35 protein-coding genes and 1 pseudogene are annotated in these 40,464 nt (G+C 69.5%); 2 read left to right on the top strand and 34 right to left on the bottom strand.

The annotated features are described in order from the left end of the window. The 9 genes and pseudogenes from VKA86_06520 to VKA86_06560 form a co-directional block, all read right to left on the bottom strand. Positions 1 to 1,624, bottom strand: a 1,624-nt coding sequence (locus VKA86_06520) for a M1 family aminopeptidase (GenBank protein ID HKK70852.1), incomplete at its 3' end; no start/stop codon positions are given. Next, the gene (locus VKA86_06525) at positions 1,621 to 2,595 is read right to left on the bottom strand and encodes a hypothetical protein (GenBank protein ID HKK70853.1); all 975 of its coding nucleotides are present in this window, start codon (positions 2,593 to 2,595) and stop codon (positions 1,621 to 1,623) included. The genes VKA86_06520 and VKA86_06525, both read right to left, overlap by 4 nt. A 61-nt stretch (positions 2,596 to 2,656) precedes the next feature. Beyond that, the gene (locus VKA86_06530; GenBank protein HKK70854.1) at positions 2,657 to 3,364 is read right to left on the bottom strand and encodes a hypothetical protein; all 708 of its coding nucleotides are present in this window, start codon (positions 3,362 to 3,364) and stop codon (positions 2,657 to 2,659) included. Positions 3,365 to 3,382: 18 nt separating this feature from the next. Next, positions 3,383 to 4,351, bottom strand: a complete 969-nt coding sequence (locus VKA86_06535) for a hypothetical protein (GenBank protein HKK70855.1) — start codon at positions 4,349 to 4,351, stop codon at positions 3,383 to 3,385. Further along, positions 4,348 to 5,100, bottom strand: coding sequence for a hypothetical protein (locus tag VKA86_06540; GenBank protein ID HKK70856.1), 753 nt, complete (start codon positions 5,098 to 5,100; stop codon positions 4,348 to 4,350). Before VKA86_06540 ends, VKA86_06535 begins: the two co-directional genes overlap by 4 nt. A gap of 99 nt (positions 5,101 to 5,199) precedes the next feature. After that, positions 5,200 to 6,006, bottom strand: coding sequence for an undecaprenyl-diphosphate phosphatase (locus VKA86_06545; GenBank protein ID HKK70857.1), 807 nt, complete (start codon positions 6,004 to 6,006; stop codon positions 5,200 to 5,202). Beyond that, positions 6,003 to 6,800 carry a tryptophan synthase subunit alpha gene (gene trpA, locus VKA86_06550; protein HKK70858.1) on the bottom strand — a complete coding sequence of 266 codons (798 nt, stop codon included), beginning with the start codon at positions 6,798 to 6,800 and terminating at the stop codon, positions 6,003 to 6,005. The genes VKA86_06545 and trpA overlap by 4 nt, the downstream gene beginning before the upstream one ends. Before the next feature lie 75 nt (positions 6,801 to 6,875). Then, positions 6,876 to 7,730 (bottom strand): tetratricopeptide repeat protein, encoded by an 855-nt coding sequence (locus tag VKA86_06555; protein ID HKK70859.1) that lies wholly within the window; start codon positions 7,728 to 7,730, stop codon positions 6,876 to 6,878. A gap of 1,212 nt (positions 7,731 to 8,942) precedes the next feature. After that, positions 8,943 to 9,503, bottom strand: a pseudogene (locus VKA86_06560) (ADP-ribosylation factor-like protein). Positions 9,504 to 9,859: 356 nt separating this feature from the next. On the opposite strand from VKA86_06560, the gene VKA86_06565 reads away from it, so the two are divergent. Then, a complete protein-coding gene (locus tag VKA86_06565; GenBank protein HKK70860.1) occupies positions 9,860 to 10,351 on the top strand; it encodes a hypothetical protein in 492 nt (163 codons plus the stop codon). Between the two features lie 15 nt (positions 10,352 to 10,366). Here the strand turns inward: VKA86_06565 and VKA86_06570 are convergent, their stop codons facing one another. The 6 genes from VKA86_06570 to VKA86_06595 form a co-directional block, all read right to left on the bottom strand. Further along, on the bottom strand, positions 10,367 to 11,209 hold the full coding sequence (locus tag VKA86_06570; protein ID HKK70861.1) for an ATP-binding protein: 843 nt from the start codon (positions 11,207 to 11,209) through the stop codon (positions 10,367 to 10,369). A gap of 28 nt (positions 11,210 to 11,237) precedes the next feature. Then, positions 11,238 to 11,924, bottom strand: coding sequence for a zinc-ribbon domain-containing protein (locus VKA86_06575; protein HKK70862.1), 687 nt, complete (start codon positions 11,922 to 11,924; stop codon positions 11,238 to 11,240). Between the two features lie 159 nt (positions 11,925 to 12,083). Further along, positions 12,084 to 12,980 (bottom strand): HDOD domain-containing protein, encoded by an 897-nt coding sequence (locus VKA86_06580; protein ID HKK70863.1) that lies wholly within the window; start codon positions 12,978 to 12,980, stop codon positions 12,084 to 12,086. Further along, the gene (locus VKA86_06585) at positions 12,973 to 13,308 is read right to left on the bottom strand and encodes a hypothetical protein (GenBank protein ID HKK70864.1); all 336 of its coding nucleotides are present in this window, start codon (positions 13,306 to 13,308) and stop codon (positions 12,973 to 12,975) included. The genes VKA86_06580 and VKA86_06585 overlap by 8 nt, the downstream gene beginning before the upstream one ends. Before the next feature lie 130 nt (positions 13,309 to 13,438). Then, the gene (recG, locus tag VKA86_06590) at positions 13,439 to 15,529 is read right to left on the bottom strand and encodes an ATP-dependent DNA helicase RecG (protein ID HKK70865.1); all 2,091 of its coding nucleotides are present in this window, start codon (positions 15,527 to 15,529) and stop codon (positions 13,439 to 13,441) included. A 23-nt stretch (positions 15,530 to 15,552) separates the two neighbouring features. After that, the gene (locus VKA86_06595) at positions 15,553 to 17,004 is read right to left on the bottom strand and encodes a tetratricopeptide repeat protein (protein ID HKK70866.1); all 1,452 of its coding nucleotides are present in this window, start codon (positions 17,002 to 17,004) and stop codon (positions 15,553 to 15,555) included. Between the two features lie 63 nt (positions 17,005 to 17,067). Between VKA86_06595 and VKA86_06600 the strand changes: the two genes are divergently transcribed. Continuing rightward, a complete protein-coding gene (locus VKA86_06600) occupies positions 17,068 to 17,463 on the top strand; it encodes a response regulator (GenBank protein ID HKK70867.1) in 396 nt (131 codons plus the stop codon). Between the two features lie 54 nt (positions 17,464 to 17,517). On the opposite strand, the gene VKA86_06605 is transcribed toward VKA86_06600, so the two are convergent. The 19 genes from VKA86_06605 to VKA86_06695 form a co-directional block, all read right to left on the bottom strand. After that, the gene (locus tag VKA86_06605; protein ID HKK70868.1) at positions 17,518 to 19,164 is read right to left on the bottom strand and encodes a tetratricopeptide repeat protein; all 1,647 of its coding nucleotides are present in this window, start codon (positions 19,162 to 19,164) and stop codon (positions 17,518 to 17,520) included. A 3-nt stretch (positions 19,165 to 19,167) separates the two neighbouring features. Continuing rightward, positions 19,168 to 20,628, bottom strand: coding sequence for a cell division protein FtsZ (gene ftsZ / locus VKA86_06610; protein HKK70869.1), 1,461 nt, complete (start codon positions 20,626 to 20,628; stop codon positions 19,168 to 19,170). 51 nt (positions 20,629 to 20,679) lie between these two features. Further along, on the bottom strand, positions 20,680 to 21,882 hold the full coding sequence (ftsA, locus tag VKA86_06615) for a cell division protein FtsA (protein ID HKK70870.1): 1,203 nt from the start codon (positions 21,880 to 21,882) through the stop codon (positions 20,680 to 20,682). A gap of 4 nt (positions 21,883 to 21,886) precedes the next feature. Then, on the bottom strand, positions 21,887 to 22,759 hold the full coding sequence (locus VKA86_06620) for an FtsQ-type POTRA domain-containing protein (protein HKK70871.1): 873 nt from the start codon (positions 22,757 to 22,759) through the stop codon (positions 21,887 to 21,889). Beyond that, positions 22,756 to 24,201, bottom strand: a complete 1,446-nt coding sequence (gene murC / locus VKA86_06625) for a UDP-N-acetylmuramate--L-alanine ligase (GenBank protein HKK70872.1) — start codon at positions 24,199 to 24,201, stop codon at positions 22,756 to 22,758. The genes VKA86_06620 and murC overlap by 4 nt, the downstream gene beginning before the upstream one ends. Continuing rightward, complete coding sequence (murG, locus tag VKA86_06630) at positions 24,198 to 25,334, bottom strand: undecaprenyldiphospho-muramoylpentapeptide beta-N-acetylglucosaminyltransferase (GenBank protein HKK70873.1); 1,137 nt, start codon at positions 25,332 to 25,334, stop codon at positions 24,198 to 24,200. Before murG ends, murC begins: the two co-directional genes overlap by 4 nt. Further along, positions 25,331 to 26,479 (bottom strand): FtsW/RodA/SpoVE family cell cycle protein, encoded by a 1,149-nt coding sequence (locus tag VKA86_06635; protein ID HKK70874.1) that lies wholly within the window; start codon positions 26,477 to 26,479, stop codon positions 25,331 to 25,333. The genes murG and VKA86_06635 overlap by 4 nt, the downstream gene beginning before the upstream one ends. Next, entirely contained in the window at positions 26,476 to 27,867 is a 1,392-nt protein-coding gene (murD, locus tag VKA86_06640) for a UDP-N-acetylmuramoyl-L-alanine--D-glutamate ligase (protein HKK70875.1), read from the bottom strand. The genes VKA86_06635 and murD overlap by 4 nt, the downstream gene beginning before the upstream one ends. 8 nt (positions 27,868 to 27,875) lie before the next feature. Then, a complete protein-coding gene (mraY, locus tag VKA86_06645; GenBank protein HKK70876.1) occupies positions 27,876 to 28,958 on the bottom strand; it encodes a phospho-N-acetylmuramoyl-pentapeptide-transferase in 1,083 nt (360 codons plus the stop codon). After that, on the bottom strand, positions 28,958 to 30,373 hold the full coding sequence (gene murF, locus VKA86_06650; GenBank protein HKK70877.1) for a UDP-N-acetylmuramoyl-tripeptide--D-alanyl-D-alanine ligase: 1,416 nt from the start codon (positions 30,371 to 30,373) through the stop codon (positions 28,958 to 28,960). Before murF ends, mraY begins: the two co-directional genes overlap by 1 nt. Further along, positions 30,370 to 31,863 carry a UDP-N-acetylmuramoyl-L-alanyl-D-glutamate--2,6-diaminopimelate ligase gene (locus VKA86_06655; GenBank protein ID HKK70878.1) on the bottom strand — a complete coding sequence of 498 codons (1,494 nt, stop codon included), beginning with the start codon at positions 31,861 to 31,863 and terminating at the stop codon, positions 30,370 to 30,372. The genes murF and VKA86_06655 overlap by 4 nt, the downstream gene beginning before the upstream one ends. Further along, on the bottom strand, positions 31,860 to 33,791 hold the full coding sequence (locus VKA86_06660; GenBank protein ID HKK70879.1) for a penicillin-binding transpeptidase domain-containing protein: 1,932 nt from the start codon (positions 33,789 to 33,791) through the stop codon (positions 31,860 to 31,862). Before VKA86_06660 ends, VKA86_06655 begins: the two co-directional genes overlap by 4 nt. After that, positions 33,788 to 34,210: a hypothetical protein gene (locus tag VKA86_06665; GenBank protein HKK70880.1), complete on the bottom strand. Its 423-nt coding sequence runs from the start codon at positions 34,208 to 34,210 to the stop codon at positions 33,788 to 33,790. Before VKA86_06665 ends, VKA86_06660 begins: the two co-directional genes overlap by 4 nt. Then, positions 34,207 to 35,130, bottom strand: coding sequence for a 16S rRNA (cytosine(1402)-N(4))-methyltransferase RsmH (gene rsmH, locus VKA86_06670; protein HKK70881.1), 924 nt, complete (start codon positions 35,128 to 35,130; stop codon positions 34,207 to 34,209). The genes VKA86_06665 and rsmH overlap by 4 nt, the downstream gene beginning before the upstream one ends. 2 nt (positions 35,131 to 35,132) lie before the next feature. Further along, the gene (locus VKA86_06675; protein HKK70882.1) at positions 35,133 to 35,627 is read right to left on the bottom strand and encodes a hypothetical protein; all 495 of its coding nucleotides are present in this window, start codon (positions 35,625 to 35,627) and stop codon (positions 35,133 to 35,135) included. Positions 35,628 to 35,858: 231 nt separating this feature from the next. Next, a complete protein-coding gene (locus VKA86_06680; GenBank protein HKK70883.1) occupies positions 35,859 to 36,356 on the bottom strand; it encodes a hypothetical protein in 498 nt (165 codons plus the stop codon). A 273-nt stretch (positions 36,357 to 36,629) separates the two neighbouring features. Then, positions 36,630 to 38,081 carry a hypothetical protein gene (locus tag VKA86_06685; GenBank protein ID HKK70884.1) on the bottom strand — a complete coding sequence of 484 codons (1,452 nt, stop codon included), beginning with the start codon at positions 38,079 to 38,081 and terminating at the stop codon, positions 36,630 to 36,632. Next, positions 38,078 to 39,028, bottom strand: coding sequence for a GNAT family N-acetyltransferase (locus VKA86_06690; protein HKK70885.1), 951 nt, complete (start codon positions 39,026 to 39,028; stop codon positions 38,078 to 38,080). The genes VKA86_06685 and VKA86_06690 overlap by 4 nt, the downstream gene beginning before the upstream one ends. Positions 39,029 to 39,033: 5 nt before the next feature. After that, positions 39,034 to 40,464, bottom strand: a 1,431-nt coding sequence (locus VKA86_06695) for a polysaccharide biosynthesis protein (GenBank protein HKK70886.1), incomplete at its 5' end; no start/stop codon positions are given.

Genomic DNA, 40,464 nt, shown 5'->3' on the forward strand with positions numbered 1-40,464 from the left:
CGCGGAACAGGTGCCAGTCGGGATCGACGGCGACCGCGGTGGCGTCGGCGGGCACCGCCAGCTCGTGGCGCCGCTCCGCGGTGGAGATCACGCGGTCGATCACACCTTCGGTCGTCTCGATCCGCACGGGGATCTCGAGCAGATAGGGATCACCCTCCTGCTCGATCGTCACCGTCCATCCCTCGTCGCGCGGTTCGGGCCGGCCGACGCGCAGCGAGGGTGCCCCCACGCGCCGCACCCACTGCTCGAACCACGCCGTCAGGTCGCGGCCGCTGATCTCCTCGAAGCTCTCCTCGAGATCGGTCCACGACGAGGGCTCGAAGGTGTGCGTGCGGTAGAAGCGCCGCAGACCCTCGCGGAAGTCCTCCGCCCCGAGCAGGCGCTTGGTCATGTGGAAGACCATCATGGCCTTGCCGTAGCCGATCGCCTGCGTTCCGAAGTCACTGCGCTCGCGGAACCCGCTCAGGGCGAAGTCGCGCCCGGGCTGGCTGGCGAAATCGAGGTATCCCACCAGCTGGTTGCGACGGTGGTCGCGCGCGGCGGCCTCGCTCTCCCAGGTCTTGTAGAGGTAGTCGGCGCCGTAGGCGGTCAGACCCTCGCACCAGTTGCCGGTCTCGTAGTCGACGTACACGCCGTTGCCCCACCAGCAGTGCAGGATCTCGTGTCCGTAGCTGGTGTCGACGATGAAGGGCAGACGGATCACGCGGTCGCCGAGCAGGGTGAACGACGGCATCCCGAAGCCGGTCTGCCACCAGTTCTCGACCATGGCCCACTTGCCGAAGGGATAGGGCCCGTACATCTCCTCGTACAGATCGAGGTACCGATCCGCGCCCTCGAGGTAGGTCCCCGCGAGTTCGTCGTCGGTGTCCGCGTAGGTGTAGGTGTACAGGTCGACGTCACCGTGCCGGCGTTCGCGGATCGTGTAGGGACCGGCGATCAGGTAGACCAGTTCCTGCGGATGGGTCTCCTCCCACACCGTCACGTTCGTGCCGTCGGCGCTGCGATGTTCGACGCGCGTGCCCTGGCTCATGGAGTGCCACCCGTCGTCGAGTTCGGTGCGCAGACGGAAGGTGAAGCGCTCGCCGCTCGTCCACGGGATCCAGAAGGTCTCGCCGGTGAGGAAGGCGCCGCGCGGATCGATCAGGCCGCGCGTCGTCTCGAAGCCGCGCGCGTAGGCCACCTCGGGGGGCTTCAGGCTGTCGTACACCGCCCCGGCGTACTCGATCTCGACGGTCACCGGATCGTCGGGCCAGCCGCCGTCGGGCGCGGCGATTTCGTGCTGGCGGACGATCGCGAAGCCACCGAGTTCGGAGTAGTCGGGCCGCCGGTAGAAGTCGCGCGGACGCCAGCGGTCGCGCGACTGCACGCTCACCGCGCGTCCGTCGACGCGCGCACCAGTGATCTCGAGATCGCGGTGCAGGACGAAGTGCAGCGGATGCTCGCGATCCTCGGCCGCGGCGAGTTCGAAGCGATCGCGGACCTCCAGACGCGCGCTGACCGGGTCGAGACGAACGTCGAGATCGTGGTGGCGGATCGGCCATCCGCGCGCGGTCGCGGCGTGACCGTCCGGCACGCAGGCCACGACGACCGACAAGAACACCAGGAACGAGGATGCCCGGATCACGAGTCCTCGCCCCCCTCCACGGGACGCCACCGGTTCCGGATCTCGGTCTCGATGCGGGCGTGATCGAGTTCGGGCTGCGCCACCGGTACCAGCGTGGTCTGTTCGACCGACTGGAACAGCAGCTGGCCCGTCGAGGGCTGCACCACGGTCACGATCTTGCCGCGCATGTCGAGCTGGTGGTTCCGCTCCTGGATGGGATCGTCGCCCCGGCGCGAGATGGTCCGCGTGATCTCGTCCTCGTGCGCGGCGAACACCTCTCCGAGGGCGTCGAACTCGTACGTCACCGTCACTCCCGGCTCACCGTCGAGTTCGGTCCATTCGCCGACCGTGAGGACACCCTCGGTCTTCAGTGGTTGCCCCTGCATGTCCGCCACGTCGAGCACACCGATCTTCTCGCCCACCGTCAGCTCGAGGCCACGCAGACCCTCGAGCGCGCCGTTCCACTTCTCGATCTCTCCTTCGGCCATGCTCCGGGCCGACATCTGTTCCCGTGCGCGCTGCAGGAGCTGAGGATCGAGTTCGCGCTCGTAGCGGCGCATGAGTTCCCGGAATCCCAGTGCATCGACCGCCTGTCCCCCGGAGTTCAGGACGATCTCGATCGGCTGCGTCTGCAGGATCGGCAACATGGGGTTGTTCATCGGCTCTTCGTTCATGCGCATCTCGACCGACTCGACGGTCTGGACGACGTGCCACGAGCCGTCGGGCTGCGATTCGTAGCGCTGCACGGCCTCGATCTCGGTGACCTGCTCGCTGATCGGAGCCATGGTGCCGTAGTCGCGCAGACGCCGATCGTAGGTCGACTTGTGCCACACCGCGCCGTCGGTGGGCGAGAAGTCGATCACGAAGGTCTGGTCCCCCGCCCGGGCGGGGGACGCGGCCGGGCCGGAGCCGATCACGAGCGTGACCGTGGTCAGCAGGAGCAGGACCGCCCACGCGGAACGCGGGCGCAGCAGCGGGTGTCGAGATCTCATGATCCGGTCCAGGGTCTGGGGTCGAGAAGGGCGAACGAACCTGCAGTATACAGCAGGGCTCCTACACGTCGCCCCCCGGGACGGTTCCCCCCGCCGGGCCGGCCGTACGGGTCGCCGGATCGTCGTCGACGCGCTCGAGTGCAGCCGACAGCACGGCGCGCCGGTCGCGGAGACCGACCGCTTCGACCAGCGAGCGGTGGATCGAGAGTCCACCGACCAGTTCGACGAGCTCACTCCCCCGCAGGGCGCAGGGCCAGTCGAGCAGCCCGGCGCTACCCAGAGGAACCTCCAGGTCGACCAGTCGTTCGTCCGACGGCCAGTGGTCGAGGTGCCGCAGGACCACCGTCTCGGCCATCACGAAGGCGTCCTCGGCGGCCACCTCGGCCGGTTCGACGGGGACACCGGCCACGCCGTCCCACTCCAGGGGTTCGAGCGGAGCACGAGTGAGGTTCCGTGCGAACTGCAGAAGGAGAGGCAGACGCGCCACCCCCACCGCCGGGACGAAGACACGACGAGGAAGGGCTTCCCCGACCCCTCCCAGGTCCTCGGTCTGCACGGTCACCGACCACACCGGCAGCAGGACCACCGGCTCGGTGATCGCTGGTCGCCGGGTGGGTCGGATCGTCCGACGGGGGACCACGGCCAGGCCGTCGGCGGACGGGGACACGGCGAGGGTGCGTCCACAACCCTCGCAGACGAACAGGCAGCGCTCGTCGGCGGCGCCGAGAGCAACGGCACAGGCGGGGCAGTTCAGGGCGATCAGCGTCATGATCCTCTCCCGTCGCGGTCACAGACCGCCGAGATCGACCCGGCGAAGACGCCGGTGCACGAGTTCGCGACTCAACCACGCGCTCGGGCTGCACGAGCCCGGAACCTCGCGGCGAAAACGATCCGCGGACCACGCCGCCAGCCCGAGGGCTCCCAGCGCCGGGTGCAGGCCGGCGACCCATCCGGCGGCAGCGGCGGTGGCGTGCCAGAGGAGCGGGCCGCGGGACACCCCCTCCACGATGGCGTCCCCCTGGATGACCCGGGCACGGACACCGTCGACATCCACCTCGCCCGGACGACCGGCCACCGTGAAGCGCAGCTTCCACACCGGGTAGTAGATCAGGCGCATGCGGACCCGGGCCAACGACAACCTCTGCCGCAGCCGAACGGCACCGCGTGGCACGACGCCCGTGCTTCGCAAGAGCTCGGCCTGCCGGCGCGCGGAGGCTCGAGGGACGATCACGCTGCACACCGTGGCACGCGCGGCCTCGCGATCCACGGCCAACGGGCGCAGGCGCAACGACGAGAGCCGATCGGCCACGCCCACCAGTCCCCATCGTCGTGCGTCGCACCCCGGCAACGTGACGTCGACGTCACGGGCCACCAGTTCTTCGAACCGTTCCTGGTGCCGGACCGCGGCGGTCGGAGCCGCCTCGCCGGGGACGGCCTCGATCGGTCGCCGGTACACCTGCCAACCCACGAGCTTGGCGCGGACGTGCCAGAAGGGGAGCCAGGCCATGCGCGCACCCTCGACGGCGAAGCCCTCGATCCCCCGCTCCCGCAGGGCGTCCGCCAGGACGCGTCGTGCACGTCGGCGCCCGATCCGGCCGGCGGGCGCGAAGGCCGCGACGTCGTCGCCCTGTCCGGCATGGAGGTGATGCGTGTCGCAGTACGAGCACTGCAGCCGTTCCGGATCCTCCGTCGCCCGCAACGTCCCCCCGCATCGCAGGCATGCGAGCCCACGAACGGTCGCCACCGCGCCGGTCATCGTGCCACCGTCCGATCGAGACCCCACGGCAGGGCGGTGGCCACGATCAGCAATCCACCGAGCACGAACGCACGCAGCCACGGGTCGTCGACGAGCGTCCCCGTGACCATCGCGATCATGGCGAAGCCGACCCAGCCGGCGACACGAGCGGGCTCGACCGGCGGCGACGCGGCCCCGGCGGGCAAGGGCGCGAGCGCGACGTCGTCGGCACCGCCCACGTACAGACCCTCGACATCACCGTCGCGGGTCCGGACGCGCAGATCGCAGACCTGAATCCAGACGAGCCGCACGGCGGAGAGTGATTGGTCGGAGTCGTCGAATCCCGCACGTGCCGACGCGAGGATCTCGTCGAGCTCCAGTTCGGGTCGATCGGGAACGTCATCGCCGTCGAGAACGGGTCGGAAGGCGGCTGTGGGAAGGCCCATGGCCATTTCCAGACGGGACGCATCGCGCCGGCCGCACTGCTCGACGCTCTCGCCGTCCTCCCCCACGACCTGCCAACAGGCCGTCCAGCGCGCCGGTGCCGCGGCCACCACCGCTCCTTCGACCCCGCGCCGTCGCAGCAGTTCCAACGCACGCTCGCGGGCCACCCGGGGCTCGCAGGGTCCGTCGATCACGAGGACCTCGGGGCCACGGTGTGTGGACGCGTGGACGTTCTCGCCGCCGCACCACTCACAGGTGTAGCGGGTCTGGCCCCGGACGGGTCGGTGGGGTGCTCCACAGTGATGACAGGCGACGATCCGGCTCACGGTCCGGCTCCCGAGGAGACGGGGTCGCGGGCCGCCCCGGGCGCGGCGCCGCGGTTCGCGACACCGGCCGGTCTGCAAGGCACATGCCTCGCCGGAGACTCAGGCCCCGCCGCGGACGAGCAGGAAGACCGCCCCGACGGTCACGACCGCGGCGAGGTACCACGCGAATCGATACAGCTCCATGCGCCGCACCAGCACCACGAGCCAACGCAGACTGAACAACCCGGTGATCGCGGCGACGACGAAGCCCAGGGCGAGGGACGAGGCAGGAGACGCCACGTTCTCGACGTCGGACAGTTGCAGGACCGTGGCACCGGCGATGGCCGGAATCGACAGCAGGAACGAGAACCGGGCCGCTGCCACCGGCGAGAGCCCCAGGGCGAGCGCCATCGCGATCGTCCAGCCACTGCGGCTCGCCCCGGGCAGGATCGCCAGGGCCTGCGCGCATCCGATCGCCACGGCCCTCCAGGCGTCGACCGGAGCGTTCCGACGCTGCAGACGCCGCGTGAACGCGAGCATGACCGCCGTGGCGCCCAGCGCGACCAGGACGGCCACGGGCGAGTCGAACAGCACCTCGATCCGGTCCTTCAGCGTCAGCCCGATCACACCCGCGGGCACGTTGCCCAACAGGAGCAGGGCGACGTATCGCCGCGAGCCGATCCCGTCGACCGCTCCCTGCCGCCACAATCCGAGGACCAGCTCCACCAGGTCGCGTCGGTAGAACACCAGGACGGCGACCAGGGTCCCTGCGTGCAGCACCACGTCCTCGACGAGACTCCCCTCGCCCACGCGCAGGATCATCTGTCCCAGAGCCAGATGTCCCGAACTGCTGACGGGCAGGAACTCCGTCACGCCCTGCACGACCGCGAGGACGAACATGGATAGATGGTTCTGCAGTTCGCTCACCGGTGTGCAGCCTCGAGCACGGGCTCCAGGAAGCGCCGCGCACGGTCGACGACCGCATCGGGCGTCGTCGCGTCGGCGATCGCGTTCATGAGTGCACTGCCGATGACCACGCCGTCGGAGAAGGCGCGAACGGCACGCACGTCCTCGGGACCACGAATTCCGAACCCGACGGCGACCGGCGCATCGGTGACGGCACGGACACGCCCCACCGTCTCGCGCGCCGCAGCGTCGAGCGCGGTGCGCACGCCGGTGACACCGAGCGTCGACACGGTGTAGACGAAGCCGGTGGTCGCCTCGGCGACGAGACGCAGCCGGGCCTCACTGCTCGTCGGCGCCACCAGGAAACAGGTCTCGATGCCTCCGTCGGCCGCACATCCGATCCACTCGCCCGCTTCCTCGGGTACGAGGTCGGTCACGAGCACCGCCCCCACCCCGGCGTCGGGCAGCGACTCCGTCAGTGGACCCAGTCCGTAGGCGAGCAATGGATTCAGGTAGCTGAACAACACACGCGCACAGTTCTCGTGCGATGACGTCGCCCGCAGCGCCTCCAGACATCGCCTCAGGTTCACACCCTGCGACAGGGCGTGGTCGGTGGTGCGCTGGATCGTGGGGCCGTCGGCCACGGGATCACTGAAGGGAACTCCGATCTCGATGGCATCGACACCGAGGTCCTGCATCGCCTCCACGAGGGCCACGCTCGAATCGAGATCCGGGTAACCCATGGTGAGATACGGAACGAGCGCGCAACGGCCCTCTTCGCGCGCTCGCAGCAGAGCACGTCGGACACCGGGCACGGACGGCGACCCGGCATCTCCGGCGCGGTGCGGGGACGGAGTCAAGGAGTGCTCTCGTTCACTGCGGGGACGGGGTCAGCTCGCACAGGTGCGCGCGCGACGGTAGCACTCGCGTGCGCGTGACTTGTCGGCCATCGCATCGTACGCGATTCCCAGTTGATAGTGGACCTTTCCTTCGTCGGGAAGGGCCTTTGCGGCGCGTTCGAGTTCGGCGATCGCATCGCGATGCCGACCGAGCGCGTTCAGCGCCATGCCGAGCGTGAACCGCGCCTGCACCAGATCGGGTTCGATGCGTAGTGCCTCGGTCAGTGCCTCGACGGCCGCGGCCTTGCGACCGAGTTTCTGACGACACCGCCCCAGGTAGAACAGCGCGAGCGGCGAATTGCGATCGTAGTGCACGGCGACCTCGAGCAGACGCTGGGCTTCCTGCAGCTCCCCCTGCCGAAGGCGCACGATGGCCAGGTTGAAGGCGGGATCGAAACCGGGATGCAGCTCGAGACACCGGACGAGCCAACGACCCGCGTCGTCGTAACGACCCATCTCCCCGTACAGTGCCCCGAGGTTGAGCAGGGCCACGGCATCGTCGGGCGCGAGCTGGAGTGCACGGCGGAACGAACGAACGGCCTCGTCGCTGCGACCGAGCTGGTCGAGCACCACGCCCAGGTTGGTGTGGAAGCGCGCGTCCTCCTGACGCGTGGCGATCGCCCTTCGCAGCAGGGTCTCGGCGTCGGCCAGCCGTTGCTGACGCACGCGGACGCAACCGAGCCGGTACAGGATCTCGGGCGACGCAGTCGGGGTCTCGATCCGGGGCTCGAGCAGGTCGGCGGCCTCGTCCAGGCGGCCGGCCTTCTCCAGGGATCGGGCGGACGCGGCGAGTTCGGCCTCGGAGGACATGTCTCCGTCGACCGCACGGCGCTCGGGTCGTGTCATCGGGAAGCGACCTCTCGGGACGCGCTCGCGGGGTGTGGGGCACCGGGCCGCAGGCTAGGAGTGCGCCGCCCCGCTGTCAACGACGCTCCGCGCCCCGACTCAGCGCCGGACCTGGACGTTCAACACGATTCGCAGGGGCGTGTCGTCGTCGAGCATGTCGGCGTCGATGGTCACGGGGATCTCCAGCACCCCGGACCGGCCCAATGTCGCCACCGAACCACTCACCGGTGCCGAGCCAGTGGTCGGCAGGCGCCTGGGATCGGTGATCAACTCGAGGTCGTCGTCGGACGCTTCCTCGGGTCCGTCCGCGTCCGCGTCGTCGGGCGTGGGAACGGTCTCGGGGTCGTCCTCCGCCACCGGCGCGACGGGACCTCCGGTCGTCGGCTCGAAGGCGCCGGACCCCTCGACGGTCTTGAGTTCGGCGAAGACGTCGACGTCGTGCTCGACCGCGAATCCCTCGCGGTCGGGCGACCCGGCCTCACGGTCCGGCGGGAGCTCCGCTGCCCCGGGCGACGACCCGTCGTCGGCCGCGGTCGCGCCTTCCTCGTCCGTGACGGGCGAAACCGCGCCCGAGGCCCCGATCCCCTCGAAGAATCGATCCAGGCGTTCGGCCAGTGGTCGCCGCTCCTCGGGCGACGGTTCGGGTACCGGCTCGGATGACGGTTCGGGCGACGGGTCGGGCACCGGCTCGGGCGCGCGGTCGGGGCCGTCGTCGGGCACCGGGTCGACGGATCGGCTCGACGCGGCGTCGATGGTCGCCAGGTCGTCCCGTTCGTCCAGAGAGCTGAGCACCTCGTCGACGAGTCCTCCGAGATTCTCCGAATCGAGGACGGAAGGGTCCACCGAACCCGAGGATTCCGGGTCGTTTCCGGGACCGCTCTCGTCGACCGTCCGCTGTGGCCCGGACGGTTCGGGGCGCGCGGGTTCGGGAGCGGATGCGTCTTCGTGCGCAGTGGCCGACGGCACGGGATCGCCCGGTGTCGCGGCCGAGGACGACGGGGCGCCGGAGCCGGGGTCCAGTCCGAGGATCGCGCCGAGCGGATCGGAGGGTGCCGCGCTCCGCATCGAACCGGCATCGGCACCGATGGCCACCGACTCCGGTTCGGGTTCGGGCTTGTCGACGTCCTGCAGGCACAGGGCGATCGAATCGCCGAAGAGCGAGACGTTCTCGTCCTCACCGGCGCCCGCCTGCGTCCCCGTGAGCTTCGTGTAGATCAACCGGGAACCCTTGTGCAGGGTCTCGTAGACGCCTTCGCCGGTCAGGGCACAGGCTTCGAAACTCGGCAGGCCCCGTGGGTTGAGCCGTGTCTCGAGGTCGGCCACCGACATGCAGTTCGGCAGGTCCCGTTTGTTCCACTGCATGACCAGCGGCAAGGAGTCGGGATTCATCCCCAACTCCTGCAGGTTGTCCCGCAGGTTCTGCAGGCTCTCGAGGTTGTCCTGCATGCGTCCCGGTTCGGAGTCGGCCACGAAGACCAGACCGTCCACACCCTTCAGCACCATCTTCCGTGTGGCGTTGTAGTGCACCTGTCCCGGAACGGTGTAGAGCATGAACCGCGTGCGGAATCCGTCGATCATCCCCAGGTCGAGAGGAAGGAAGTCGAAGAAGATCGTGCGGTCGGCCTGGGTGCGCAGCGACACCATCTTGCCGGAGTACTCCACGGGGATCTTCGAGTAGATCCACTCGAGGTTCGTGGTCTTCCCGCTGAGCGCGGGGCCGTAGTAGACGATCTTCGCGTTGATTTCCTTGCCGCTGTAATTGTAGACGACCATGTCGCTCGATCCGGATCGGAGGAATCGGAACGCCCTCGGGAACGCACGGGTAGCGCCGGAAGGACTGGCAAGCGTCGTGCCACGGGGCGTTGCCGAACCGCGCGCCCGCCGGGGCTCGGCGGACGAGTGGCGGGGAACCGCGCAGCCCGTGCGCGATGTGCCCCGGTCCGGGCCCCGTTCCGTGCGGACACCCTGGATCGACCGGCCCCGATCGGGCACCAGGCGCCCTTCTCCGCGCTTCCGCCCCCGCGCGTGTCGAGCGGCACCTCCCTTGCAGACCCGCCCGGTGTATCGGCCGCCCCGAGAGCCCGGATTCCCGACCGGGACGGGTCGAGCGCGCCGCCTGGGAGGAATGGATGACAACGACGACGAACACCGACCGGATCCTCACGGAGATGTTCAGCCGACTCCTGAACATCCGGGTCAGTCCGGCACAGGTGAAGCGGCTCACGCACGTGATCGACGGGGTGATCGACAAGGTCGAGGGGTCGATGGACCTGGAGACGTCCCAGGGTCGGAACACCTTCCGCGCCCTCGTCTGTTCGATGGTGGTCCACGGCTGGGGCCTGGGAATGCATCCCGACGGGAACCCGGCCCAGGACCTCGACGGCAAGGAGATCGAGGTCAAGGTCTGCAAGGACATCCTCGTCCCGATGGGATCCCTGCAGTCGCTGCGCTACGTGAAGAAGGACAAGTACGGGCGAGTGAAGAAGGCACTCTTCGAGCCCGATCAGAACGCCCGGATCCGCGGCCACATCGACAGCATCCTCGACGACATCGCCACCCGTCGGTGGCCCGACGAGAACGGCGATCCCGAGAACGACGGGGACCCGACGGATCCGAACTGACCGGCGCGCCGCGGGTCAGTCCACGCGGAGGGGCGCCGACGGCACCAGGTCCTTCTGCAGGACGATCGTCCGCCCACCGTCGTGGTACTGCACGGAATCCATGATCGACTCCATCAGGAACAGACCGCGGCCACCTTCACGGCTGCGGTTGTCCGCGTGCAGCGGATCACGCACGTCGGAACGATCGAAGCCTCGCCCTCGATCGCGAACCTCGAGTTCGATGGCCGTCGGCGTCAGGGCGGCGCGGAATTCGACGGCGGTCGAAGCGTCCCAACCGTTGCCGTGCTTCATCGCGTTGGTCAGTGCCTCGTCGACCACCAACGGAAGCTGCGACCGCACGAAGTCGTTGGGATGACCCATGGCGTCGGCGCGTTCGCAGACCGAACGCACCACGCCGGGGATCGCCGAGGTGGTCGCCGGGACCTCGAACTCGACCGTCTCGCGACGCAAGCCGCGGACCTCGCCGGGGAAGAGCGCGGCCAGGTGACAGCGGTCGTGGAACATGACCTCGAGGCGATGCGGGGCCAGTGGAAGACTCTCGACGCGTCCGATCCCCTGCTGCAGGAGTTCCCGGTGACGCTGCGGTTCGATCGCAGTGATCGCCAGGAACACGTCGATCCGGCGCGGGGAGAGCTGGAGCGCACGTAGACGTTGCACGTCGAGGACCGAGGCGTCGTGGGCCGCGACGGCCAACCGGAACGACTGGTCGCACTCGGTGCTCTCGACGAAGTCGACGAAGGCCTCGAGGGACTCCCACTCGCGCACGGTCCAGTCCACCGCACCCGGCAGGGCGAGAACGGCCGCCGCCGCCGTGCGGTCGAGGACCAGGAGGTCCAGGTGATGCGCAAGAGGAGTCACGGACATCGAACACAGCCGGGAGACAGGGTCAGAAGATCTTCTGGCCGTCGGCCAGGATCTCGTTCAGCGCTTCACGGAAGTCGTTGTTGCTGTTGGCGACCTCGGGCGTGACGCGCTCCTTGTAGAGTTCCCACGATTTCTTGATCTCGACGCCGAGCGCCGGGACCAGGTTTCCCTCGGCCAGCGCCTTGTCACGGACATCGCGATTGTAGACGAGGATGTCCGACACGAGAGCACGCGCCAGACGGCGGGCCTTCTTGCGCGCCGGATCCTCCTCGGCCGTGTTCTTCGCCGGAGACTCCGGCTCGGCCTTCGGAGCCTCGGGTGTCGTCTCGGCCCGCGGGGGCTCGGCCACGGCCACGCTCGCGTCCTCGGCCTCGGACTCGGGTCGCGGGCCCACCGGGGTCACCGCGGGAGACGGCCGCTCGATCTCGAGGTCCAGGGAATTCGGATCGGCGGACCCGGAAGCCCCCGACTCCATGGCCGGCTCGGCGACCGGCGCGGGCGCGGGTTCCGGTGACGGCTGCGGCTGCGGTGCCGGTGGCGGCGTCGCGGCGACGCTCGGTGCGACGTCGACGTCCGGCATCGGGGCGAGCGTGCCGTCGATGGGAAAGACGTACCGGCACTTCTGGCAACGGACACGGATCCGCGCGCGCGGCACGCGTTCGGGGTCGAGCTGATAGCGGGTGCTGCAATCCGGGCACTGAACGATCATGGCGCGCGCTGCCTCCAGGGATCTCGACGTCGATGGTTCCGCTCGAGCGAGGGACGATGGCCGTCCGGACTCCGGGCTGGTGACGCGACCGCACCCGGAGTTTCCGATTCCTCCCCGAGGGGTGCAAGCTTCACGCCACGAGCCCCGGATCGACCGGGTTCACACGTTGGCCAGATCGTCGGCGACCTCGTTCTTCTCGTCCTCGTCCCAAAAGCTGAGCATGACGAGGGCGTCCTTGTACTCGGCGTGGACCGCCGCCAGGGCGTCGGGCAGGTGGTGCGGCCCGATCCCCGTCATCTCGATCGCCTCGGGTCGGAGCGCGGGCACACAACCGTTCCCGCTGCTGCCGAGGTGCATTCCGTTCGCCACGGCGTCGGCGATGTGGACCGTCGCGGCGTAGCGGGGGTGCTTGTCGGCCAGGCGCGGATCGTGGTGCCACGCGATGGTCTCGACCAGGCGCTCCGGCAGTCCCCAGCGCTTGGCGAGCATGCGACCCGCCCGCGCGTGGGTGAAGTTCATGACCTTCTGCTCGGCCTCGAACATGGTGATCCGCTTCTCGTGGGCGAGCGACAGCACCTCGTACAGCTCCACGTGGAAGTGCTCCATCCACACGATCTTGCCGATGTCGTGGATCAGACCTGCCACGAAGTACTCCTCGGCCTCGTCCCCGTAGCCCAGGGTCTTCGCCAGGGCACTCGTGGTGACGGCGGTACCCAGACTGTGCCGCCAGAACTCGGCGGTGGTCCAGTTCTCGAGCTGGTGGTCGTGGAACAGGTCCATGACGGTGGTCGCGAGCACCAGGTCCTTCACGGCCTGCATGCCCACCAGACTCACGGCGCGGTTGATGGTCTCGACCTTCTCGGGGAAGCCGTAGTGCGCCGAGTTGACCAGACGCAGGAGCTTGGTGGTGATCACCTGATCCTCGCTCACGACCGCGGCGACGTCGGAGGCCGAGGTGTACGGATTGCGCAGCAGGTCGCTGACACGCTTGTAGACCAGCGGCAGGGTCGGGAGGTCGTGGATCCGCTTGACGATCTTGTCGACCTGATCACGCATCGGCCGCCCCCCCAGTCCGGCTCGACACGACCCAGCGGAAGACCTCTGACAGGATCGGGTCCTTGCGGGCCTCGCCGAACCACCGGCCCTCCTCGAGCACGATCCGCTTCAGCTCGTCGGGATCGAGCGTTCCCGGGGTCGGCGTCGTGGGCGGACCGTCCTCGTCCACCACGGTCACGAGCAGTACACCCCGCTGGCGCAGCATCTCGAGGTGCTGCTCGCCCAGTTCCGTGCCGGCGACCAGCAGCATTTGCCCCTCGCCGTGTACCACGGGTTCCGCGAGGACGTCGCCGACCCTGGCTCGGCCGGTGGGAATCTTCTTCGCCATGTCGAATCTCCTGCCGGGTCCGCGTACCGCTCATGGATTCCGGCGGCACGTGATCTCGTGCCGGGGCTTCGGCCTGCCGGAGCCTCCCCTTGAGGGAATTCCCCGCGCCGACACGGCACCACGGAACGGTTCAGCCGGCGGCGCTCCACACCGGGTTGCGATTGCCCATCTCCTGCAACCACGAGGCCAGATCGCGGTGTCGGGGCGCGGTGAGCTCGGGATCGTCGTCGAGAACGCGGTCGGCGAGTTCGCGCGCGCGCTCCACGAGCGCGGAGTCACGCAGGGGATTCAGGAGTCGGAAGAGCACGTCGCCGTGCTGCCGGATCCCGTGCAGATCGCCCATACCCCGCTCGCCCAGGTCGAGCTCGCTCACCTCGAAACCGTTGCGGCTGGCCGCGAGCCGCTCGAGACGCTGACTGCCCTGCGGACCGGCGTCGACACTGGGGACCAGCACGCACCGGCTCCGCGCCCGGCCCCGCCCTACCCGGCCACGTAGCTGGTGCAACTGGGCGAGCCCGAAGCGCTCGGCATGGTGGATCACCATCAGGCTGGCCTGCGGGACGTCGATCCCCACCTCGATCACCGTGGTCGCCACCAGGGCGTCGAGCTCGCGGCGTGCGAACAGATCGGCCACGTGCTCCTTCTCGTCGGGCTTCATGCGACCGTGCAGGATTCCGAGACGGACTCCCGCCAGAGGCCCTGCGGCGAGTTCCTCGAACGCCTGCTCGGCACTGGTCATGCCCAGCGCCTCGCTCTCCTCGACGAGCGGGAACACGAGGAAGCTCTGCTCCCCCCGCGCAGCGCGGTCCCTCACGTCGGCATAGACGCGGTCGAGCCCGCGGACGTCGACGACCTCCGACTCCACTGGAGTGCGGCCCGGCGGGATCTCGTCGATCACCGAGAGGTCGAGGTCTCCGTACACCGTGAGCGCGAGGCTGCGCGGGATCGGCGTGGCCGACATGACCAGCACGTGCGCCCCGGCCTGGGCCAGGGCCGCGCGCTGGAGGACTCCGAAGCGGTGCTGTTCGTCGACGATGGCCAAGCCCAGACGAGCGAAACCGACATCGTCCTGGATCAGCGCGTGCGTTCCGAAGACGCACTGGATGCTTCCGTCGGCGAGTCCCTGCTGGATCCGGCGCCGCTCGGATGCCGGCGTGCTGCCGGTCAACACCTCGGCGCGGACCCCGATCGCCTCGAGCAGCGGGATCTGACGCTTTCCGTGCTGCCGCGCGAGGACCTCGGTCGGTGCCATGAACGCGGCCTGCCCGCCGGCTTCGACGGCGAACAGCATCGCGACCACCGCGACCACCGTCTTGCCGCTCCCGACGTCGCCCTGCAGCAGGCGATGCATCGCGGTGTCCGAGCGCAGGTCACGCGCGATCGCGGCCAGGACACGGCGCTGGGCACCCGTCAGGTCGAAGCCCAGATCCTTCACGTAGCGAGTCGAGAGTCCGGTGTGCTCGTCGAGGACCACGGCCGCCCGCCGCCGCAGCAGCCGTCCACGGCGGATCCCCACGGCCAGTTGCAGGGCGAAGGCCTCGTCGAAGGCAAGGCGCAGACGGGCGGGCTCCACGTCGTCGATCGAGTCGGGCAGATGCAGCTGCGCCAGGGCACGGGCGCGTTCGAGCAGGCCGAGTTCGTCGCGCCACCCCGGTGGCAATGGGTCACGAACGTCGGGCAGCAGGCCTTCGAGGGCAGCCCGGACCAACTTGCGTACGGTACCCTGCCGGAGCCCCGCGGTCAGAGGATAGCGCGCCTGCGGCCTCGGGTCGGTCAGGTCGCCGTCGAGACGGTCCTCCTGCGGCGATTCGGTCTCGGGGTTGACCATCTGCAGGCGTCCGCCCCACGCCGTGATCTCGCCCGCCACCACCAGTTCGCGCCCGATGCGCAGCCGATCGGCCATGTAAGGGGCGTTGAACCAGGTCAGGCGCAGGCGAGCCGACCCGTCTCCCACGACGGCCACGACCATCGAACGCCCACGCCGCGTGCGGCGGTTCTGCACGTCGAGCAACCGCCCCCGGGTCACCACGCGTTCGTGCTCGCGAACCTCCGCCAGCGGCTTCTCGACACCGCGGTGGCGGTAGTCGCTCGGATAGTGGTGCACGAGATCGAGCGCGGTCTCGATCCCGAGACGCCGCAACAGACGTGCGCGGTTGGGGCCGACCCCCTTCAGGTACTGGACGTCGGTCTCGGCGGTCAGCGCCGGTGCGGGACGGTTCACGCCTGCCTCCTCCGGCCGGCAGACTACTCGACGCGCATGAAGACGTGGTAGCCCCGATCGGTGGCGATCGGCTCCGTGAACTCTCCGACCGACAGCTTCCGCACGGGCTCGCGGAAGGCCTCCTGGATCGACCCGACCTCGATGAAGCCGACGTCGACCCCTGCGGTCTCGGCGATCTCGGACTCCTGGTGCGCGAGAACGTAGAAGTCCTCGCCGCGACGCAGGCGGACGATCAGCTCGCGCGCGCGCTCCTCGGTGCCGACCATGAGTTGCAGGAGATGGACCTTACCGGCGGCACGAGCGGCCTCCGAACGTTCCGCGCGCGTGCGCAGGGACTCGATCACCTCGGCGATCCGCTGCTTCTCCTGGGGATCCCGGACCCGCGCGCGGTAGGCCGAGTAGTGCCGGATGGCATCCTCGAAGGCATAGCGCGCTCCCGCGATCCGCCCCAGGTGGAGATGCGGCGAGGCCTGGCGCCGATCGAGCTGGACGGCCAGACGAAGATGCTGCTCGGCCTCGGTCACGGCGAACCGGTTCAACAGCAGGACGGCCAGGTTGGTGTGCGCGAGCGCCGACTCGGGGTCGAGGTCGAGGGCCCTTCGGTAGGCCTCCTCGGCCTCTTCCAGCCGCTCGCTCTGCGCCAGGACGTTGCCCAGGTTGTAGTGCAGGTCGGGGTCGTCGGGGGCGAACTCGATCGCGCGGCGGAAGGCCTGGATCGATTTGGCGCGCTCGCCGCGGAGGGAATGGATCGTCGCCAACCCTCCCCAGGCATCGGCGTTGGCTTCCACGGCGTTCGATGCACGGAAGGCCTGCACCGCGTCGTCCTGCCGCCCGGCCCCCAGGTGGGCCTTTCCGATCAGTGCCTGGCACATCGAGGCGTCGGCCCCCCTCGACTCGGCATCCCGGAACGACCGCAGCGCCTCGTCGAACTGCCCGCGGCTCAGCAACACGCGGCCCACGTCGACCCGGTAGTCGGGCCGGTCGGGCTCGATGCGGATCAACTCGCGCAGCAGACCCACCGCCTCGGCCCAGCGACCCAGGTCGAGAGCCATGGTGGCCATGGTGCGGAGCACCTCGGCGTCCTCCGGCGAGCGCTCCAGGGATTCGCGCAAGCTCTCCATCGCACCGTCGGCATCCCCCAGCGCGGCGCGGATCTGGGCCCGCATGAAGAAGGGATCGAGCGCATCGTCGGCGAGTTCCACGGAGCGCTCCGACGCATCGAGCGCCGCGTCGGCATTGCCCGACTGCAACTCGACCCACGCGATCCTCAGCCACAGACCCCAGTCGTCACCGTGCTGGGCGGAGAGCTCGCGGTACGCTTCGCGCGCCGCCTCGATCCGCCCCTCACGCAGCAGCTGATCCGCCTCGCTCGCCCACGGACGGTCCCGATCGAGCACCATGTCCGGAGACTGGGCCACGCCGAGAGCCGGCAGCAGCAGGAGGACCAGGACCGTCGATCGTACGACGGTATGCATCTTGCGAAACTCGTTGAAGTTCGTCGTCATCGCACTCGCATTCGCGCGAACCGGGAGTCGCCCATGGACACCGTGCACGATCGTCCCCTCGTACTCGTCGTGGAGGACGACCCCGACCTCCGGCGTATCCTCTGCCTGCAGCTGGCCAAGATCGGCTACGCCACCGTCGAGGCCGAGAACGGACGCGTCGGCTTCGATCGAGCGAAGAACGCCGCTCCCGACCTGATCCTGCTCGACCTCATGATGCCCGAGCTCGACGGTTTCCAGGTCCTGAAACGCATCAAGAGCCTGGACTCACTGACCGAGATCCCCGTGCTGATCCTGACGGCCAGCCACGACGATCACCATCGGCGCAAGAGCGTCTCGCACATGGCCAACGGCTTCATGACCAAGCCGTACACGTTGGACCAGCTGCGCGAAGAGATCGGTCGTCTGCTCGCTCCGGCCGAGAAGGCCTGACCGAGCTCGATCGCCTGGATCCAACACCTGACGGCACCGGACGTTCCCGCCGGGCTACGCGTCGGCCGGTCCGTCCGCCCACGAGGGCCACACCGGAATCGGGCCCAGCCAGCGCCGGGGATCCTGCAACCTCCACTGCAGATGGAGCTCCGTCAACGGCGCCCAACGGTCCCAGAGTGCATCGGCGGCGGCGGAATCGCCGAGCTGGCGGTGGGAGAAGAGCAGCTCGAGAGCCGTCTCCGCGGTGGTTTCGGCCGTCGCTCCGGCCTCGAGTGCCTCCACGGCGGCGCGCGTGTCTCCCCGGCTCCGGAGCAGCCGACCGGTCAGTGCCGCCGACCCCGGCACGTGACTCCCCATGGCCTCGATGTTGGCCAGACGGCGTAGAGCGACCTCGTGGTCGCCCCGCTCGGCGTGTGCCCGTGCGAGCTCCCAGAGGACCCCGGGATGCCGCGGATGGTCCGCGGTCGCGGCTTCGAGCACGTCGACGGCACGGGCGGGATCGCCCTGCGTCCGGAGGAGCCGCGCCCTGGCCAGTGCCGGCCCCGGCGAGGAACCGCCGGACGGACAGGCCTCGAGGGCACGGCGGGCGAGGTCGGGGTGTCCCGACGCCAGGCCCCAGGCGGCGGCGTCGAGGAGCAGCGGCACGGCGTCCGTGATCGCGACCAGCTCGCCGTACTGGCGCGTGGCCGCGAGCCCGTCGCCGGTGAGCGCGGTGAGTGCGGCGCGGAGGAAGCTGGCCTCGACCCCGGGCCGCTCGGATTCCCACACCGTCTCGAGACGGCGCCGGGCCTCGACGAGCTCCCCCGCGCGGAGCTCGCAGAGCGCGGCTCCGTAGCGAGCGGGCGATGGCGCGTGTCCCAGGTCGTGGGCCCGGGAGAAGTGCTCGGCGGCGCGCCGCACCTGCGATCGACGCAGATCCACGATCCCGGCGAGCACCCTCGCGTCCGCGAAGTCCGGGTTGCGCTCCAGAGCGGCATCGAGGTGGGCACCGGCCCCGTCCGAGTCCCCCTGCGCCGCCATGCAGGCGGCCATGCGCAGCCGGAGGTCCGGGTAGTGCGGGGTCTGCTCCAGAAGGGGCTCCAGCAGTTCCTGCGCCTGGGCCCAGAGGCCCTCGTGGAGGAGCGACTCGGCCCGCTCGACCCGTTGGCGCCGCTCGACCTGGCGCGCCCGATGCGCGCGCAGACCTTCCAGGGCCGTATCGGGTTCGTCGAAGAGACCGGTCAGGGGACTTCCCTGCTGGCTGGCCCGCTCCCGCCAGTCGCTGGCCAGCTCGCGAGCCATGGCCGCCTGCCCTCGACGCCCGAGTGCGATGACCCGCACGAGCGCCGCGTCGACCAGGCCGTCGTTGATCTCCAACGCACGCCGGGCGGCTTCCGCGGCCGCTACGTCGTCCTCGAGTTCGAGCAACGCCACGCTGCGCTGCAGGTGGAGGTCGGGATACGCGGGATGGTCGCGCAGGGCGGCGTCGACGTGCTCGAGCGCGCGGCCCGGTTTGCCTTCCTCCAGGCACGTCCGTCCGAGGCGCGCGTGCGCCTCACCGCGGTAGAAGCGCGCGAGCGTGACGTCGGGATCGGCGTCGTCTCCGCCGACGACGGCCTCGTCGAAGCAACGGATGGCCTCCACCAGTCGCCCGGCATTGAAGTGATCGATGCCCACTCCGTACCGATCCCGCGCCCGGCTGCCGAAGAGCCGCCGAAGCATGGATCAGTCACGCAGACGGCGGAGGAAAGTCGGCAGATCGAGATCGTCGCGGTTCGGCAGTCGCCCGCCCTGACCCTCGCTCTCGCCCTCTCCGTTCGATCCGCCTTCGGTGCTCCGGCGGGACTGTCCCCGATCGCCGAAGGCGCGTGGTGCCGGGGTCTCGGAGGGATCCAGCAGGCGGCGGATACCCTCCTCGCGACGAGCCCTCTCGGCATCGGCGGCGTCTCGGCGGGTCTCCCCCTTCGGTTCCGGGGTATCTCCGTCGGCGGCTTCCATGGCCCGCAACGGTGTACGATCGGGTTCGGAGCGCGGTGCGTCGACGGGTGTCGGCTCGGGCGATTCGGCGAAGGTCTCTTCCCGCGGGGCTGGCCGCGGGGCCGGCCGAGGCTCCCGACGGGGGCTCGCACCGAAGGACGCCGCGGCCGCTCGGGGTTCGGAGTCTTCCCGTCGCGCGGTGGCGCCGCGGGTCGAACGCTCGGCGGTGATGCCGCGCGGCTGCTCGGCCATGTTGCCGAAACCGGTGGCGATGACGGTGACGCGCAGGTCGTCCTCGGCGTCGCCGTCGATCACCGCACCAAAGATCATGTTCGCGTCGGCACCGACGGCCTCCTGCACGATGTTCGTGACCTCACTCACCTCGTGCAGGCTCATGTCGTGCCCGCCGGTGATGTTCACCAGCACGCCCTGCGCTCCGCGGACGTCGACGTCCTCGAGCAGAGGACTGCTGATGGCCGCACTCGCGGCCTCCACCGCTCTGCTCTCGCCCCGCGCGTGGCCACTGCCCATGATCGCGTCGCCCATGCCCGCCATGATGCTGCGGACGTCGGCGAAGTCGAGGTTCACCAGCCCCGGCACTGTGATCAGGTCACTGATGCCCTTCGTGGCCTGATACAGGACGTTGTCGGCGACACGGAAGGCTTCGAGCAGGGGTGTTCCCGCCGGGACCACCTTCAGCAGGCGGTCGTTGGGGATCACGATGATCGTGTCGACCTCTTCGCGCAGTTCCTCGAGCCCGTCCGTCGCCTGCCCCCCGCGCTTGCGGCCCTCGAAGGTGAAGGGCAGGGTGACGATGCCCACCACCAGCGCGCCCAGCTCACGAGCCACGCGCGCGACCGACGGAGCGGCACCGGTTCCGGTGCCTCCGCCCATGCCGGCCGTGACGAAGACCATGTCCGAGCCGTTGAGGGCCTCGGCGACCTGCGAGGAGTCCTCCTCCATGGCCCGCGAGCCCACGCGGGGGTCGCCACCACTCCCGAGGCCACGCGTGACCTGCGTCCCGATCTGGATGCGCGTGGTCGCCGCGCTCTCCTGAAGGGCCTGGGCATCGGTGTTGACCGCGATGAACTCGACCCCGGTCAGTCCCGAGTCGACCATGCCGTTCACGGCGTTGCCACCCGCGCCGCCGACGCCGGCGACCCGGATCCGGGCCTGCCCGGAGAATTCCTCTTCGAACTGCAGCTTCATGTGAGCTCCTTCGTCCTCGGGCGATGACGCGTCCGGATGCGTGGGGATGCTTCAGACGAGATGACTGATCCACCCCTGGACGGCGCCCCAGAAGCCGCCGGATCCGGACGTCTCGACCGTCTCACGCCGGGGGCCTCCCGCCGCCACGAATCGGGCGGCGCCGAAGGCCTGGGCCCAGCTGTCGGGCTCGACATCGGTGTCGTCGGGCGTGGACCGGCGGCACTCGGTGCGCGTGCCGAACACCTGTTCGGCCAGGGCGTCGGAGCCACGGAGTCGGGAGCCGCCCCCCGTGAGGACGATCCCGGATGCCAACGCCGGTCTCGTTATACCCCACTGGAGTCCCTGTGCAACAAGTTCCATGAGCTCCTGCTGGCGGGCCTCGCAGATCGCCGCGAGCCGCGCCACGACCTCGTCGGGCGGATTCGTACCGTCGTCCGCGGTCGAGCCGACCCCGACCGTACGCAGAGCCGTCCCCCAGCGCCGCTTGAGACGCTCCGCCATGCGCTCGTCGACCTCGAGACCCCACGCCACGTCGCGCGTCACGTGGTTGCCACCCACCGGCACCGCACCGCTCCGCCGCAGGCGGCCTCGGCAGTAGAGCGCGAAGTGGGTGGTCTCGGCCCCGATGTCGATGGCGAGACACCCTCCGTTCCGTTCGTCCTCACTGACGAGGTAATCGCCGCTGGCGCAAGCCGCGAAGACGTGACCCGCGATGTCGGCGTCCGCGCGTTCCACGGCCTGCTGCACGGATCCGAGACGTGATTGTTCCGCCGTGATCACGTGTGCCTCCAACGCGACCCGCGTGCCCACCATGCCCACCGGGTTCTCGATGCCGGTCCGATCGTCGACGGCGTAACCCACCGGCAGGCAGTGCAGGATCATGCGGTCGAAGGGGACGTCCATCGAACGTACCTGCTCGAGCAGCGAATGGAGATGCTGGGAACGGACCTTCGCGCCCGTCGACCCCAGGGCCACCGATCCCCGGCTGTCGAGACTGTGCACGTGCTCCCCGCCCACGGTCAGGTGCACGGGCTGGGGATCCACGTCGGCGCGCGTCCACACCTCGTGCAACAACTCGCGCACGGCGGTCGCCGTGGCGGGCAGGTCGACGACCTCTCCACGGCGCGTGCCCATCGCGGGACGGGACGCCCACCCCATCGGCGTGACCTCGCCGGAGACGTCGGCGACCACGGCACGGAAGCGCGAGGCTCCGAGGTCGAGCGTCGTGACGGTGTCGGGGTCGGATTCGTACATGCGCTCAACCTCCGGCGGGAGGGTCGTCCCGGCTTCGATCGGCCGCGGGGCGGTCCGCGGCGCGGGTGAGAACGGCCTGGCGCTCGAAGCGCAGGTCCAGACGATCGCCGGGCGAGGGGTCGAGATGGTCCCAGGCAACGGCGGCCACGCGCAGTTGCTCGGCCGTACCCTGCGGGCCCAACCAGACCTCGATGGCGTCGTTCGTGCGCAGTGCGATGCCGTCCCGCGGCCCCAGGGCGATGCTCGCGAGTCCGGCGTCGAAGGGCCAGCCGCCCTCGCGCACGGCGGACAGGAGACGACCGAGGCGCTGACGCGCGGCGTCGCGCACGACACCGTTCGCGCCGACCAATCCCTCGACCCGCGGCATTCCGTGAACGATCACCGACGAAGGGAGTGGCGCCACCCGGCCTTCGGCATCCACACCCCATCGCGCCCCGTCGACATCGGTCCAGGCCACGGGCGAGGACTCCTCGACGCGCAGCGTGATGCCGGCCGGCAGACGGCGCACGACGTCGACCACGCGGACCCAGGCCAGGGCTTCCGCGTCGGCTCGCACGTCCTCGGCACCCGGATCGATCCATCGGCGGCCCTCGAGCTCGGCGGCGACGGCTTCGACGGCGTCCCGGTCCGCGATGGCCACACCAGTCACGTCGACCTCGAGCACCCGCTGATTCCACAGACCCAGGCCGAAGACGACGATCGACGTCACGAGGGCCAGACGTGCGAGCCGCACCGTCCACCCGTCACGACGTCGGTGCTCGCGGCGCGCGCGCAACGGCGCACCATCGGTGCCGACGAGCTTCGTGCGCGGCTTCGCCCGCGCGTTGCGAAGACGATTGCGGTGCATCAGTCGATCCACGCGGTGAACACGGGTCATGCGTCCGTTCCTTCCGCTCGGTCCCGGCGCAGTCGCTGCAGGAGCGGGTCGGCGAGGCGTGCAATGTCCCCGGCTCCCTGCGTGAGCCACAGATCCCCGGGGCGCGCTTCCTCGCACGCCCAGTCACATGCGTCGTCCACGCCGACCAGGGAGCGTGTGCGCACGCCGTGATCGTCGCGCAGGCGCGAGGTGATGAGGTCGCTGTCCACACCGACGATCGGTGTTTCGCTCGCAGGGTAGATCGGCAGCAGTCCCACGACGTCGGCCTGGGCGAGCACGTCGGCGAACTCGGCGTGGTGATCACGCGTGCGCGTGAAGCGATGCGGTTGGAACACCACGACGAGACGCCGGTCGGGGAAGTTGGAACGCAGGGCGCGAAGGGTGACCGAGAGTTCGGTGGGATGGTGCCCGTAGTCGTCGACGACCAGGACGTCGTCGACCTCGCCCTTCATCTCGAGCCGACGTCCCACGCCGCGGAATCCTTCGAGGGCTCCGGCGATGCGATCGAAGTCCAGGCCCAGCTCCAGGCCGCAGGCCACGGCGCCCGCGGCGTTGAGTGCATTGTGCGCACCGAAGAGAGGTAACCGGCAGCTACCCATCTCCACTTCCTGGTGCCACAGGCGGATGGTCGTGCCCAGCGCGTCGGTGCCGGCCACCTGGACACGGACGTCGACGCCCTCGGCCGTCCCGTAGGTGATCGCCGGCCAACGGACCCGCGGCAAGAGGCGTGCGAGCTCGGGGTCGTCGGCACACGCGATGACCTTGCCGTAGAAGGGCACGCGATCCATGAAATCCACGAAGGCCTGACGGATCGCGTCCATGTCCTTGTAGTGGTCGAGGTGTTCGCGATCGACGTTGGTCACCACGGCGATCGTGGGTGACAGGCGCAGGAAGGTGCCGTCGCTCTCGTCGGCCTCGGCGACCAGGTAGTCTCCCTTGCCCAACGTGGCCGTACTCGCCAGCGCGAGCAGTCGGCCACCCACGATGACCGTGGGGTCGAGTCCGCCGCCGTGCAGCACCGTGGCCACCAGACTCGAAGTGGTGGTCTTGCCGTGCGAGCCGGCCACGGCCACCCCGTGCTTCAAACGCATGAGTTCGGCCAGCATCTCGGCGCGACGGATCACGGGAATGCCGCGCTCACGTGCGGCGACGAGTTCCGGGTTGTTGCGAGGCACGGCCGAGCTGAAGACGACGACCTCGGCATCGCCCAGGTTCGCGGCGTCGTGACCCAGGTGCACCTCGGCCCCGAGGGTCTGCAATCGTTCCACGTTCGCCGATCGTGTGATGTCACTGCCCGACACGGAGAAGCCGAGTTGCAACAGGACCTCGGCGATCCCACTCATCCCCACGCCGCCGATCGCCACGAAATGGATCCGCTCGACCAGGCGAAAGGGTCCGACCGCCGTCGTGTCGTCCTGTTGTCCACGTGCCTCCCAGTTCATCGACCCCTCTTCCCTTCGATCCGCGTGAGTGCGTCGCGCGCAATGGTCTCGGCTCCGTCGGTCTCGCCACCCCAATGACGGGCCGCGGCGGCCATCGTGGCCAACGTGTCGGCATCCTCGCCGAGAGCGACGACTTCGTCGACCAGTCGTTCTCCGTCGAACTCCGCATCGTCCACCCAACGCGCCGCACCCGCCTCGGCCAGCACCTCGGCGTTGCGTCGCTGGTGGTCGTCGGTCGCGTGGGGAAAGGGAACGAGAAGCGACGGACGACCGACGGCGGCCAGCTCGGCCAGCGTGAGTGCCCCCGCCCGGCACACCACCAGATCGGCGATCCGGTACGCCGCCGCCATGTCGTCGATGTACGAGAGCACCCGCGCCCGTAGGGCGTCGTCCTGAGCGCGGTTGACGACAGCGCGGGTGCTCTCGAGATCCTGCTCACCCGTCTGGAGCAGGACCTGCCATGCGGTTTCGTCGCGCAGACGCGGCCATCCCTCGGCCACGGCGCGGTTCAGCGTGGCCGCTCCCCGACTGCCGCCGAAGACGAGCAGCGTGGGGCGGTCCGGGCGTAGATCGAAGCGGGCGTAGTCGGACTCGCTCGGGGCGACACCATGGCTCTCGCGCACAGAGGCCCGCACGGGATTCGGGGCGTCGGAGATCTCCCGCGCCGCACTCAGTGGGGCGCGCGCCGGGGCGAAGGCGACATAGGCGCGCTCGGCGAAACGGGCCAGGATCCGGTTGGTGGAACCCGGAGCCGAGTTCTGTTCCTGCAGCCAGAGCGGCACGCCGAGCAACGCGGCCACGACGGCCGGCGCGGCGCTCGCGTAGCCGCCGGTGGCGATCACCAGATCGGGACGCCACCGCATCACCAGGGCCAACGAGAGCGCCGACGCCACGCCGAAGGCCACCGCGAATCGCAGGGCTCCGGCCAGGCCCAGGCCACGCAGCCCTGCCGCGGGATATCGGTGCAGGCGGAAACCGTGTTCGGGGACCAACCGCCCCTCGATCCCCCGACGACCACCGACGAAACGGATCGAGGTCCGGGGTGCGAGCCGTTGCAGGGCCTCCGCGATCGCGACCGCGGGGTACACGTGCCCGCCGGTGCCACCCCCCACCATGAGAACACGTACACTCATGCGCGCGCCCCCTGCCACCGGGCGTCCACGCGGCGGGGACGCCGCACCGAACGAGCAACGTTCAGCAGTACGCCCACGCCGATCATGTTCGTGAGCAACGCCGTTCCGCCCCAGCTGACGAAGGGAAGCGGTAGACCCATGACCGGCACGAGACTGCTGACCATCGCAAGGTTCAGGAACGCGTAGACACCGATCATCGTCGACACGGCAACGGCCGTGAGATAGGCGTGTCCGTCCCGCGCGGCATGCGCGACCTTCAGCCCGCGCGCGACCAGGAATCCGAACGCGAGGACCACCAGCACCACGCCCACGAACCCGAACTGCTCGCCCGCAATGGCGAACACGAAGTCCGTGTCGGACTCGGGCACGAAGGCGAAACGCGTGATGCCCTCACCGGCGCGCACGCCGAACAGTCCACCGTTGCCCATACCCATGACCGCGTGGAAGGACTGGAAGTCGGCGTCGAGCGCGGTCTGTTCGCGCAGGAAGACGTTCCGCCACGCCTCGGCGCGGGTGATCAGCTTCGGGTAGTGCGTGAACGCGAGCCACGCCGCCCCCACGATCGCCGTTGCGCCCGCCGTCACCCAGCGCAGTGGCATTCCGCCGACCCAGAGGATCGTGGCGACGATCAGACACAGGGCCAGCGCGCTGCCGAAGTTCGGTTGGGCGGCGATGAGTCCTCCGACCACCAACGGCATCGCCACGATCGGCGCCCACGAACGCAGGGGGCCCCGCAGACGACCCGGATCGCGATCGATCCAGGACGGAAGGGCCAGCACCAGGAAGATCTTGGCGAACTCGGCGGGCTGGAAGGGCACACCGGCTATGTCGAGCCAGCGATCGATGCCGGCGTTGCCGAAGGCGAAGGCCCCGAACTCGACCATCAGGAGGGCGGCGACCGAGAGGACGACCCCCACCTCGGCGTACCGCGCCACCAGCCGGTAGTCGATCTGCGACACGAACAGGCAGGCGACCAGCGCCACACCGATGCGCACCAGATGCGCGGGCAGAGCACCCACGGATCCCGGATCGGCGGTCCCGGGATCGTACGCACTCGCGCCGTGGACGAGCACCGCGCCGAGCACCAGCAGCGACGCCACCAACACGACGATCCGACGGTCGAACTCGGCCAGCCACGAACTCACGACGCACCTCCCACGTGCGTGCGGACCCACTCCTGGAAGACCTCACCGCGCTCGGCGAAGCTGCCGAATTCGTCGAAGCTCGCGCAGGCCGGACTCAGGAGAACCGTGTCGCCGACCTCGGCCAGTTGGCAGGCCCGGGAGAGGGCGGTCCGCATGTCCGCACACGTGATGCACCGAACCCGGTCACCGATCGCCTCGGCCACCACCTGACCTTCCTCGCCGAAGCACACCGCGACCCGGAGTCGATCGGAATGATCGGCCAGGGGTGTGTAGTCCTCGCCCTTGCCGCGTCCGCCGAAGAGCGCGACCACTCGACCGCTCAGCCCGCGCAGAGTGGCGGTCGCCGCGTGCACGTTCGTGGCCTTGCTGTCGTCGATCCAGGTGCGTCCGTCATCGGTGTCCACGGTCACCGCACGGTGGGGAAGACCCCGGAAACCTGCGACCGCCTCGGCGATCCCGCCGGGATCGAGATCGAGATCGTGGACCATCGCGACCGCCGCGAGGACGTTCATCTGGTTGTGGCCTCCGACCAGCGGGATGGTGTCGAGCGCGAGCACGCGCTCGGGCCCTGCTTCCGAGCGACGCACGATCCAGCCGTCTTCGATCCATGTCACCGTGTTCTCGGCGCGATCCCGGGCGAATCCGGCGCGCCGGGCCGGCGTGTCCTCGGCCCACTGGTTCATGGGCGCCTGGTCCACCGGATACACGTAGGCAGTGGAGGGCGTGGACGCACGGAGGATGTTGCGCTTGGCCTCACCGTAGGCCTCGAAGGACGGGTAGCGATCGAGATGATCGGGAGCCAGGTTCAGCACCGCGGCCACGGCCGGCGCGAAGTGTTCCACCCGCTCGAGTTGGAAGCTACTGCACTCGATCACGAGCAGGCCGTTCTCGTCGACCTCTTCCACGTGATCGCTCACGGCGGTGCCGATGTTGCCCACGAGGACCGCATCGTGTCCGGCCTGCCGAAGGATCGCGTGGACGAGACTCACGGTGGTGCTCTTGCCGTTGGTGCCGGTCACGGCCAGGATCCGGCCGCGGGCACGGCGCGAGGCGAGTTCGAGTTCTCCGATCACCGAGGTGCCGCGCTGCTCGGCGGCGCGCACCAGCGGATGCTCGGACGGCACGCCGGGACTGACGACGAGCGCGTCGAGGACGGAGACCGTGCCGCGCACGTCGTCGCGCGCGGCACGGAACTCCACCCCCCACTCGGCCAGTTCGGCCACCACGTCACCGGGGAGATCCGCGGGCGAACGGTCGTCGAAGGCGATCGCCTGCGCACCGTGGCGCTCGAGCAGCGCCACCGCGCCGCGTCCGGAGCGTCCCAGACCGAGCACACCGACCACGGTGTCCGTCCAGGCTTCGTGCGCGGGCAGGACCTTCGACGTCACCGTCGCTCCTAGCGGATCTTGAGGGTGCTGATCGTCAACAGCGCCAACATGGCGCCGACGATCCAGAATCGGATGACGACCTTGGTCTCGCTCCACCCCAGCAGCTCGAAGTGGTGATGGAGCGGAGCCATCTTGAACACGCGCTTGCCACGCATCTTGTAGCTGACGACCTGGATGAAGGTGCTCGCAGCCTCGGCCACGAAGACACCGCCGACGATCACCAGCAGCAGTTCGTGCTTGGTCAACAGTGCCAGCGAGGCCAGAGCGCCACCGAGTGCCATCGATCCCGTGTCGCCCATGAAGACCTGGGCCGGATGACTGTTGTACCAGAGGAAGCCGAGGCAGGCGCCGACCGTGGCCGTTGCGAACACGGCCAGTTCGCCGACCCCGGGGATGAACGGAATCCGCAGGTAGTCCGCGAAGACGGCGTTGCCGGTCACGTAACCCAGGCCGGCGTAGGCGATGAAGCAGAACAGACACAAACCCACCGCCAGACCGTCGAGGCCGTCGGCCAGGTTCACCGCATTCGTCGTTCCCGAGAACACGAGCACCGCCAGAGGCAGGTACAGCCATCCCCAGTCCAGCGTGATCTCGGCCAGGAAGGGCACGGTGGTCTTCGTGGCCATCGGACCGAACTCGGGCTGGCGCATGATCCAGTAGCCCACGACCAGACCGAAGAGTGCCTGGAAGAGCAACTTCCAGCGCCCACTCAACCCCGACTTGTGCCGGCGCAGCTTGAAGTAGTCGTCGAGGAAGCCGAGCAGGCCCATGTACAGGGTCGCGGCCAGCGCCATGATCACCGGCTGACTCCGCAGATCACCCCACAACAGCACGGGGATCACGATCGCGGCCACGATGAGCAGACCGCCCATGGTGGGCGTGCCCGCCTTCGACCGGTGATGCTCGGGGCCCTCTTCGCGGATGCTCTCGCCGATCTGCTTCTCGCGCAGCATCCGAATGGTCCAGTTGCCGAAGAAGAAGCAGATGAGCAGGGCCGTGAGCGTGGCGTAGGCGCTGCGGAACGTGATGTACCGGAACACATTGAAGGGACTCCACAGGTCCACGAGCTGCTCGACGAACACGTGGAACATCAGTCGTCCCCCTTCGTGGGACCGGCGACGCGTTCGACGAATGCGTCGAGGATCCGCTCGAGTGCTCCACTGCGACTACCCTTGAACAGAACGGCATCGCCTTCATCGGTCGCTGCGTCCAACCAGGCGGCGATCTCCGCGGGCTCCTGACGATCGAAGCGGACGATGCGCGCGTCCTCCGCGCCAACGGCGGCGGCGGCGTAGGAGTCCCCGATCACCACGACTCGGTCGAGCCCCGACTCCAGAGCGACGCCCAGGACCTCGCGGTGCATGGGCACCGCGTCGGGACCGAGTTCGGCCATCTCGCCCAGTACGACGACACGCCGCACGGCCCGGGTGGCGGCGAGGCTTCCCAGGGCCTCGCGCACGCTGGCGGGATTCGCGTTGTAGCTGTCGTCGATCAGGGTCCTCCCGGCCGCCTGGAGTCGGCGGCTCCGATGCGGCGACAGCGATGCTGCGGCAAGACGCTCGAGTGCGTCCTCACGACGAACACCGAGGGCCTCGGCCATGGCCATGGCTGCTGCTGCGTTGTCGGCGTTCACCGTCCCGAACACCGGCAGCACTCCCTCGACCCCTCCGATGCGTACGGCGATGCCGTCGTCGACACTCTCGGCCCGCTCCACGCGGAGGTCCGCCGTCGGATCCGCCCCGAAGGAGATCACGTTCTGGGCGCCACTACGGGCGCGCAACGATTCGAAACGCGGATCGTCGCGGTTCAACACCGCGACTCCGTTCGAGGGCAGCGCCTCGATCAGCTGACCCTTGGTCCGTGCGACCTCGTCGACACTACCGAAGAATTCCAGGTGCGCCGGCGCGACGTTCGTGATGCACCCCATCCACGGCGATGCGATCTGCGCCAGACGACCGATCTCATCGGGACCCGACGCCCCCATCTCGAGCACGAGCACGTCCTCGTCGCCCGAGAAACCCAGGATCGCCGCGGGCATGCCCCAGCGACTGTTGAGATTGCCGGGGCTGGCGGCGGCAACTCGATCACCCGCGAGCGCAGCTGCGAGGAAGTCCTTGGTCGTGGTCTTGCCGTTGCTCCCGGTGATGCCCACGACCACGGGGTCGTGCGCGCGCAACCACTGCGTCGCCGCGGTGGCCAGGGCGATCCTGGCGTCGGGCACCTCGACCACCACGCCGTTCACCTCGTCGTGGAACGGTGCCCGGCCTTCGACCAACGCCACCGGCACGCCGGCCACGAAGGCGTCGCGGAGGAAGCGGACGCCGTGCGTCGACTCGCCCTGCACCGCGCAGAACATGGTGTCGGTGTCGCAGAGGCGGTGGTCGTAGGCGGCGCGCGCGAGGACGCGCGCGGGCGGTTCGATACGGGCTCCGGCCGCATCGCGCACGACGACGTCGATCCCGGCGTCGCGCCACCAGGCGACCAGCTCGCGCAGGTCGAAACTCATCGCGCGTCTCCGATCTCGCGCCACACGTCCCGGAGGACCACGCGATCGTCCCAGGGGATCTTCTCGGTGCCGACGATCTGGTAGGTCTCGTGCCCCTTGCCGCAGATCAGGACGGTGTCCGCCGGCCCGGCTTCGCGCAGCACCTCGGCGACGGCGTCGGCGCGGTCGTCGATGCGCCGCGCCCGCTCCGGCGCCGCGGCGAACCCCGGCTCGGCGTCGGCGAAGATCCGCGCGGGATCCTCGGTCCGCGGGTTGTCCAGCGTGAGGACGACCCGGTCGGCGCGCTCGACCGCGATCGACGCCATGGCCGGGCGTTTGGCGCGGTCGCGGTCACCACCGCACCCGAAGACCACGAACAGCCTCCCGTCGACGATCGAGCGCACCGTGTCCAGTGCGCTCCGCATGCCCTCCGGCGTGTGGGCGTAGTCGATCAGCACCTGGGGACCGCCCTCGAGCTCCACGGGCTCCAACCGCCCGGGCACGGGGCGGAGCGCGGGGAAGGACGCGGCCAGATCGGCGGGTGCGATCCCGAGCGCGGTCCCGATCCCGGCCACGACCAGCAGGTTCGCCGCGTTGTAATCACCGAGCAGAACGCTGCTCAGACGATGTTCGACACCATCGAGTTCCACGTCGAGGGTGATTCCCTCGGCGTCGCAGCGGATCGAGCGTGCACGGACTCGGCAATCGTTGCCGGTCCCGACACGGATGGCGTCGGAGGGCCATTCGCGAACACCCAGGAACGGATCATCGGCGTACACGACCGCATGCCCGGCCGGCTTCTCGCGCCCGGGCTGATCGAGATGGGCGAGCAGGCGACGCTTCGCCGCGAAGTAGGACTCGAGGTCGCCGTGGTAGTCGAGGTGTTCGTGCGAGAGGTTCGTGAACGCCGCCACGTCGACCTCGATTCCCGCCAGACGGCGCTGGTCGAGGGCATGGCTGCTGGCCTCCATCGACACCGCTTGGCCACCGTGGTCGCGGATGGTCGCGAGCAACGGCAGCAGTTCCTCGGGCGCGGGTGTGGTCAGGGGCGCGGCGTACTCGCGGTCGAGTACGTCGTAGCGGATCGTCCCGATCAGGCCACAGCGACGCCCCGTTTGATCGAGGAGATCCCTCACGAGATGACTGACCGTGGTCTTCCCGTTCGTCCCGGTGACCGCGACCACGGTCAACGCGCGGTCCGGATGACCGGAGCGACGACGGACCATGTGACCGAGTGCGGCACGGGAGTCCTCGACGACCACCCGGGTCACTTCTTCGCCGAGTTCGAGTCCGATCGCACCGGCCGTGTCGACCACGACCGCGCTCGCGCCCGCCTCGACGGCGCCGGAGAGGAAGGCGTGGCCGTCGACCTGCGATCCTCGTACGGCCACGAAGGCACTTCCCGGCCCGACGCGACGGCTGTCGGACGTGACGTCGTGGATCGCCACGTCGGGATCGCCGATGATCCGGTGATCGAATCCCTCGATCAGATCGCGCAGACGATCGGTCATCGTCCCTCCCGACCGAAGGCGACCTGGATCCGCGCGCCCGGACGCATGGGCGTGCCCGGGGGTGGAATCTGCGCCACGACCGATCCCTGTTCGGGAAGACTCCCCAGGGACTCTCCCCAGGAGGCACGCACGGCCAGTTCGCGGATCTCGGCCACACTGCGACCGACGAGGTGCGGTGCCTGGATCATGGCAGCGGGAGTCACGGTCTCGCGAACGCCCTCGTCGAGCAGCCTCGTGCTCGCCGCGACCTCGCGCACGATCGACGCGAAGACCGGCGCCGCCACACCACCCCCGGTCGCCGTCCGACCGGGCGCGCGATGGAACACCACGACCATCACCAGTCGCGGATCGCGCGCGGGAGCGAGGCCGATGAAGGTCGGATTGTAGATCCCGTCGATGTAGCCGCCGCCCCGTTCGGCGACCTGCGCGGTCCCCGTCTTGCCCCCGACCTCGAGGCCGGCAACTCGTGCCCGGCTGCCGGTTCCGTAGTCGGTGGCCACGACGTCGGTCGTCATGGCGCGGAGACGTGAGGTGACCTCGGCACCCACGACGCCCCGCCGGCGCACGACGGGCGGGAGGGACTCGACCGTCCCGTCGGTGCGTTCGATCGTGCTCACGAAGCGCGGCCGTCTCAGGTTCCCGTCACCCAGAACGGCAGCGGCTCCGGCCCCGAGCTGGAGCAGGCTGACCGCGACCTCCTGGCCGATCGCCAGCGTACTCTTCGTACGCTTCGACCAGCGCGGGTCGTCGGGGCTGCGCAGGATTCCGGCGGTCTCGCCGGGGAAGCCCACGCCGGGATATTCGCCGAAGCCGAAGGCCCGGAAGTCGTCGTGGATCTCGGTCCGCTCGAGGAGCTCGAGCGCGGCGGTGGCGAAGACGATGTTGCTGCTGCGCGCGAAGGCATGACGGAGGGACACGCGTCCCACCGGGTGCACGTCGCGGATCGTGTAGCCGCCGGGGAACTCCTTCTTGCTGCGATACTGGTCCGGATGCTCGCGCATGCCGTCGAAGACCGTCGACGTGTCGCAGACACCGCGCCGCAGCAACGACGCGGCCGTGAAGAGCTTGAACACGCTTCCGGGCTCGAAGACGTCGGTGGCCGGCATCACGCGCCAGCGACTCATCTCCGGATCGTCCGGAAGGGGTTCGGGATCCGCGGGCGTCTGCGCCAGGGCGATCACGTCCCCCGTCGAGGGATCGAGTACCATGGCCTGCGCCCGGTGCGCTCCGGCCTCGAGCCGCGCGCTCTCCAGTTCACGCTCCACGATCGCCTGCACGTGCAGGTCGACCGTGAGACGCAGATCGGCACCGTCGACGGGCGGCTCCAGGACACGACGGTCCCGCACGATGCGTGCGGCGTCGCGGCGCTCGAGCACCCTTCCCGGCTCACCCGACAGAACGTCGTCGAACACGGCCTCGAGTCCCGTGACACCGTCGCCGCTCTCGCGCACCAGACCGAGGAGCGAAACGGCCACGTCCCCGTGCGGGTACACCCGCCGTGCTCGACGTTCGAAGGAGACCGGCGCGACCTCGAGCAGTTCCTTGCGTGTGGCAGCGTCGATGCGGAATTCACCGAGCACGACATGGCGCACGTCGCGCCGCAAGCGGCGATCGATCTCTTCCACCGTGCATCCGAGCAGTGCCGCCAGTCGTGCGACGTCTCCCTCGCGACGCCAGCGGGTGGGTCGGGACACGCCCACCACCGTCCACTCCTCGGTCGCGGCCAGCACCCGCCCCGACCGGTCGAGCAGGCGCCCACGGCGTGCCGGCTCGTCGACGACATCGGTCGAGCGCACCTGCGCCCGCGCACGCCAGTGATCGGAACGGACGACCTGGATCCATGCGAAGCGCCCGAGCAACGCGACGAAGGCGAGCGCGAACACGGTCGCGACGACGGCGAAGCGCCCGGTCGAGTAGCGTCGACTCATCGCTCACGCTCCGCGGCCAGCGAGGCCCGCACGCGTCCGAAGCGGTCCATGGTGTCGGCCAGACGCTCGACGAACCCCGAACCGGCCTCCTCCACGGGGGCGGGCAGTGCGACGAAGGAGCGCCGCGCGGGATCCGAGTCCACCAGTCCCAGTTCGCGACGCGCGCGCTCGGCGACCACCTCGTACGACCGGGCGTGCAACGCTCGCGTCTCGGCCGCGTCGCGCAGGACACGTTCGCGCTCCACGTGTTGCTCGAGTTCGACCGCCTGCTGCCGCAGACCGACCAGGCGCTGGGTCTGCAGGGTGGACCAGACGAGGACGACCAGCACGACGAGCAGCGTGATCGAGGTGAACGAGCCCAGGAAGCTCCGGGCACGACGTGCGAAACGGCCCCGTGTTCCCGACGTGATCGATTTCATCGCCGCTCCCCCGCCCGCAGGCGCGCCGAACGCGCGCGCGGATTGCGGCGCAACTCCTCGTCGCCCGGCAACACGGGCTTGCGCGTGAGTTCCACCATGGTCGGTTCCTCGGTCTGCGGCTCGGGCAGATGCCGGCTCCCCCGCGGCACACGACCGCTGGTCCGACGCAGCATCTGCTTCACACGACGGTCCTCGAGACTGTGATAGCTGATCGCGACGAAACGACCGGCAGGCCTCAAGCGCTCGGGGACGCAGGCCAGCACCGTCTCGAGTTGGGTCAGCTCGTCGTTCACGGCGATCCGCAGGGCCTGGAAGACGCGCGCCAGTTCGGGCTCGGGCCGGCGACCCCGCGGCAGCGTCGAGCGCACCAGGTCGGCCAGTTGCGTCGTCGTCCGCAGCTCACCGGCCCGGGCACGATCGACCATCCGCCGGGCGAGGCGGCGCGCCCCGCGGACCTCGCCGTACTCGCGCAACCACCTCTCCACCGTATCGGCATCGGCCGCCTCGACGCGTTGCCAGGCCGGGTCGCCGCCCTCGGGACCGAAGCGCAGGTCCAGAGGGCCTTCGAGGCGGAAGGCGAATCCCCGCTGCGGATCGTCGAGCTGGTCGCTGGAGAGTCCGAGATCCATCAACACACCGTCCACACGGTCGTGTCCGAGTTCGTCGAGAGTACGGGCGAACGAGCCGAAATCACGTGGCACGGCCACGTAGCGGTCGCCGTGGGCCTCGTCGAGCCCACGGGTGCGTTCGATGGCGACGGGGTCACGGTCGAATCCGATCACGGTGGCTCCGGCCTCCAGCAGGGCGCGGGCGTGCCCCGCTCCGCCCAGTGTGAGATCGGCAACCACGCGGCCGCGAGCCGGAGAGAGGAACTCGAGGACCTCCTCGAGCATCACCGGCACGTGCCGCGTCGGACCCACGATCAGTGCACGAGGTCGCTGTGCGCTTCGAGCCGGCCCCGCGCCACCGACGGTGGACTCTCGGCCACGCGCGACACGGCGGCGCGTGCGGTCTCCACGTCGGCGAGAGCGGGGATCCGGTGTTCATGACCGCACGCGAGCACCAACAGGTTGGCGAGGTAGGGACCGAGGGCGACCCAGATCGCCACGACCCCCCGCTGTCGCCAGCGCTGCTCGTACCCGGCCAGATCGTGCGCCACGTCCAACGGAATGTGCTGGAGCTGCGTCGCGTCGAGCCCGAGGAAGTGGGTGTGTCGGGAGGAGAGCCCCCGCAGGACGCGACGATCGAGCTCGCGCAGCGTGCGTCCGCTCAATCGACCCGTCAGGCGCGCGTGGATCCAGTTGGGCGCCTGCCGCGTGAGCAGGAATCCGCCCCAGCGCTCGTGGGTCCACGACGACGTGGTCGCCGTCGCGAGAGCGCCTTCTTTCGAGTCCACGGCCGTCTGTCGGTGGGTCACCTGGTGCATCGTCGACGTTCCCTCGTGCCGATGGTTCCCTCGTGACGGTGACCGCGAGCCGGTTGCCGATCCCGGTCCGCGGATGACCCCACGCGGCTACCCTCCGTGGCCACCGCGCGGGATCACCGTCGAGTATTGCCGGGGGCCGCGAACCCGCACCCCGCGCGGACGTTGTCCGCGACCCCCGGCTCCCCTGAAACGATCCCCCTTCGTTCGACGCAGCGTCTCGGCTCAGCCGTACAGCGCGTCGTCGATCGAAGAATCCTCCTGCGCCGCCTCGCTCTCGAGACGGAAGAACGTGTCGGGATCCCATAGCTCCATGAGCTGTCGCGTGCCGACCACGAGCACCTCACCGGTCAGGGAGGCGGACTCGAGCAGCGGTTGCGGCACCGTCAAACGCCCCTTCGGATCCAAGCCGGCGATCTCGACCGAGCTGTACTGCTGACGGGCCTGCCACTGCCGGTCGGCCCCCGAGACCTGGCGCTGGCTCCGCTGCTGCTCCACCACGCGGTCCCAGGTCTCGTAGGGGATCACCTGCACGAAGCCCTGCTGCCCCTTCCGCAGGACCAGCAGCGAATCGTCGCGCGGCTCGTCCCCGTTGGCGGCGACTCCCAGCGCCCGACGGTAGACGGACGGCAGCGTCAGACGCCCCTTGGCGTCGAGCTTGAGGCGGAAACGGCCGTAGAAGTGGCCGACCCCGTCCTGCCTGCTCGCCGACTCGCGGTCCATCGACTCCCTCGATCTACGCCAAGAAGCGTCTTATTATGGAGTTATGGATGAAATCCCTTTATTGCCCCTTTTGGCCCTTTTCGGCCCACACGCAGTCTCCCCGAGCCCACTGCTGCTGTCAACCCCTTGTTCGGGCGACCATCACAAAATCCGGAGAACGGCTCGAACGGCCCGGAACGACGACGCCCGCCGGGGTTCGGCCGGCGGGCGCGGATCGGGTGGGACACGGTGGGAGGGCCCTCGCGGGCGGGCGCGGATCCGGTGGCGGGCGACTCACCGGTCCTCGACGGCGTACAGCGTGTAGATCACGGGCCGTCCGCGGCTCAGCCCCAGGTTCGCGACCTGCCGCGAGAGCAACGCGCGCATCCGGACGTCGCCGATCTCCGTGCCCTCGAGAACGGCGGCCTCGTAGGCCCGGTCGACCAGGTAGTCCGGACGCTCGAAGTCCAGGAAGAGGCCCTCGTGCAGAATGGTCGAGTCGTCGACCCGATCGCGAAGGGCATTGATCTCGGGATGGATCAGACCGCCGAGGTCGATCACGCGGCGTTCGGAACGGTGTCCCACCAGGCCGATGTCGTAGATCGCCACCGTGGCCTCCGGCGGTGTCCTGGTCCGGAGGTGCTCCGCGATGTCGCCCAGCCCCTCTTCCAGGGTCGCGCCGAAGGCGCTCGCGCTGGGTGCGATCCAGCTCACCGTGAGACCGTACGCCAACAGGGCCTGCAGCGAGAAGGCGTGGACCCAGACTCGACGGCGTGAGTCGAGGGAGACCACGAGCACGGCGAGGACGATCACGGCCGGAAGCACGACCTCGAGATATCGGCTGACGACCTGGACGTCGCGCAGGAGGTAGACCACCGGAAGAGCGACCGTCCATTGCCACCACATCGGTGCGGCCCAGAAGCTGGTGTCGGGTCGCCAGGCACGTCGTGGCCGGCGTACCAGACCGACGATCCAGACGACGGCGGGGATCGCTGCCCCCACCGCGAAGACCTGCCCCAGAACCAGGAGGTTGGACGCGAACCTGCCGGGCTGCAGTCCCAGTGGGGTGCTCTTGGCCCGCATGGTCTCGGGGAGAACGTGCCCGTAGACCGGCAGGGCGTAGACCGCCCAGGCCACGAACGGGAGCACCGCGAGCAGATACACGTCGCCCCGCGTACGCGCGCGGGGCGTCCGCAGGACGTGGACACCGAACAGTGCCAACAGCAGGAGTCCCTCGGGCCGCACGAGCGGCAGGACACCGAGCGCGAGTGCGGCCCGCCGCCAGGCGACCGCGTCGACGGGTCGCAACGTGGCGTCCAGGGCGAGCGCCACCAGGAGTGCCGCCAGTGGAGTCTCCATCCCGGACGAGGACCAACGCACCAACCACGGCTCGGTGGCGACCACCGCGGTGACGGCCCACGTCACGAGCGGCCGCTCCGCCAGCAGTCGCGACGCGATGCGAACCAGGACGAAGACCGTCGCCGCTCCGCAGAGGATCCCGAGCCAGCGCAACCACTCGACACTCTCGAGACCGGCCACGACCCCGAGTGCTCCGAGTCCCGCCCACAACGGACTGGTGGCCGCGTGCACGGGCTCGCCGGGGTTGAACGAGAGCTCTCCGAGACGGGCCAGGTTGTCGGCGAAGCGCGCGTAGATGTAGCTGTCGTCGGTGACGTAGTCGGCGTAGACGGGCGCTTGCACCAGGAACAGGAGCAACGCCACCCACGGCGCGTAGCGAGGATTCATCGCGACCTCCGTCGCCAGGGTCGACGGTCCTCGTCGAGGATCCAACGCCGGTCCCACCGCGCACCCAGCCGTTTCTTGTAACGCTCGATGCCGGCCCGTCCGATGCTGCTCCCCAGGTTGAGCCGCGACCGGCCGTGCCGGTGGCACCATCGCGCTTCCTCACGCACGAGAACGGTCGAGGGAAAGACGTCCTTGCGCCGCTCTGTGGTCCCGACCCAGGCGAAGAGCTCGTCGCCGAGATCGACACACACGTGCGCACCGATCAGACGATCATCGGCATCGCGGGTCACGAACACCATGGCCTGGTCGACGGTGTCGACGAGGGTGGTCAACAGTTCCAACGAGAGCGGCGGTGTCCCCCATTCGCGGCAACGCTCGACGTACAGAGGATGGAACTCGGCGAGCGCCCGCGCGTCGGCGTGCACCTCGGTGCGCAGGCCGCGTCGATCGCTCCGGTTGCACTCGTTGCGACGGTTCTTGGGAACAACGTCCATGAGGAAGCGATCGAACGATGCATGGGGGTCGACGTCGAGAACCGCGGCATCGAGAGCCTGCAGTCCGGACCAGTCGCCCCGAGGCGGTTCGCGTCGAGCCCAGACCAGTTCACGATGAACGACGCGGAGACGGTCGCGGTGCCCGAAGGCCTCTGCGAGCAGGGCCTCCGCCTGGGCGTCGTCGGGCCCGGCCATGGGTCCGCCGTACAATCCGCCCGGTCCGGCGACGAGGGTCAGGAGTCCACCGCGCGAGCGCACGGCACAGCCCAGACCCGCCCGGAGTCCACCGTCGGAGTCCCGTACCTCGTACCACCGCGGGCGCCAGCCGGCGGTCGTCACGCAGCGCAGCGCCCGGGGGTGCAACAACCCGTGGGCACGAGGATCACGCCCCGACAGCTCGTCCCACTCGGCGTCGTCGACGACGTCGACCACCGCGAGTGTGAGTCCGGCCACCACGATCAGCGACCGAGCGGCGAGTGGGCTTCGTGGTCCGGAAGCATCTCCGCCAAGCGACGTCGGATCGCGTCGCGGTCACAGGCCCCGGCCAGCGCGGCGAGTTCGGCGACACCGGCGGAGCCGTCGAAGTCGATCGGGCTCGGTGGACGCGCCACGAGGATCTGTTCGTGCGGACCGGCCTCCGTCGGGTCGGTCGCCGCCAGGTACTGCTCGTTCAGCTTTTCGCCCGGGCGAAGACCGACCTCGACGATCCGGACCCCGTCGTCGTCCCCCAGCCCCGCCAGGGCCACGAGATTCTGCGCGAGCTCGTGGATGTTGATGGCCTCGCCCATGTCCAGGACGAAGATCTCCCGCCCCTGTGCGCACGCCATGGCCTGGATCACGAGCATCGCCGCTTCCTTGATCGTCATGAAATAGCGTGTGGCGTCACGATGGGTCACGGTCAGGGGGCCGCCACGACGCAGTTGGCGCTGGAACAGGGGCACCACGCTCCCACGGCTGCCGAGCACGTTGCCGAAGCGGACCGCGACCGCGCGAAGCTCCTCGTCGGCGGCGTTCTGCACGAGCATCTCGGCCATGCGCTTCGTGGCACCCATCACGCTACGTGGTCGCACGGCCTTGTCGGTGCTGAGCATCACGAAACGGGACGCACCGACACGACGCGCGAACTCGAGGGTGTTCGCGGTGCCGACCACATTGACCATCACCGCTTCCTCGGGATACTGCTCCATGAGCGGCACGTGCTTGTGGGCGGCAGCGTGGACCACCACATGTGCCCGGAGCTCACCGGAGAGATGACGCATGCGCTCGGTGTCGCGCACGTCGGCGAGCACGACGTGGCCATCGGGATAGTCGAAGGCATCACGAAGCTCCTCTTCGATCTCGAAGAGGCTGTTCTCGCCGCGTCCCAGGAGATGGATCCGGTGCGGGCGGAACCCGGCCAGCAGGCGACAGATCTCGCTGCCGATCGAACCCCCGGCTCCTGTCACGAGGACCTCACGTCCCTCGACGGCCTCGCGGATGGGACCCTCGTGCAGATCGACGGTCTCGCGGCCCAGGAGATCCTCGGGTGCGACCTCGCGCACCTGCTCCCACTGCACGATACCCTTCACGATGTCGCGCACCCCGGGCACGATACGCACGGGGATCCGCGCCTTCTGCGCACGCGAGATCAGGCGCCGGATCACCGCCCCCTCGGCAGACGGGATCGAGAGGATGATCTCGTCCGCCCGTTGCGCCCGCGCGACATCCGCGATCGCCGAGGTGTCGCCCAGCACCGGCGCGCCCTCGATCGTGCGACCGTGCAGGGCGGGATCGTCGTCGAGGAAGCCACAGACCTCCCTGCCGTACTCCTGACGACCCTCGCGGAGCGCCCGCGTCACCATGCGCGCCGCGTCGCCGGCGCCCACCATCAGTACCCGCCGCATCATCGC

The organism is Candidatus Krumholzibacteriia bacterium, from assembly GCA_035268685.1.
In the GTDB taxonomy this organism is placed as follows: Bacteria; Krumholzibacteriota; Krumholzibacteriia; order JAJRXK01; family JAJRXK01; genus JAJRXK01.

Coding starts and splice junctions, on each gene's coding strand:
- VKA86_06600 (HKK70867.1), top strand. CDS start 17,068: ATGGACACCGTGCACGATCGTCCCCTCGTACTCGTCGTGGAGGACGAC.
- VKA86_06620 (HKK70871.1), bottom strand. CDS start 22,759: ATGACCCGTGTTCACCGCGTGGATCGACTGATGCACCGCAATCGTCTT.
- VKA86_06660 (HKK70879.1), bottom strand. CDS start 33,791: ATGAGTCGACGCTACTCGACCGGGCGCTTCGCCGTCGTCGCGACCGTG.
- VKA86_06535 (HKK70855.1), bottom strand. CDS start 4,351: ATGACCGGCGCGGTGGCGACCGTTCGTGGGCTCGCATGCCTGCGATGC.
- VKA86_06580 (HKK70863.1), bottom strand. CDS start 12,980: ATGCGTGATCAGGTCGACAAGATCGTCAAGCGGATCCACGACCTCCCG.
- murF (HKK70877.1), bottom strand. CDS start 30,373: ATGAGTTTCGACCTGCGCGAGCTGGTCGCCTGGTGGCGCGACGCCGGG.
- VKA86_06605 (HKK70868.1), bottom strand. CDS start 19,164: ATGCTTCGGCGGCTCTTCGGCAGCCGGGCGCGGGATCGGTACGGAGTG.
- VKA86_06565 (HKK70860.1), top strand. CDS start 9,860: ATGACAACGACGACGAACACCGACCGGATCCTCACGGAGATGTTCAGC.
- VKA86_06665 (HKK70880.1), bottom strand. CDS start 34,210: ATGAAATCGATCACGTCGGGAACACGGGGCCGTTTCGCACGTCGTGCC.
- VKA86_06685 (HKK70884.1), bottom strand. CDS start 38,081: ATGAATCCTCGCTACGCGCCGTGGGTGGCGTTGCTCCTGTTCCTGGTG.
- ftsA (HKK70870.1), bottom strand. CDS start 21,882: ATGTACGAATCCGACCCCGACACCGTCACGACGCTCGACCTCGGAGCC.
- VKA86_06555 (HKK70859.1), bottom strand. CDS start 7,730: ATGACACGACCCGAGCGCCGTGCGGTCGACGGAGACATGTCCTCCGAG.
- VKA86_06530 (HKK70854.1), bottom strand. CDS start 3,364: ATGACGCTGATCGCCCTGAACTGCCCCGCCTGTGCCGTTGCTCTCGGC.
- murG (HKK70873.1), bottom strand. CDS start 25,334: ATGAGTGTACGTGTTCTCATGGTGGGGGGTGGCACCGGCGGGCACGTG.
- VKA86_06595 (HKK70866.1), bottom strand. CDS start 17,004: ATGCATACCGTCGTACGATCGACGGTCCTGGTCCTCCTGCTGCTGCCG.
- VKA86_06655 (HKK70878.1), bottom strand. CDS start 31,863: ATGACCGATCGTCTGCGCGATCTGATCGAGGGATTCGATCACCGGATC.
- VKA86_06525 (HKK70853.1), bottom strand. CDS start 2,595: ATGAGATCTCGACACCCGCTGCTGCGCCCGCGTTCCGCGTGGGCGGTC.
- VKA86_06575 (HKK70862.1), bottom strand. CDS start 11,924: ATGATCGTTCAGTGCCCGGATTGCAGCACCCGCTATCAGCTCGACCCC.
- VKA86_06585 (HKK70864.1), bottom strand. CDS start 13,308: ATGGCGAAGAAGATTCCCACCGGCCGAGCCAGGGTCGGCGACGTCCTC.
- murC (HKK70872.1), bottom strand. CDS start 24,201: ATGAACTGGGAGGCACGTGGACAACAGGACGACACGACGGCGGTCGGA.
- VKA86_06680 (HKK70883.1), bottom strand. CDS start 36,356: ATGGACCGCGAGTCGGCGAGCAGGCAGGACGGGGTCGGCCACTTCTAC.
- ftsZ (HKK70869.1), bottom strand. CDS start 20,628: ATGAAGCTGCAGTTCGAAGAGGAATTCTCCGGGCAGGCCCGGATCCGG.
- mraY (HKK70876.1), bottom strand. CDS start 28,958: ATGTTCCACGTGTTCGTCGAGCAGCTCGTGGACCTGTGGAGTCCCTTC.